General features: G+C 62.9%; 54 protein-coding genes (1 of these 54 only partly in view). 43 read left to right on the top strand and 11 right to left on the bottom strand.

What is annotated here, in order from left to right:
* The 3 genes from doeA to AC1RT2_RS22375 all read left to right on the top strand — a co-directional run.
* Window positions 1-758, top strand: the 3' portion of a protein-coding gene (doeA, locus tag AC1RT2_RS22385; RefSeq protein ID WP_493105447.1) for an ectoine hydrolase DoeA. The gene continues 424 nt to the left of window position 1, outside the view; the window shows 758 of its 1,182 coding nt (coding positions 425-1,182); its start codon lies off the left edge, out of view; the stop codon is at window positions 756-758.
* A 3-nt stretch (window positions 759-761) separates the two neighbouring features.
* Entirely contained in the window at window positions 762-1,769 is a 1,008-nt protein-coding gene (doeB, locus tag AC1RT2_RS22380; protein ID WP_493105445.1) for a N(2)-acetyl-L-2,4-diaminobutanoate deacetylase DoeB, read from the top strand.
* A 184-nt stretch (window positions 1,770-1,953) separates the two neighbouring features.
* Entirely contained in the window at window positions 1,954-2,274 is a 321-nt protein-coding gene (locus AC1RT2_RS22375; RefSeq protein WP_493105443.1) for a hypothetical protein, read from the top strand.
* A gap of 4 nt (window positions 2,275-2,278) precedes the next feature.
* Here AC1RT2_RS22375 and AC1RT2_RS22370 read toward each other — a convergent pair whose 3' ends face one another.
* On the bottom strand, window positions 2,279-3,754 hold the full coding sequence (locus AC1RT2_RS22370) for an MFS transporter (protein WP_493105441.1): 1,476 nt from the start codon (window positions 3,752-3,754) through the stop codon (window positions 2,279-2,281).
* Window positions 3,755-3,854: 100 nt separating this feature from the next.
* Between AC1RT2_RS22370 and AC1RT2_RS22365 the strand changes: the two genes are divergently transcribed.
* Entirely contained in the window at window positions 3,855-4,418 is a 564-nt protein-coding gene (locus AC1RT2_RS22365; protein ID WP_493105439.1) for a TetR/AcrR family transcriptional regulator, read from the top strand.
* Window positions 4,419-4,430: 12 nt separating this feature from the next.
* Here AC1RT2_RS22365 and AC1RT2_RS22360 read toward each other — a convergent pair whose 3' ends face one another.
* Window positions 4,431-5,348: a GntR family transcriptional regulator gene (locus AC1RT2_RS22360; protein ID WP_493105437.1), complete on the bottom strand. Its 918-nt coding sequence runs from the start codon at window positions 5,346-5,348 to the stop codon at window positions 4,431-4,433.
* 134 nt (window positions 5,349-5,482) lie between these two features.
* Here AC1RT2_RS22360 and AC1RT2_RS22355 point away from each other — a divergent pair, with 134 nt between their 5' ends.
* From AC1RT2_RS22355 to AC1RT2_RS22320, 8 genes are all read left to right on the top strand, one after another.
* Complete coding sequence (locus AC1RT2_RS22355; protein ID WP_493105436.1) at window positions 5,483-6,667, top strand: C45 family autoproteolytic acyltransferase/hydrolase; 1,185 nt, start codon at window positions 5,483-5,485, stop codon at window positions 6,665-6,667.
* A complete protein-coding gene (locus tag AC1RT2_RS22350; RefSeq protein ID WP_493105434.1) occupies window positions 6,649-7,590 on the top strand; it encodes an ABC transporter permease in 942 nt (313 codons plus the stop codon). Before AC1RT2_RS22355 ends, AC1RT2_RS22350 begins: the two co-directional genes overlap by 19 nt.
* Window positions 7,591-7,607: 17 nt before the next feature.
* A complete protein-coding gene (locus AC1RT2_RS22345) occupies window positions 7,608-8,420 on the top strand; it encodes an ABC transporter permease (protein WP_493105682.1) in 813 nt (270 codons plus the stop codon).
* A gap of 4 nt (window positions 8,421-8,424) precedes the next feature.
* Window positions 8,425-10,107, top strand: a complete 1,683-nt coding sequence (locus AC1RT2_RS22340; protein ID WP_493105433.1) for an ABC transporter ATP-binding protein — start codon at window positions 8,425-8,427, stop codon at window positions 10,105-10,107.
* A gap of 22 nt (window positions 10,108-10,129) precedes the next feature.
* Window positions 10,130-10,981 carry an alpha/beta hydrolase gene (locus AC1RT2_RS22335; RefSeq protein ID WP_493105432.1) on the top strand — a complete coding sequence of 284 codons (852 nt, stop codon included), beginning with the start codon at window positions 10,130-10,132 and terminating at the stop codon, window positions 10,979-10,981.
* Window positions 10,982-11,014: 33 nt separating this feature from the next.
* Window positions 11,015-12,559, top strand: coding sequence for an ABC transporter substrate-binding protein (locus AC1RT2_RS22330; RefSeq protein ID WP_493105431.1), 1,545 nt, complete (start codon window positions 11,015-11,017; stop codon window positions 12,557-12,559).
* A gap of 127 nt (window positions 12,560-12,686) precedes the next feature.
* Window positions 12,687-13,922, top strand: coding sequence for a cysteine desulfurase-like protein (locus tag AC1RT2_RS22325; protein ID WP_493105429.1), 1,236 nt, complete (start codon window positions 12,687-12,689; stop codon window positions 13,920-13,922).
* Window positions 13,923-13,983: 61 nt separating this feature from the next.
* Complete coding sequence (locus AC1RT2_RS22320) at window positions 13,984-14,805, top strand: helix-turn-helix transcriptional regulator (RefSeq protein WP_444798137.1); 822 nt, start codon at window positions 13,984-13,986, stop codon at window positions 14,803-14,805.
* 39 nt (window positions 14,806-14,844) lie between these two features.
* On the opposite strand, the gene AC1RT2_RS22315 is transcribed toward AC1RT2_RS22320, so the two are convergent.
* Window positions 14,845-15,957 carry an aminotransferase class I/II-fold pyridoxal phosphate-dependent enzyme gene (locus AC1RT2_RS22315; protein ID WP_493105427.1) on the bottom strand — a complete coding sequence of 371 codons (1,113 nt, stop codon included), beginning with the start codon at window positions 15,955-15,957 and terminating at the stop codon, window positions 14,845-14,847.
* Between the two features lie 185 nt (window positions 15,958-16,142).
* Here AC1RT2_RS22315 and AC1RT2_RS22310 point away from each other — a divergent pair, with 185 nt between their 5' ends.
* The 5 genes from AC1RT2_RS22310 to AC1RT2_RS22290 all read left to right on the top strand — a co-directional run bounded on the left by AC1RT2_RS22310 (window position 16,143) and on the right by AC1RT2_RS22290 (window position 19,940).
* Window positions 16,143-16,955, top strand: a complete 813-nt coding sequence (locus AC1RT2_RS22310; protein ID WP_493105425.1) for a transporter substrate-binding domain-containing protein — start codon at window positions 16,143-16,145, stop codon at window positions 16,953-16,955.
* 66 nt (window positions 16,956-17,021) lie between these two features.
* Complete coding sequence (locus AC1RT2_RS22305; protein WP_493105423.1) at window positions 17,022-17,717, top strand: ABC transporter permease; 696 nt, start codon at window positions 17,022-17,024, stop codon at window positions 17,715-17,717.
* Window positions 17,714-18,406 (top strand): ABC transporter permease, encoded by a 693-nt coding sequence (locus AC1RT2_RS22300; RefSeq protein ID WP_069063136.1) that lies wholly within the window; start codon window positions 17,714-17,716, stop codon window positions 18,404-18,406. The genes AC1RT2_RS22305 and AC1RT2_RS22300 overlap by 4 nt, the downstream gene beginning before the upstream one ends.
* Window positions 18,406-19,143, top strand: a complete 738-nt coding sequence (locus AC1RT2_RS22295; RefSeq protein ID WP_069063135.1) for an amino acid ABC transporter ATP-binding protein — start codon at window positions 18,406-18,408, stop codon at window positions 19,141-19,143. Before AC1RT2_RS22300 ends, AC1RT2_RS22295 begins: the two co-directional genes overlap by 1 nt.
* A gap of 8 nt (window positions 19,144-19,151) precedes the next feature.
* A complete protein-coding gene (locus AC1RT2_RS22290) occupies window positions 19,152-19,940 on the top strand; it encodes an inositol monophosphatase family protein (protein WP_493105420.1) in 789 nt (262 codons plus the stop codon).
* A 98-nt stretch (window positions 19,941-20,038) separates the two neighbouring features.
* Here the strand turns inward: AC1RT2_RS22290 and AC1RT2_RS22285 are convergent, their stop codons facing one another.
* Both AC1RT2_RS22285 and AC1RT2_RS22280 read right to left on the bottom strand, forming a co-directional pair.
* Window positions 20,039-20,923, bottom strand: a complete 885-nt coding sequence (locus AC1RT2_RS22285; RefSeq protein ID WP_493105418.1) for a sugar phosphate isomerase/epimerase family protein — start codon at window positions 20,921-20,923, stop codon at window positions 20,039-20,041.
* Window positions 20,924-20,953: 30 nt separating this feature from the next.
* Entirely contained in the window at window positions 20,954-21,919 is a 966-nt protein-coding gene (locus AC1RT2_RS22280) for a Gfo/Idh/MocA family protein (protein ID WP_493105416.1), read from the bottom strand.
* Window positions 21,920-22,082: 163 nt separating this feature from the next.
* Between AC1RT2_RS22280 and AC1RT2_RS22275 the strand changes: the two genes are divergently transcribed.
* A complete protein-coding gene (locus tag AC1RT2_RS22275; RefSeq protein ID WP_069063131.1) occupies window positions 22,083-22,907 on the top strand; it encodes a helix-turn-helix domain-containing protein in 825 nt (274 codons plus the stop codon).
* 31 nt (window positions 22,908-22,938) lie between these two features.
* On the opposite strand, the gene AC1RT2_RS22270 is transcribed toward AC1RT2_RS22275, so the two are convergent.
* Window positions 22,939-23,628, bottom strand: coding sequence for a hypothetical protein (locus AC1RT2_RS22270; RefSeq protein WP_069063130.1), 690 nt, complete (start codon window positions 23,626-23,628; stop codon window positions 22,939-22,941).
* A gap of 400 nt (window positions 23,629-24,028) precedes the next feature.
* Between AC1RT2_RS22270 and AC1RT2_RS22265 the strand changes: the two genes are divergently transcribed.
* The 12 genes from AC1RT2_RS22265 to AC1RT2_RS22210 all read left to right on the top strand — a co-directional run bounded on the left by AC1RT2_RS22265 (window position 24,029) and on the right by AC1RT2_RS22210 (window position 38,448).
* Window positions 24,029-25,831, top strand: a complete 1,803-nt coding sequence (locus AC1RT2_RS22265) for a thiamine pyrophosphate-binding protein (protein WP_493105413.1) — start codon at window positions 24,029-24,031, stop codon at window positions 25,829-25,831.
* 94 nt (window positions 25,832-25,925) lie between these two features.
* Complete coding sequence (hisD, locus tag AC1RT2_RS22260; protein ID WP_069063128.1) at window positions 25,926-27,239, top strand: histidinol dehydrogenase; 1,314 nt, start codon at window positions 25,926-25,928, stop codon at window positions 27,237-27,239.
* A 62-nt stretch (window positions 27,240-27,301) separates the two neighbouring features.
* Window positions 27,302-28,549 (top strand): ABC transporter substrate-binding protein, encoded by a 1,248-nt coding sequence (locus AC1RT2_RS22255; RefSeq protein WP_069063127.1) that lies wholly within the window; start codon window positions 27,302-27,304, stop codon window positions 28,547-28,549.
* 67 nt (window positions 28,550-28,616) lie between these two features.
* Window positions 28,617-29,510, top strand: a complete 894-nt coding sequence (locus AC1RT2_RS22250) for a carbohydrate ABC transporter permease (protein ID WP_069063126.1) — start codon at window positions 28,617-28,619, stop codon at window positions 29,508-29,510.
* A complete protein-coding gene (locus tag AC1RT2_RS22245) occupies window positions 29,503-30,378 on the top strand; it encodes a carbohydrate ABC transporter permease (protein WP_493105410.1) in 876 nt (291 codons plus the stop codon). Before AC1RT2_RS22250 ends, AC1RT2_RS22245 begins: the two co-directional genes overlap by 8 nt.
* Window positions 30,379-30,382: 4 nt before the next feature.
* Entirely contained in the window at window positions 30,383-31,483 is a 1,101-nt protein-coding gene (locus tag AC1RT2_RS22240; protein WP_493105408.1) for an ABC transporter ATP-binding protein, read from the top strand.
* 8 nt (window positions 31,484-31,491) lie between these two features.
* Window positions 31,492-32,994 (top strand): GMC oxidoreductase, encoded by a 1,503-nt coding sequence (locus tag AC1RT2_RS22235; RefSeq protein ID WP_493105406.1) that lies wholly within the window; start codon window positions 31,492-31,494, stop codon window positions 32,992-32,994.
* On the top strand, window positions 32,991-34,640 hold the full coding sequence (locus AC1RT2_RS22230; RefSeq protein ID WP_493105404.1) for a GMC family oxidoreductase: 1,650 nt from the start codon (window positions 32,991-32,993) through the stop codon (window positions 34,638-34,640). Before AC1RT2_RS22235 ends, AC1RT2_RS22230 begins: the two co-directional genes overlap by 4 nt.
* A 108-nt stretch (window positions 34,641-34,748) precedes the next feature.
* On the top strand, window positions 34,749-35,378 hold the full coding sequence (locus AC1RT2_RS22225) for an HAD family hydrolase (RefSeq protein WP_493105402.1): 630 nt from the start codon (window positions 34,749-34,751) through the stop codon (window positions 35,376-35,378).
* Window positions 35,375-36,157, top strand: coding sequence for a DeoR/GlpR family DNA-binding transcription regulator (locus tag AC1RT2_RS22220; RefSeq protein ID WP_493105401.1), 783 nt, complete (start codon window positions 35,375-35,377; stop codon window positions 36,155-36,157). Before AC1RT2_RS22225 ends, AC1RT2_RS22220 begins: the two co-directional genes overlap by 4 nt.
* Before the next feature lie 72 nt (window positions 36,158-36,229).
* Window positions 36,230-37,195, top strand: coding sequence for a glycoside hydrolase family 3 N-terminal domain-containing protein (locus AC1RT2_RS22215; protein WP_493105400.1), 966 nt, complete (start codon window positions 36,230-36,232; stop codon window positions 37,193-37,195).
* A gap of 41 nt (window positions 37,196-37,236) precedes the next feature.
* Window positions 37,237-38,448, top strand: coding sequence for an MFS transporter (locus tag AC1RT2_RS22210; RefSeq protein WP_493105399.1), 1,212 nt, complete (start codon window positions 37,237-37,239; stop codon window positions 38,446-38,448).
* A 25-nt stretch (window positions 38,449-38,473) separates the two neighbouring features.
* Here AC1RT2_RS22210 and AC1RT2_RS22205 read toward each other — a convergent pair whose 3' ends face one another.
* Together AC1RT2_RS22205 and AC1RT2_RS22200 are read right to left on the bottom strand one after the other, a co-directional pair.
* Window positions 38,474-39,535 (bottom strand): aldo/keto reductase, encoded by a 1,062-nt coding sequence (locus tag AC1RT2_RS22205; RefSeq protein ID WP_493105397.1) that lies wholly within the window; start codon window positions 39,533-39,535, stop codon window positions 38,474-38,476.
* 82 nt (window positions 39,536-39,617) lie between these two features.
* Window positions 39,618-40,703 carry a LacI family DNA-binding transcriptional regulator gene (locus AC1RT2_RS22200; RefSeq protein WP_493105395.1) on the bottom strand — a complete coding sequence of 362 codons (1,086 nt, stop codon included), beginning with the start codon at window positions 40,701-40,703 and terminating at the stop codon, window positions 39,618-39,620.
* 196 nt (window positions 40,704-40,899) lie between these two features.
* Here AC1RT2_RS22200 and AC1RT2_RS22195 point away from each other — a divergent pair, with 196 nt between their 5' ends.
* The 6 genes from AC1RT2_RS22195 (at window position 40,900) to AC1RT2_RS22170 (ending at window position 47,314) form a co-directional block, all read left to right on the top strand.
* A complete protein-coding gene (locus tag AC1RT2_RS22195) occupies window positions 40,900-41,922 on the top strand; it encodes an ABC transporter permease (protein ID WP_493105393.1) in 1,023 nt (340 codons plus the stop codon).
* A 30-nt stretch (window positions 41,923-41,952) separates the two neighbouring features.
* Window positions 41,953-42,963 carry a substrate-binding domain-containing protein gene (locus tag AC1RT2_RS22190; RefSeq protein ID WP_493105391.1) on the top strand — a complete coding sequence of 337 codons (1,011 nt, stop codon included), beginning with the start codon at window positions 41,953-41,955 and terminating at the stop codon, window positions 42,961-42,963.
* Between the two features lie 74 nt (window positions 42,964-43,037).
* The gene (locus AC1RT2_RS22185) at window positions 43,038-44,606 is read left to right on the top strand and encodes a sugar ABC transporter ATP-binding protein (protein WP_493105389.1); all 1,569 of its coding nucleotides are present in this window, start codon (window positions 43,038-43,040) and stop codon (window positions 44,604-44,606) included.
* Window positions 44,603-45,637, top strand: coding sequence for an ABC transporter permease (locus AC1RT2_RS22180; protein WP_493105387.1), 1,035 nt, complete (start codon window positions 44,603-44,605; stop codon window positions 45,635-45,637). The genes AC1RT2_RS22185 and AC1RT2_RS22180 overlap by 4 nt, the downstream gene beginning before the upstream one ends.
* Before the next feature lie 23 nt (window positions 45,638-45,660).
* Window positions 45,661-46,662, top strand: coding sequence for a dihydroxyacetone kinase subunit DhaK (locus AC1RT2_RS22175; protein WP_493105385.1), 1,002 nt, complete (start codon window positions 45,661-45,663; stop codon window positions 46,660-46,662).
* 4 nt (window positions 46,663-46,666) lie between these two features.
* On the top strand, window positions 46,667-47,314 hold the full coding sequence (locus tag AC1RT2_RS22170) for a dihydroxyacetone kinase family protein (protein WP_493105383.1): 648 nt from the start codon (window positions 46,667-46,669) through the stop codon (window positions 47,312-47,314).
* A 54-nt stretch (window positions 47,315-47,368) separates the two neighbouring features.
* Here the strand turns inward: AC1RT2_RS22170 and AC1RT2_RS22165 are convergent, their stop codons facing one another.
* Window positions 47,369-48,433 (bottom strand): GlxA family transcriptional regulator, encoded by a 1,065-nt coding sequence (locus AC1RT2_RS22165; protein ID WP_493105381.1) that lies wholly within the window; start codon window positions 48,431-48,433, stop codon window positions 47,369-47,371.
* Between the two features lie 170 nt (window positions 48,434-48,603).
* On the opposite strand from AC1RT2_RS22165, the gene AC1RT2_RS22160 reads away from it, so the two are divergent.
* The 6 genes from AC1RT2_RS22160 to AC1RT2_RS22135 all read left to right on the top strand — a co-directional run bounded on the left by AC1RT2_RS22160 (window position 48,604) and on the right by AC1RT2_RS22135 (window position 54,061).
* On the top strand, window positions 48,604-49,485 hold the full coding sequence (locus AC1RT2_RS22160; protein ID WP_493105379.1) for an ABC transporter substrate-binding protein: 882 nt from the start codon (window positions 48,604-48,606) through the stop codon (window positions 49,483-49,485).
* Window positions 49,486-49,554: 69 nt separating this feature from the next.
* Window positions 49,555-50,307: an amino acid ABC transporter ATP-binding protein gene (locus tag AC1RT2_RS22155; RefSeq protein ID WP_493105377.1), complete on the top strand. Its 753-nt coding sequence runs from the start codon at window positions 49,555-49,557 to the stop codon at window positions 50,305-50,307.
* Between the two features lie 10 nt (window positions 50,308-50,317).
* On the top strand, window positions 50,318-50,977 hold the full coding sequence (locus AC1RT2_RS22150; RefSeq protein ID WP_493105375.1) for an amino acid ABC transporter permease: 660 nt from the start codon (window positions 50,318-50,320) through the stop codon (window positions 50,975-50,977).
* Entirely contained in the window at window positions 50,974-51,636 is a 663-nt protein-coding gene (locus AC1RT2_RS22145; protein WP_493105373.1) for an amino acid ABC transporter permease, read from the top strand. Before AC1RT2_RS22150 ends, AC1RT2_RS22145 begins: the two co-directional genes overlap by 4 nt.
* A 21-nt stretch (window positions 51,637-51,657) precedes the next feature.
* On the top strand, window positions 51,658-52,848 hold the full coding sequence (locus AC1RT2_RS22140) for an Atu1372/SO_1960 family protein (RefSeq protein WP_493105371.1): 1,191 nt from the start codon (window positions 51,658-51,660) through the stop codon (window positions 52,846-52,848).
* Window positions 52,849-52,852: 4 nt separating this feature from the next.
* Window positions 52,853-54,061, top strand: coding sequence for an FAD-dependent oxidoreductase (locus AC1RT2_RS22135; protein WP_493105369.1), 1,209 nt, complete (start codon window positions 52,853-52,855; stop codon window positions 54,059-54,061).
* Window positions 54,062-54,126: 65 nt separating this feature from the next.
* Here AC1RT2_RS22135 and AC1RT2_RS22130 read toward each other — a convergent pair whose 3' ends face one another.
* Window positions 54,127-54,555 carry a MarR family winged helix-turn-helix transcriptional regulator gene (locus AC1RT2_RS22130; protein ID WP_210187420.1) on the bottom strand — a complete coding sequence of 143 codons (429 nt, stop codon included), beginning with the start codon at window positions 54,553-54,555 and terminating at the stop codon, window positions 54,127-54,129.
* A gap of 92 nt (window positions 54,556-54,647) precedes the next feature.
* Between AC1RT2_RS22130 and AC1RT2_RS22125 the strand changes: the two genes are divergently transcribed.
* Window positions 54,648-55,184, top strand: coding sequence for an ester cyclase (locus AC1RT2_RS22125; protein ID WP_493105367.1), 537 nt, complete (start codon window positions 54,648-54,650; stop codon window positions 55,182-55,184).
* A 64-nt stretch (window positions 55,185-55,248) separates the two neighbouring features.
* On the opposite strand, the gene AC1RT2_RS22120 is transcribed toward AC1RT2_RS22125, so the two are convergent.
* A partial coding sequence (locus tag AC1RT2_RS22120; protein ID WP_493105365.1) for an alpha/beta fold hydrolase occupies window positions 55,249-55,479 on the bottom strand: 231 nt, incomplete at its 5' end.

The following is a 55,479-nucleotide window of genomic DNA, read 5'->3' as shown; positions in this document are numbered from 1 at the left end:
TGCCGAATGCCCGCTTCGTCGATGCCACGGCGCTCGTCAACTGGCAGCGCGCGGTCAAGAGCGAGACGGAAATCCGCTACATGCGCAATGCCGCGCGTATCGTCGAAACGATGCACCAACGCATCTTCGACACGATCGAGGTCGGCATGCGCAAATGCGATCTCGTCGCGGAAATTTATGACGCCGGCACGCGCGGCGTGGACGGCATCGGCGGCGACTACCCGGCGATCGTGCCGCTGCTTCCCTCGGGCGTGGAGGCGTCCGCGCCGCATCTGACCTGGGACGACCGGCCGATGAAATCCGGCGAAGGCACCTTCTTCGAGATCGCCGGTTGCTACAACCGTTACCACGTGCCGCTTTCGCGCACGGTCTTCCTTGGCAAGCCGACGCAGGCGTTTCTCGATGCGGAAAAGGCGACGCTCGAAGGCATGGAAGCGGGGCTGGAAAAGGCGCGGCCCGGCAATACCTGCGAGGACATCGCCAATGCCTTCTTCGCCGTGCTCAAGAAGTACGGCATCGTGAAGGACAACCGCACGGGCTATGGCATCGGCGTCTCCTATCCGCCGGACTGGGGCGAGCGCACGATGAGCCTGCGCCCCGGCGACAGGAGCGAATTGAAACCCGGCATGACCTTCCACTTCATGACAGGCCTCTGGCTCGAAGACATGGGCTTCGAGACGACGGAAAGCATCCTGATCACCGAAACCGGGGTCGAATGCCTGGCCAACGTGCCGCGCAAGCTTCTCGTGAAGGACTGAGCCATGCCGGAACGCACACTCCGCCCATCACCAATCAGCCCGACGGTCGATTTTTCGGCCGACGGTGTGCAGCACGGCTTTCTGCGCCTGCCCTACAGTCGTGACGATTCCGCCTGGGGCTCGGTGATGATCCCGGTGACCGTGGTGAAAAACGGGGAGGGGCCGACGGCCCTTCTCACCGGCGGCAACCACGGCGACGAGTATGAGGGGCCGATCGCGCTCTTCGATCTCGCCCGGACGCTGAAGGCAGAGACTGTAACGGGCCGCGTGATCATCGTGCCGGCGATGAACTACCCGGCGTTTCTGTCGGGCACGCGCACCTCGCCGATCGACAAGGGCAACATGAACCGCAGCTTTCCGGGCGCGCCGGACGGCACGGTCACGCAGAAGATCGCCGACTATTTCCAACGCACGTTGCTGCCGCTTGCCGATATCTTGCTCGACTTCCATTCGGGCGGCAAGACGCTCGATTTCCTGCCGTTCTGCGCGGCCCATATTCTGCCCGATAAGGTGCAGGAGGCGAAGGCCTTCGACCTCGTCCGCGCCTTCGGCGCGCCCTGGTCGATGAAGATGCTGGAGATCGACGCCGTCGGCATGTACGACACGGCAGCCGAGGACATGGGCAAGATCTTCATCACCACCGAACTCGGCGGCGGCGGCACGGCCACCGCCAAAAGCGCAGCTATTGCCAGAAAGGGCGTCGCCAATGTGCTGAAGGCGGCGGGCATCCTCAAGGGCACGGTCGAGACGGGGCAGACCACCTGGCTCGACATGCCGGACGGCAATTGCTTCTCCTTCGCCGAAGACGGCGGGCTCATCGAATTCTTGTTCGATCTCGGCAGCGACGTGAAGTGCGGCGAGGTTGTCGCCCGCATCTATCCCATCGGCCGCACCGGTGCCCGACCGCTGGAGGTGAAGGCAAAAATGGACGGCATTCTCACCGCCCGCCATTTCCCGGGCCTGGTGAAACCCGGCGACTGTGTCAGTGTGTTGGCGACTGCCATAGGCTGAAAAAGAAGCGGGCGGCAAGGCGCCGGGATTGGTCCCGTCAAAACCTCGGGCGAGCCGCTACCGGTTGGCCAGTTCACCGCCGCCGGGACCACTTTCGTCGTGTCGGTTGCCGGGTGCTCGGATTGACCGTTTGCTTCGAGTGCGTTGCAGTCCCTGTGGGGAGCTACGCACGGGGAAGTGATGGATGGTATTGAGTGTTTTTCTCGCGGCTTCTTTCGTCGATACGGGCGTGCCAAACCTGATGATGTCAAGCGGCGACCCGATGGGCGGCGCTGCGGTCATTCTGGCCACCGGCTGCTTGAACCACTTCGATATCCGCGGTCCGATTCTAGGCAATGACGTCGCATCGTCGCCCGCGACGCCAGGGCGAAAGCTATATCGCCCCGGCGCTCGTGAACGTCACTTGCGCCTGGATCGACGAGATCGCCCCATGGCGTGCGTGAGTGGTTCTCGGCCGCTGCGGCGCACGGCGATCCTGGTGCGGCATGATCCTTCTTTTCTCTAGCCCGCTACCGTGTTGAAGTCTTCCAGCGAACGATGAGAGAGACGCTGACCAGTAGCAGAGCCGCAGCGAAGACCACCCCGACAAAGGCAGAGTCGAATGCACTGCGGGCGAGCGTGATGATCCGTTCGGCCTGTCCGGGGTCAAGCCGGTCGGCGAGCATCAGGGCTTCGTCCAGGCTGTCGCGCGCCTGCGTGGCGTGTTCGGTTCCTGCGGGCAGGATCATCGAGCGTGAATACAGGGCGGACATAAGGCTGCCCAGCAATGCGATGCCGAGCGCGCCACCGAGTTCGAAGGATACTTCCTCCACGGAAGCGGCCATGCCGGCCCGTTCCTCGGGGGCGGAGAGCATGATCACGGTGGATGCGGCCGTCATGGATGCGCCGACGCCGAAACCCATCACCGCGAGCGCAGCGAGCCAGAATGCTGTCGGTCCGTTGTGAATGGCGAGGAACACGGCGAGCGCTAGGCCTGTCAGCAGGAGTGAGGCCCAGAGCACGCGTTCGCCACCGAGACGCGGCAACGCCAGCCCGGTCAGCGGCCCGGCGAAGAAGGACGCGATGGGGATAGGCAGAATGAGAAGGCCTGCCTCAAGCGGGGAATAGCCCAGGACAAGTTGCAGCCGCTGGCTGAAAACCAGCTCCACGCCGATCAGTGCTGCCGAGGCGACAAGCGCCGTTGCCACGCCGGCCGAAAAGCGCGGATTGGCAAAGAGCGAAAAATCGATCAGCGGCGCGGCACTGCTGCGCTGGCGGCGGATGAACAGGGCCATGGCGACGAGGCCGACAAAAAGAGTAAGGCCTGCCATCTCCCAGGAGGGATCACGCCGGCCGGCTTCCTTGATGGCGTAGGTAATGCCCACGAGGCCGATCATCACCTGGATCGAGCCGAGAAGATCCCACGGGCGGCTCTTGTCGCCGGGGCGTCGGGTCAGCAGCACTCCGCTTGCGGCGAGCGCAACCAGCACCACCGGTACATTGATGAGAAAAACCGAACCCCACCAGAAGTATTCGAGCAACAGCCCGCCGACGACAGGGCCGAGTGCCGCTCCGCCCGACGCGACGGCCGCCCAGATGCCGATCGCAAGGGCGCGTTCCCGTTCATCGGTGAAGGTCAGCCGGATAAGCGACAGCGTTGCCGGCATCATCATGGCCGCGCCGATGGCCAGAACCGCACGCGCCGCGATCAACAGCGCGGGCGATGGCGCGAAGGCGGCACCGATGGAAGCCGCACCGAACACGACGAGGCCTGCCATGAACATCTGCTTGTGGCCGAGCCGGTCGCCAAGCGTGCCGAGCCCCGGCAAAAGACCTGCCACGACCAGGGGATAAGCGTTGACGATCCAAAGCTTTTGGGATGCATTCGCCGATAGAGCCTGCGTCAGGACGGGTAGGGCCGTGTACAGCACCGTCATGTCGATGACGATCAGGAACAGGGCACTGGAGACGACGGCGAGAACGAGCCAGCGTTTACCGCGAGACATAGATGTAATCCTTGGGTTTTGATCCTTCGCATGGCTTTTACGGTTGCCCTGCGCTCGGGCAGCTATATAAATACGATCGTATTGAAATGGAAGAGGCAAAATGGCGGGACGACCGCGCAGCATTGATCGAGACAAAGTTCTGGATGCCGCAGAGAGCATCGTGGTGGAAAGCGGCGCTGCCGGCCTGTCCTTCGAGTCCGTGGCGCGCGCGGCGGGCATCACCAAGGGCGGCGTGCAATATTGCTTCGGCACGAAGGAGAACCTGATCCGGGCGATGATCGAGCGCTGGGGTAACGGCTTCGAGGCCGATGTGACGGCGCATGCGGGCAGCGACCGGTCGCCGCGCGCCATCATCCGCGGGCATCTGGCGGCAAGCCGCGACAGCGACGAGGCCGAACATTCCCGCTCCGCAGCCATGATGACGGCGCTGCTGCAAAGCCCGGATCAAGTAGCTTCCACCCGGGTCTGGTACACCCAACGCCTAGAGGGGCTGGACATGGAGAACGAAGCCGACAGGAAGGCGGCGCTTGCCTTTCTCGCGGGCGAGGGAGCCTTTCTGCTCAAGGCCTTCGGTCTCATCGATCTGACGCAGGCGCAGTGGGCAGCGTTGTTTTCCGACATGCTCGCACTGGCGGGTGAGGGGAAGGACAAGGCGCCGCTCTAGGTGCGCTGACCGTCAGCCATTGTCGTCGCGCCCGCCCCCATACTCCAGAGCCTGCTTCAGGTGCTGGCGCAGCAGGGCTTCGGCCCATTCAAGATCAGCGTTCTCCACCGCGTCGAGGATGGCGAGGTGCTCACGACAGGATTGCTCGATGCGTTCGGCGGGCAGTTCGAAGAAGGCGGCGGATTCCTGCATGCGGCGCAGGTTGTTCTGGTGGCGCACCGAATCGGTCAGGAAGCGGTTGCCTGAAAAACCAGCCAGGTTTTCGTGGAAGAAGGCGTTGACGCGGAACCACTCGTCGCTGCCCGAGCGGCTGGCGGGGTCGCTGAGGATGCGTTCATGCGCGCGGCGAATCTGTCCGGCTATGTCCTTGTCCACCTTGAAATTCGGCGTGCGCAGCGCCGAACATTCGACGATGGCGCGGAATTCGTAGCTTTCGCGGTAAGCCTCCTCGCCGACCAGCGTATCGACGAAGCGCCAGCCGTGGCCAGGCAGGCGTTGCGCCAGGCCTTCGGCGGCAAAGCGCATCAGGAGTTTGCGAACGATGCCGCGCGACACGCCGTAGCGTGGCATGAGTTCGGCTTCCGAAACATCCTGCGGCAACGTGCCCTGAGCCCGCTCGCGCAGCATTTGCCGGTAGAGATCCTCGATCGGCGAATTCGGCAGGATTTCGCTCAGGTTGAGCGTCGAGACGTCGCGCGCGACGCGAAGCCCCCGTGTTTCCATCGGCTGTAGCACGCCCTTTTCCACGAGCAGGTCGAGCGCGCCGGTGATCGGTGAGCGCGATACGCCGAAGATCCGCGCGAGTTCCGGCGCGTACACACGGGTGCCGACGCTCAAACCCGCATCACGGATCCTGTCGATGATCCGGCGGGCCAGATCGAGCTGCAAGGTGCTGGGGCCGTCCGAGGGGTCGGCGTCCGAATAGTCCATGTCATCCTCATCTCTGTTCGCATTATAGCGATAACACAACGCAACGCGATCTCATAATTTTCCGAAATTAGTGCTTTTCATTTATACAAAATGCATTACGTTGCAATCAAAGACGGACAGCAAGGCACAGGCATATGGCAGAGATCACCCCCTTTCCCCTTATCGAAATCAGTGGTGCGCCGCGGGAGCGTGGTCGGATGTATGGCGAGAAGGCGCGGGAACGCATCCGCCTCTCCGCCGGCCTCTATACCGAGCAGCTCCACCGCCTCGGCTTCGATGACGCCAATATCGAGCGGCTCGTTACCCTCTTCCTGCCGCGTATCCGTGATTGGGCACCGGATCTGGTGACGGAAATGGAAGGCATTGCCGAGGGAGCAGGTATCGGCCTGTCGGCCATCGTGCTGGTCAATGCGCGCACCGAGGTGCTGCAGCTTGCCAGGCTCGAAGCGGGCGTTGCCGATGACGAGCCGGACGGCTGCACCGGCGCCGTGCTTCTGCCGGAGGTGACGCGGGACGGCACCGTCATCCATGGCCAGAACTGGGACTGGCGTGCGGAATGCGCCGACACCTCGGTTGTGCTGCGCATCCTGCGCGACGACGGGCCCGATATCCTCACCTTCACCGAGGCCGGCGGTCTTGCGCGCAGCGGCTTCAATTCCGCCGGCATCACCATCACCGCCAACTATCTGGAAAGCGACCGCGACTATCGGGAGATGGGCATTCCGCTGCCCTTCATCCGTCGCCGGGCGCTGGAGGCCCGGCATTTCGCCATGGCGCTGCGCGTTGTCGCCATCACGCCGAAATCCGGCTCGAACAACATGATGCTGAGCACCGCGGAAGGCTATGCGGTCGATCTGGAATGCGCGCCCGACGAAGCCTTCCCGATCCACCCGCAGGGCGGGATGATCGTGCATGCCAACCATTGGCAGAGCGCTGTCGCGCTTTCGAAGCTGAAGGAAACCGGCCTCGCCAACGTGCCCGACAGCCTCTACCGCGATCATCGTGTACTGAAGGTCTTGCAGGAAAGCGGCGGCAAGCTTGGTGCGGATGATCTGAAGCGCGCGTTCTTCGATGATTTCGGCGCCCCCTTCTGCGTCTGCCGCGCGCCGCTTGCCAAGGACGGCGGCAACCTGTCGGCGACGGTCGCGATGATCGTCTGCGAACCGGCGAAGGGTGTGATGGAAATCGCGCCGCTGCCGGCGATCAACCGCACGTTCACGCGTTACGAACTGGCGATGGACGAGGACGCTTTGGTTCGGGCGGCCGGCGCCACCAGTGAAACACTTGGGGGAGGGAAACGATGGTCCGCTTCATCCTGACCCGGATCGCTACGGCGATCCCGACGCTGTTTCTTGTCTCCATCGCCGTTTTCGCGCTGATGCGGATGATCCCCGGTGATCCGGCAGCGCTGATGCTGGGCGATCTCGCCCAGCCGGGCCAGCTGGAAGCTCTGCGGCGCGAAATGGGCTTCGACCAGCCGATCGTGCTGCAATATTTCTATTGGCTCGGTAACGTCCTGACCGGCGATTTCGGCCAATCGATCTCGACACGCCAGCCGGTCCTGCCTTTGATGCTGGAGCGGTTCTCGGTTTCGGCGACCATCGTTGTCGTCGCCGTCTTCTTCGCCACGGTGATTGCCGTGCCAGCTGGCATGTTCGCCGCCTGGCGGCAGAACCGCGCCGGCGACATCGCGGTCATCGCGACCTCGACGCTGCTTCTCTCCATCCCCAGCTTCTGGCTCGGGCTGATGCTGCTGCTGATCTTCGGTCTGCAACTTGGCTGGCTGCCGGTAGTGGGCTACGTGCCGTTCAGCCGCGATTTCAGTAGCGCGCTGCTCTTTATCATCCTGCCGGTGGTGACGCTGGTTCTGGTGGAGTCCGGCTCGATCACCCGCATGGCGCGGGCAAGCACTATCGAGGTGGCGCGGCTGGAATACATCACCCATGCGCGGGCGAAGGGGCTGTCGGAAGCGACCGTCATGTGGCGGCACGCGTTCAAGAACGCCTTTGCACCCACCATGACGCTGATCGGCCTCGTTCTCGGCAGCCTGCTTGCCAACATTGCCGTCATCGAGATGGTTTTCACCATTCCCGGCATCGGCCGCCTGATGGTGGATGGCATCTATGCCCGCGACTATCCCGTCGTGCAGGGCTGCATGCTGTTCACCGCCTTCCTCTATGTGCTGGTCAACCTTCTGGTCGATCTCCTCTATCCGCTTCTCGATCCAAGGGTGACGGCATGATTGCGCGGGCGCTCGGCATTCCTGCCATGCGATTCAACGGCCAGATCGGCATTGTTTTCGTCAGCCTTCTGGTTCTTATCGCGGTGTTCGGCCCCTGGCTTGCGCCCTACGATCCGCTAAAGCTCGACCTGCTCGCCCGCTTGAAGGGGCCATCGTCGGCGCACCTGCTCGGTGCCGACGAGTTCGGCCGCGACATGCTAAGCCGGCTGATGTACGGCGCGCGGACCAGCGCCTGGATCGCCTTTGCCACGGTCGTCTTCGCCATCGTCTTCGGCACGATCGTCGGTGTCCTCGCTGGCTTCCTGCGTGGCTGGACGGACCGCATCCTGATGATGGTCAACGATGCGCTGCTTGCCTTTCCCGCCCTTCTGCTGGCGCTTGGCTTCATGGCCGTGTTCGGCGCCAGCCGCAATGGCATTATCATAGCCCTTGGCATCGCCTACATGCCGGTCGCCGTGCGTGTCGTGCGCGGCACAGTGCTGTCGATCCGCGAGCGGGAATATGTCGAGGCCTCGCGGGTCATGGGCAACAGCGGCATCGTCACCATGCTGCGGCATGTGCTGCCCAATTGTCTGGCGCCGATCATGGTGCTGGCGACGACGATGTTCGGCTGGGTCGTGCTGTCGGAAAGCGCGCTTTCCTTCCTCGGCCTCGGCGTGCCGCCGCCGGCCCCCAGCTGGGGCAACATGCTCTCCACCGGTCGCCCCTACATCAACCAGGCGCCGCACATCATCATTCTGCCCGGCCTTTGCATCTCGATCACGCTGCTCGGCGTGAACCTTCTCGGCGATGCGGTGCGCGACTGGCTCGACCCGAAGATGCAGGATTGAACCGATGGCTGTTGCGAACGAAACTGCGCCCGTTCTCGCCGTCGAGAACCTCTCCGTCCGCATGGGGCCAAACGGCCATACTGTGGTCGATAATCTGAACTTTACGCTGCCGGCCGGCGAAATGTTGGCGCTGGTCGGCGAATCCGGCTCCGGCAAGACCATGGCGGCGCGCTCCGTGCTCGGCCTCCTGCCGCCGCCTTTCGAACCGACGCCGGAAAGCCGCATCCGTTTTCGTGGAACCGACCTCACCACGTTGCCGCCAGCCGGGTTGCGCGAAATCCGCGGCGCCAAGATCGGTATGGTATTCCAGGAGCCGATGGTCTCGCTCAACCCGGCCATGACCATCGGGAGGCAGATGGCCGAGGGGTTGGCGCTGCACCACAAGCTCGGCAGACACGAAATCCGCGACCGAAGCCTCGCCATGCTGGAGCGCATCGGCATCCAGGACCCGGCCCGCTGCCTCGTCGCCTATCCGCATGAGTTCTCCGGCGGCATGCGCCAGCGCATCATGCTGGCCTCGGTCATGCTGCTGAAGCCTGCGCTCCTGATTGCCGACGAGCCGACGACGGCGCTCGATACGCTGATCCAGCGCGACGTGCTCGATCTGATGGTGGAGCTGACGCAGGAGAACGAAACCGCCGTCCTGCTGATCAGCCACGATCTCGGCATGGTCTCGCACTATGTGCGCAACGTCGTTGTCATGCACAAGGGCAGGGCGGTGGAGCAGGGCGAGGCTGCCCAAGTACTGCACGCCCCGAAACACGACTATACCAGGCGCCTTGTCGATGCCCTGCCGCGCCGCAGTGCTGGCGGCAGCCGGTCATCGAGCGCTTCGGCCGAGCCGCTGATTGCACTCAAGGACATCGTCATCGATTATCCCGGCCGTCCGAAACTCTTCGGCAGGGCGGCGGGCAAACGTGCCGTGCATGGCGTCGACCTGACGATAAATCGGGGCGAGACGCTGGCGCTTGTCGGGGCTTCCGGGTCCGGCAAGACGACGCTTGGCCGGGCGATCGTCGGGCTCGTCACGCCGTCCGCGGGCGCGATGGCCTTCCGAGGCACACCTCTGGCCTTTGGACACGATGCGGCAAGCCGCGCGTTACGGCAGCAGATCCAGATCGTCTTCCAGGACCCCTATTCCTCCCTCGATCCGCGCCAACGCATCGCCGATATCGTCGGCGAGCCGTTGAAGCTCGACCCACGGCTGGATGCTCGGCAGCGGCAGGCCCGGGTGGAGGAAGTGTTTGCCGAAGTGGGGCTTGCGCCGGAATTCGCGCAGCGCTTCCCCCACCAGCTTTCCGGTGGCCAGCGCCAGCGCGTCGCGATCGCCCGGGCCATCGTCAGCCGCCCGGCCTTCCTGGTCGCCGATGAGCCGGTGTCCGCGCTCGACATGACGGTGCAGAAGCAGATCCTGAAACTCTTTCGCGACCTGCAGGCGCGCTACGGTTTCGCCTGCCTGTTCGTCTCGCACGATCTCGGCGCCGTGGAGCAGGTGGCCGATCGCGTGGCGGTGATGGAAAACGGCCGCATCGTCGAGATCGGCACGCGCGACGAGATTTTTGACCGCCCGCGACACGCCTATACACGCCGCCTTCTCGACGCGGCGATGCTGCTCGACCGGACGTTCGCAGGCGCTTCGTCCGGCGTGGTTAAGCACCCCATCCTGCCGAGCGCGGCAGCTTTGTGAATGATCGGAGAGGAGACTATTCATGCGTAATGTCAGCGGTCACGGCCAGAAACTTTCCTACTATGATTTCGGCCATACGACCGTCTATGCCTCGCGGCTCGACCAGCGCTTTGCCTATTGCGCCTATGTTCCCGATGACTACGAGGAAGACGGCGACAGGACCTATCCGCTGGCCGTGATCGTTCACGGCACGGAGCGCGGCATGCAGGCCTACCGCGATGCCTTCGCCGACTTCGCCGAGGCCAATGGCGTCATCATCCTGTGCCCGCTGTTCCCGACGAACATCTGCTTTCCCGGTGATCTTTCGTCCTACAAGATGCTGCGGGCCGGGGACCTTCATTATGATGCGATCATGCTCGATATGATCGCCGAGATGCAGGAGAAATACCGCATCGAAGGCGACCGGGTGATGATGTACGGCTTCTCCGGCGGCGGGCATTTCACCCATCGGTTCCTCTATCTCCACCCCGAACGCCTGCTCGCGGCCTCGATTGGCGCGCCGGGCGTCGTGACGCTGCTCGATTTCGACCACGACTTTTGGGTCGGCGTGCGCGATTTCGAAAAAGTCTTCGGCAAGCCGGTCGATGTGGAGGCGATCCGCAAGGTCGCCGTGCAGATGGTGATCGGCGGCGATGACCTCGAAACCTGGGAAATCACCATCACCCCGGACGACGCCTGGTACATGCCGGGCGCCGACCGCGCCGGTGCCAACCGCAACGACCGCATGCGCTCCCTGAAGCAGAGCTTCGAGCAGCACGGCATCCGGGTGCGTCACGACATCGTGCCGGGCATCACCCATGACGATCATGAGCTTATCGGCAAGGTGAAGGACTTTTTTGCAGAAACGCTGGGCGCAATCCGCGAGCGCTCCTGACGATAACAAAGCGGGGAACAATCGGAGATCACCATGAAGCGCACATTCCTGATTTCGACGGCGCTGGCAGCGGGCCTGCTGTTTGGCGCCGCGGCCGAGGCCGCAACGCTCAACATCCGCATCAATGCCGATATTCGCGGCACGGAGGGCATCGACCGCGATGCCAACACCGATACCGTGCTGCACCACATTTTCGAAACGCTGGTGGGCTTTCGCGCCGACCTGAGTATCGGCCCGGCACTTGCCGAAGCCTGGACTGTTTCGGATGACGGCAAGACCTACACCTTCACGATCCGCGAAGGTGCGACCTTCCACAACGGTGATCCAGTCACCTCGGCGGATGTCAAATGGAACTGGGACCGCCGTGTCGCCACCGGTGTCGAATGGTTCTGCAATGCCTTCTTCGACGGGTCGCAGGGCCTGAAGGTGGAAGCCGTGGAAACGCCCGATCCACGCACCGTGGTCTTCCGCATCAACGAGCCGAGCGCGCTGTTTCTTGCCCAGCTTGCCAACATCCAGTGCAACGGCTGGGTCGCCAGCCCGAAGAATGCCGGCCCAGACGGCAAGTGGATCGCCGATACCGCAATCGGCAGCGGCTCCTTCAAGCTGAAGGAATGGGTGAAGGGCCAATACATCACACTGGAGAAATATGACGGCTACAAGCCCTCGAAGGAAAAGGCGAGCGGATATGCCGGCGACCGCACGGCGCTGGTCGATGAAGCCAAGTTCATGATCATCCCGGATACATCTGCCGCCGAAACTGCGCTCTTTGCCGGTGAGGTCGATGTGCTGCCGAACTTCGAATCCCAGCGCATCGAGGACGCCAAGTCGCGCGGTCTCCAGGTTCTGACGACGGCCGGGCTTTCGCTGACGCCGATGCTGATCCAGACGACCGACCCCTTGATGTCGAACGGCAAGCTGCGCCAGGCGATCGCCCACGCGATCGATTTCAAGCAGATCGCCGCCGCGCGCACGGCGGGTCTCTCGGAGTTCAATCCCTCCGGCGTGCCGCAGGCGAGCGCCTATTTCGACGAGGACTTTTTGAAGTGGCCTGCATATGATCCGGAAGCCGCCAAGGCGCTGCTCGCCGAGGCCGGCTACAAGGGCGAGGTGATTAAGATCCAGTCCAACACGCGCTACCAGGGCATGTATGAGAACAGCATCCTGGTGCAGGCCATGCTGGCGGCCGCCGGTATCAATGCGGAACTGGAAGTGCTGGATTGGGCGGCCCAACTCGACAACTATCTGGCCGGGAAATTCCAGATGCAGTCCTTCGGCTATTCCGCCCGCCTCGATCCCTCGCAGTTTTACGGCGTCATCATGGGCGACAAGGATGTCGAGCCGACGGCGCAATGGGACAATCCCGAAGCTTGGGAACTCTACATCAAGTCGACCAAGACCACGGATTTCGAGGCTCGCAAGGCCGTGTTCAAGGAAATCCACGCCCTGATGGCAAAGGACCTGCCGATCTTCGGTCTCTACTATGAACCGGTTGTTGCGGCCGTCGGCGCCAAGATCGAAGGCTTCGACGTCTGGGCTGCCGACAAGGAACGGGCCTGGGGCGTGAAGAAGAACTGAGCCTAGCGCACCGTTTGGGGGCGGGATGGTCCGGCAGGCCGTTTCGCCCTCATCTTCTAGGAGGATAGCGACGCTTTGCAGAAGGCTGCACAAAGATGCAACAACAGCATTCTGCAAAGAGGCCCCTATGACCGCCTATCCCATCGAGTTGATCCGCGCCTCCTTCCCCGCATTGGAGAATTCCAGCACCGCCTTTCTCGACAACCCGGCCGGAACGCTCGTTCCCAAGGTGGTCATCGATGCCGTAGCCGAGGCCATGGCGACGGCATCGTCCAATCTCGGCGGACGGTTTGCCGCCTCGCAGCGGGCGGATGCGGTCTGGCGCGCGGCGCATGAGGCGGCGGCGGAATTCGTCAATGCCAACTCCTGGCAGGAAATCGTCATCGGCCCGAACATGACGACGCTGGCCTTCCAGATGGGACGGGTCATCGGCCAGACCTTTGCGCCGGGTGACGAAATTATCGTCACGCGCATGGACCATGAAGGCAATGTCTCGCCCTGGCTCTCGATGGCCGAAGCTTATGGTCTTGTGGTGAAGTGGCTGCCGTTCAACAAGGAAACTTGGCGCATCGAGCCAGAAGACCTCGCCGCCCTCCTGACGCCGCGGACAAAATTCCTCGCCCTCAACTATGCCTCGAACATGACCGGCAGCATCAACGACGTTGCCGCACTGACGGCCGTGGCGCGGGCAGCGGGTGCGCTTGTCTGGATCGACGCGGTGCAGCTTGCGCCGCATCGCCTGCCGGACGTGCAGGCGATCGGCTGCGATTTCCTCGTCTGCTCCTCCTATAAATTCTTCGGCCCGCATCTCGGCGTGCTCTGGGGACGCGAGGCGCTGTTGCGCTCGCTGCCGCCGCACCGCGTGCGCTGCCAGAGCGACGACATCCCGGACCGCTTCTGCACCGGCACGCCGCAGACCGAGCTTCTCGCCGGGCTCACCGCGACGATCGACTATCTCGCCTGGGCGGGCGAGATGACGGGGAGTTCAGGCACGCGGCGCGAGCGGATGGCGGGCGCCTATCAGGCCTTCGACGCCTATGAGGCGGGCCTGACCCGGCGGCTGATCGGCGGACTGACGGCGCTGCCGGGCGTCCGGCTGGCTGGCATCGCTAATCCCAACCTCTTCGCCCATCGCGTGCCGACGATCTCGTTTACACATGACCGCATCTCGACCCATCGCTTCGCCGATGCGCTGGCGGCCGAGGACATCAATGTCTGGTCCGGCCACAATTACGCGCTGGAGCCAGCCCGCCATCTCGGCCTGTCCGAGGAGGAAGGTGTTGTCCGTATCGGTATCGCTCACTACAATACCGCCGAGGAGATCGAGCGCACGCTTGCGGCGATCGACAAGCTTGTCGCCTAGAGCTGGCTGTCGTAAGGGGTATAAGTAGCCGTTTTCCTTCGGGAAACTCACGGATGGACCCATGACCGAAACAGTCGCCGCCAGTTGGGTCGAGCCCTTTGCGCATGCGCTCGACCGCTACGACCAGCCTGACGGCGCTGCGGCGCTTCTGGCGGCCATCGGTTCCGTTGCGCGCTTCCAGCTGGCCTTGTCGGTGGTTCATCGCAAGAATGGCGGCCCGAGCTACGTCTTCGACACATTCTCCGGCCAGCGGGCGAAGCGCGCAGTGCAGCTCTTCATCGCCGGTACCTATCTGCTCAATCCGTTTTACAACGCCTATCTCGCCGGCCTGCCGGCGGGCATCTACCTGATGCGGGATCTCGCGCCCGACGACTATCTCGGGTCCGACCTCTATCGCGGCCTCGACATCCGTCGCCACGAGGATGAGGAGTTGGGCTACCGTACTCACGGCTGGCCGGAAGGCATGGAGGAGTTACTCATCGCCATGGACTTGCCGGGCGGTGAAATGGCGGAGATCAGTCTGTCGCGCATCCGCAGCGAAGGCGGCTTCGACGCGGCGTCCATCGCCCGGCTGCGCGAGGCGCATCCGCTGATTGCTGCGGTCTTCCGTCGCCTCTGGGGGCACCTTTCGCGCGGAGAAACCCCTCCACAGGCTCGCCCGATCGACCATCTTTTCAACGATTTCGGCCGTGATCTTTTAAGCCCGCGAGAGCGCGAGGTGGCCCTCCTGATCCTCAAGGGCCATTCCAGCGAGTCGATCAGCTATCACCTGGGCATTTCGATCGCGACGGTGAAGACGCATCGCCAAAAACTCTATGCCAAGCTCAATCTGTCCACGCAGCAGGAACTGTTCTCCACATTCCTGCGCAGCCTCAATCTTTGAGGCGAGGAGGGCGAACCGGGTTCGCCCTCCTCTTCTCGTTCAGCCCTTGAGGTTTTCGCGGATGGCGGCAGAGATGGCGGCGAGGCCCTTGCGCAGTTCGTCCTCGGTCGGCCAGGCATAGCCGATGCGGAAATGCCGGTCGTTCTGCTCGAACCAGCTGCCGCGGCCGACATAGGCCTGGTGGCGGCTGTAGAGGCTGTCATGGAAGCCGGCGAGATCGATATTCGCTGACGGCACGATGCGCGGGAAACAGACGCAGCCGCCCGACGGTTCGATCCATTCGACGAGCGGTTCGGAGGCGATCCAGTCCTTGACGATGGCGAAGGCGCTGGCGATGCGGGCATTGTTGAAGGCGAGCCATTCCGTGCGCTGGCTGAGCGCGACATAGGCGATGTATTCGTCGACCATGCTGCCGGAAATGCCGATCTGTTCGCGGGCGGCAAGGAAGGTTTCCATCAGGGCGGCGTCACGCGTGATCAGCCAGCCGATTCGGATGCCGGGGATACCATAGGTCTTGGAGAGCGAGGAAACGCTGATCACCCGATCGGACAGGCTCGCGGCGACCGGCAGCATCGGGCCGGAGGTCATTTCGCGGTAGGTCTCGTCGAAGAGCAGTCGGGTGCCCTTGCGCTCGATGAGGGCTACCAGCGCCTTCAGCTCGCTCTCGGAGATCATCACGCCCGTAGGGTTGTGCGGATAGGTGACCGAGACGTATTTCGTCTCCGGCCGGATCGCCGCCTCGATCGCCGCGAGGTCGAGCCGGTAGCGGGTCTCGAAGGTGAGATCGACGATGCTCATGTCGGCGCCGATGGTGCGTGGCGTTTCGAGGTTCGTGGCATAGTTTGGCCGGACCACGACGATGTGGTCGCCTGCGTCGAGCATCGAGGTCGCGATGATGAAGAGCGCGCCCGCAGCGCCCGCTGTGACGAGCACGTCGTCGGCCGCGAGGCCTTCGCCAGTGCTGGCGATCTGCGCGCGCAGGTCCGGCGCGCCGCGGTGGTCGCCGTAGCACAGCAGGATGTCGTCCAGCTTGAGGTTGAGCTCACCCAGGCGCCGGTCGGCGACCGAACTTTCCGACAGGTTGTAATGGATCGTGTCGTAGCCAAGCTGTTCGGGCGATTCCAGCTCGATGGGCATGCGGACATATTTCATGGGGCTCTCCTCTGGCCTGTATAGGACAGGGCTAGATCAACCGCCCGTCACATTCTATCCACCCCGAGGGTGATGGCTGCCATCATCCCTTGGGTGGATTTCCTCCCCATGTTTGCCGGCGCATCGTTCCCCCTCGCCGGTGTGAGGACCGTCGCAAGGACTGACCAAACAAAAAGGGGAATGCCATGAAAATCGTAATCGGCCTGTTATCTGCCGCAATCGTCGGACTTGCTGTTGCCATGCCCGCCCGTGCCGAGACCCTGCGCGTCGGCATGGAATGCACCTATGCGCCGTTCAACTACCGGACGCCCGAGGGCGAGATGGCCGGCTACGACGTCGACGTCGCCAAGGGTATTGCCGAGCGTATCGGCGTTGATCTCGATTATGTCTGCCAGGAATGGGACGGCATGATTCCGGCGCTGCTTGCCAGCAAATTCGACCTCATCGTGGCCTCCATGTCGATCACCGAAGATCGCCAGAAGAAGATCGACTTCTCTATCCCCTACCGCGTGTCGGTCGGCCGTATCCTCGGCTCGAAGGACGCGGCTCTGAAGCTTTTCGACGATGCCGGCAAACCGATCCCGGATGCCTTCAACGGTCTGCGCTTCGGTGTGGAGCGGGCCTCGACCTACGCGAAATGGGTGGAATCGAAACTGCCGGGCGCGGAAGTCGTGCTCTATGACGGTGCCCAGCCGATGCTGCTCGATCTCCAGAACGGACGTGTCGATATCGCCATCACCAATCCGATGAAGGCCTATCTGGACTTCCTCAGCAAGGAAAACGGCGCGGGCTTCCAGTTCGTCTCCCCGCCGATCGACGAGGTCGAATATTTCGGCCCGGGCGTTGGCGTCGGCCTGCGTAAGGGCAATGACGCGTTGCTTGCCAAGATCGACACGGCGCTCGCGGAGATGATCAAGGACGGCTCGCTCGAAAAATACAGCCTGAAATACTTCCCCTTCTCCATCCAGCCGGCAAACTGGAAGGGCGTCGGCCAGTAAACATGACCTCCGAGCGCCGCGCGAGCCGCGGTGCCCGATCTACATGCAGATTATGGAGGTATCGCTATGTCGCCACTTGACGGCTGGTGGGATGATTTCTTTTTCGGCCTGGTGACGGTGTTGCAGGTCTTTTCGGTGTCCCTGGTGATCGCGGTCGTCTGCGGCCTGCTCGGCGCTTCGGCAAAGCTTTCCAAAAGCCGCATCCTGCGCGGCATCGCCCAAGCCTACACCATCGTGTTTCGCGGCGCGCCGGAGCTGCTTTTGCTTTTGCTCTTCTATTTCGGCATGGCAATCGCGCTCACCCAGGTGGTTCAGCTTTTCGATCCTTCGGTGAAGTTCATCGATCTTCCGCCGTTCTGGGCAGGGTCCATCGCCATCGGGCTGATCGTCGGCGCCTATATGACGGAGACGTTCCGCGGTGCCTTTCTCGGCGTAGACCGCGGCCAGATCGAGGCGGCGCGGGCGCTGAGCCTAAAGCGCCACCAGATTTTCCGCTATGTGCGCCTGCCGCAGATGTGGCGGCTTGCCCTGCCGAACTTCGGCAACCACATGCTCTCCATCATGAAGGATACGGCCCTCGTCTCCATCATCGGCCTCGAGGAAATCCTCTTCGTCGCCAAGATGGCGAACTCCCTCATACACCGCCCCTTCCTGCTCTACATGACCGTGGCCCTGATCTATCTCGCGATAACGACGGTAATCACCTTCGCCGTCGGATGGCTGGAGGTGCGCGCCAACCGCCATCTGAGAGGTGCCCGATGAGCTTCGACCTGTCGCTGATCGCCTCCAGCCTGCCGAAGATCCTGCAGGGGCTCGGACTGACGCTCAACCTTCTTGTCGTCTCCACCCTGTTCGGGCTGGTGCTCGCCGTCGGCATCCTCTTGATGCGGTTGTCCCGCCGCGCCTGGCTGGTCTGGCCGGCGAGGGCCTATATCTACTTCTTCCGCGGCACGCCGCTGCTCGTGCAGCTCTTCGTCATCTATCACGGCCTGCCGCAGTTCGGCTTCATCCGGCAGAGCGTATTCTGGCCGATCCTGCGCGATCCTTACTGGTGCTCGGTGATCGCGCTCTCGCTCAACACGGCCGCCTATGTCTCGGAAATCTTGCGTGGCGGGGTGCTCGGCGTCGACAAGGGGTTCATCGAGGCGGGCAAGGCGCTCGGCCTTACCAAGTTCCAGAGGACGACCCGCATCACCGCCCCGCTCGCCGTCCGGTTGGCGCTTCCCGCCTATAGCAACGAGATCGTCTCGATGCTGAAGTCGACCGCGCTCGCCTCCACTGTCACGCTGATGGAAATGACGGGCGTCGCCCGCACCATCGTCGCAGACACCTTCGCCCCTTACGAGATCTTCATCGCCGCGACGATCATCTACCTGGTGCTGGTCTGGATCATCCAGACGGCCTTCACGCTGATCGAAACCTACGCGAACCGCCATGTGAGAAAGACCTGATGGCCGATATCATTGTCCTCGAGAAGATGAACAAGTTCTACGGCACCTACCAGGCGCTGAAGGACGTCAATCTGACGATTGCCAAGGGGGAGAAGGTCGTGGTCTGCGGGCCTTCGGGTTCGGGCAAATCGACCATGATCCGCTGCATCAACCGGCTCGAAGAGCATGACAGCGGCCGCATCCTCGTCGGCGGCGAGGAGCTGACCAACGACGAGAAGAAGATCGATCTCGTGCGCCGCGAGGTCGGCATGGTGTTCCAGAGCTTCAATCTCTTTCCCCACATGACCGTGCTCGAGAACCTGACGCTCGCGCCGCGGCTGGTGCGCAAGATGGCGAATGCGGAAGCTGAGCAAATCGCCATGAAGTACCTCAACCGCGTGCACATTCCCGACCAGGCGCACAAATATCCCTCCCAGCTTTCCGGCGGCCAGCAGCAGCGCGTCGCCATTGCTCGGGCGCTTTGCATGAACCCGGAAGTCATGCTCTTCGACGAGCCGACGTCCGCCCTCGATCCGGAAATGATTTCCGAGGTGCTCGACGTCATGACCGACCTTGCCCGCGAGGGCATGACGATGGTCTGCGTAACGCATGAAATGGGGTTTGCCCGTTCGGTCGCCGACCGCATCGTCTTCATGGATAGGGGCGAGATCGTCGAGGTCTCTACCCCGCCCGAATTCTTCGCCTCCCCGAAATCCGAGCGGGCCCGCACCTTCCTCGGCCAGATCCTTGCCCATTGAGAGCTGACATGACCGACAGTACCGAAACCTTCCTCGCCTTCTCCGAAAAGCTCGCCGACAGCTCGCGCGCCCTTCTTCTGGCCGCCGCTGCGGAAGTGCCGCGGGTCGACCTGAAACAGGATGCGAGTTTTGTCACCGCCACCGACCGTGCCGTCGAGACGCGGCTGCGCGAACAGATTCGCGCCGCCTTTCCCGATCACGGCATCATGGGCGAGGAGTATGGCAGCGAGCAGCTCGATGCCGAATTCGTCTGGGTGCTAGATCCGATTGACGGAACCGCCGCCTGGGTCGCCGGCATCCCCGTCTATGGCACGCTGATTTCTCTGGCGCGTGGTGGCAAGCCGCTGCTGGGCGTGATCGACCTTCCCGCCACCGCCGAGCGCCTGACCGGTATTTCCGGCCGCGGCGCGTGGCACAACGGAAAACCGATCCGCTGCCGCAAGGGCACGGCGCTTTCCGATGCCTACATGACCTCCTCGAACCCCCGCTTCGTGCCTGAGGCGGACCGAGCGCCCTTTGCCCGCCTCGACGACGCGGTGCAGTTCACCCAGTACGGCGGCAGCTGCTACAGCTATGCCTGCCTTGCCCGCGGCCGCACCGACCTTGCCGTCGATGCCGGTTTCGACGCCTACGACCTCTTCGCCCCGACCGCGATTATCGAAGGTGCCGGCGGTATCGTGACTGACTGGCAGGGCCAGCCGCTCGACCTAGCCTGGCAGGGTCGTGTAATCGCGGCCGGCGACCAGGCGCTGCACGCCGCTGCACTCGAACTCCTCGGTTCCCGAACATCTGGCTGAGGACTTCGGAAGGTTCTACTGTTCTCTGTCTCCACCGAGGCTCTGTTGGGTCTCGGTCTGGGGCTCGCTATTAACCGCATCATACGCAGCGGTGCCCGTCATGCCGGGATCAGGCGCTCCATGAGGGTCTTGAGGTCCCTGGCGACGGCGAAGCTGTTGTCCTGATGTTGCCGGTTGCAGAACAGTTCGCAGCTCCACCAGCCGTCATATCCGGTCGATTTTACGGCATCCACCCAGCTCTGCAGGTCGAGAACGCCCTGTCCGGTGGGAACGTCGCGCAGCACCGGTTCGTTCGGGATGCCGCCGGCATAGGGCAGGGAATCACACAGATGCACGCCGTAGATCAGGTCCTTATCGAGGCGTGCGATCCGCTCCGGCGTGTCTCCGGATGTGTAGGCGTGCCAGAAGTCGATGACGATCCGCACATTGTCGCGCTTGCACCGGTCATGGATGCGCAATTGCGCGTCCATGGTGTTGAGCGGTGTCCAGGACAGCGCCTCAAGGTAAACGAGCAATCCATGTGACGCAGCGATATCCGCGACCGCCTGAAGATTGGCCGCCGTCAACTCGCTCTGGTCGTCCGTCGGCAGGTCGACAAGGCCTCGGTAAAGCTCGGGATAGCGTGTCGAAGCACCGGCCTCGAAGACCCGGATGTCCAGCGGACCCGTAATGGCTTCTATGCCTTTCGCGCCAGCCGCCGAGGCGAGTGCACAGAGGTCTTCGGCCTCGCGCAGCATCTGTTGACGGGCATCCCCCTGCCGTTCGAGGTCGATCAGGAAGCCGATGCCGGGCAGGAAAAGGTGACCAAGACGCGCCTTCAAATCCTGCGCCGCGAAGCCGGCATCGAGAAATGCCTTGATCTTGTTGCCGGAGGTTTCGAGGCCGTCGAAGCCAAGGCTTGTTGCGATCTCGATATCGATCGCCAGCGTGTTCGGCTTGGAAGCCATCGAATGTAAGATGAGCTGGTTCTGGGTGCGGGGCATGGCTTTGGATCTCTCGTGTTCGGGGGTGCGTCACTCGCCGCCGGCGGCGAGAGGACGTTTTTTTTGTGCCGCCCGGACCGCCTCTGCGGTGCGCAGAGCGATGACGTTGTCGTCGCCGAGCGACATCCATGTCGCGGGGTTCTGCGGCAGGGCGAGGAAGGCCTCTATCGTCGGGACGTGCTGGTCGCGGTCGCGCACCGGGATGAGTTCGTTGCGGCCGTTCAGCCGGCGCACCAGTGTGCCGGAGCCTTTCCCGCTGAGTGTCCCGTGCGCGATGAGCGTTCCGCGATCGCCGGCGAGCATGACGGTGCTCTCGAATTCCGCGGTGGTGAAACTTTCATAACATTGGAAGATCGCACCACCGGACATCCCGATCGCATAGGACGACTGGCCGGCCTCGGTGCCCGGTGGCGTGGCCGAGAGGGCTGCGACCGTCGCCGGCTCCTGGCCGGTCAGGAACCGCGCCAGGTCGATGCTGTCGACGGACAATTCGAGAAGCGCATCGCTTCGATCGGCACTCTCGTCGAGGTGGCGGTTCGGCGGGGGCTGGTAGGGCGCGCCGCGGGCGATGACAAGCGACTGCAATGTGCCGATCTCGCCGTCCTGCAGCAACCGGCGCATGGTCTGATGGGGCGCCAGCGTGCGAAAGGGCTGGTTGAGCGCGAGAATGATGCCCGCCGTCTTGCACCCGTCGACGAGGCTGGTGGCCAGGCGGCTCGTGCCGGCAATCGGGCCGTCGCAAAGAACGTGTTTACGTTCCGCCGCGGCCGCCAGGATGTAGTGCTTGCGACGGTCGCGAACCGCGCTGACATAGGCAAATCCGACGCGCGGATCCTGCAAGGACCGCCGGGCGTCGACCGCGATGCCGGGGATTTGCATGTCCTGCGAAAAGTCCGTCGCATAGTGCCTGTTCCGGCTGACGACCCACAGGGGCTGATGTCCGGCCGAACGGATCGCCGCGACCATGTGCTCGGTTGCGATAGTGCCGGTACCCATGACCGACCACCCAAGTTCTCGCCTGGAATGCACGTCGCGTCCTCCTCTTTGTCACCTCGAGATTGAACTGCCGCCGCGCGCTCTACAACTTCGCAGGCGATTGAAGTCATTAGCGATATGAAGTAAGTTGAGCGTCACAATGCGTCACATATCGGGGATTGGAATGGATCAGCTGGGACGAGACGGCGCTGCGCTGGCGGCAAACCTGAAAACGCTTTGCGAGCAGCACGGCTCGGTCGCGGCCGTCTGTCGCAAGATCAACGTCAACAGGCAGCAGTTCAACAAGTACCTGTCCGGCGCCCATATCCCGTCGGCCACCAATCTGCGGATCATCGCGAACTATTTCGGCCTCAGCGTGCCGATGCTGTTTACGGACCCGGACGAGTTCCGCACGCTGGTGGAAGGCAATTTCTTCCATGCCATGGCGACCGCGCGCCAGTTGCCGGAGTTTTCGCGTTTCGTCTCGGAGATGATCGTCGAGAACAATGCCGACCACAATGATATCGTGGGGATTTACGACCGCTACCAGTTCTCCTCGATCTACAAAGGGTTTGTGTTGCGGTCCGCGCTCTGCATCTATCGCAACAAGGAGTTTCTGCAGCACTATTACGTCGAGCGGTTCCCGAGCTTCGACGACCCGAAGAAGACGGAGTATGTCTTCAAATATTACGGGTTCTGCTTCCCCTTGGCCGATCGCCTCTTCACAGCGGATTTCGAGGGCATCCAGTCGAACGAACTGACGTTCGGCGTCTATGCGCAGGTCAAGCGGAACTCCAAGAAGTTCATGTTCGGCATTTCCAGCGGCATTGCCGCGACGGTCTTTCGCCAACCCTATTCCACGAAGGTCGCGCTGCACTACCGAGGTCCAGGCTTGCTGCGCCGCGAGCATCTCAAGGACCTGACGGTCTTGGACCGCAATGACCCCGCGATCCCGCGCGAGGCGTTGCAATATCTCGGTGACGGATCGGATATGATCCAGATGAGCTGAGCCGAAGCGCCGGCATCGGCCGGCGCTTTCATCAGGGGTGAAGCTCGACGGCGAGCCAGACGCTGTCCGTGTCCGCATAGTAGCGGTGCCACGGATAGGTCCACTGGTTTTCACCTGTCACCCGGCAGAAGGGATCGTGCGAATAGCCGATCGGCATCACGACATCCTCATAAAGGGTCGCCGCGTCACGCTGCTTGAACTTCTGCATGCGGCCCAGCCCGTGGATCTGCGTGTGCGTTTCCAGGAAGGGGTGCTCGTTGTGAATGAAGCAGTCGGTATCGCCGGGTGACCACCAAAGATTGAGCTTCATCGTGAAGGTTTGCGGTGCCTCGGCGCTAGCGCGCTCATTGGTGAAAACCCGCGGATCGATGGTGACCGTTCCGATTTCGTCCTGCGGCGATATGTAGAGCGGGGTGTCGCGCGGGAAGCTGCGGATCCTGTTACCCAGCCAGTCCCAGCCGCGGAACATGCAGCCGCCGAGATTGGTCGGCTTGATGACCTTGATGATCACAACACGCTCCGCCGACCGGATGCGGCCACCCTTCAGCCAGGTGGACTTCCACGCCGGAACGATCGCGGGATGCTCATTGCCCGTTATCATCGGGGACGGGCTGATATTGACCACGACGGCATCGGCCACATCGTAGTCGGAAACGTTCTCAACCAGCTGAGCGGAAATGAAGTCGTCCGCGAAGGCGAGGTCTCTGGTAAGGTTCTGCACGGTGGTGCCCCTGAATTCTGCAAGTGTCCCGGTAGAGCAAGCCACAGGGTGCGTCCGGGAGAAAGTGCGCGGCGCATTTTATTTATTCGCATCTTGGCGCGATGGCTGCTTCATAGTGCGAATGGACATGTGTTTCACTCGGGATTTCGGCCGCAAGCGTCGGCGGATAATCGTTCCTGTTTCACTTTCTGAAATCGGCCGAGCGAGCCAGGGCACGGCCTAGCCTTCAGCGGGTTCTGAAGCGGAAGCACGCGTGTTCTGCGTCAGGTCGCGTCAGCGTTTCGATTGATGCGAACTTGCGGCTTGCCCCGTCCCATCGAACAATAAGCCCATCGCTGGAAGAGCTCCAATCGTTTGGTCTCCGGCACAGAACGATAACGAGATTAAAGAGGGTCGATCCATGAAACTGACAGGTGGCCAAGTCGTCGCGAAGGCGCTCAAGGAATATGGCGTCGAGTATGTTGCCGGCGTGCCGGGTCACGGCATCTGGTCGTTGTTCGACGCGTTCCTGCAGGAGGGATCAGAGATCCCGTTCATCCAGGTGATGCATGAACAGAGCGCCGTCCACATGGCCGACGGCTACTACCGCGCCTCAGGCAAGCCGATGGCATGCTCGACCTCTGTCGGTCCGGGTGCCGCCAACACGATCATCGGTCTGGCGACCGCCTATTGCGACTCCACCTCGCTGTTTTATGTCTCCGGTTCGCCGCAGACCTATATGCATGGCCACGGCACCATGCAGGAGCTGGAGCGCCAGCAGGATAACGCCTTCCCGCGCATCACCGAGCAGGTGACCAAGCGCGCCTGGCAAGCAAATTCGGTGCAGGTCCTCCCAAGCATTATGCATCGTGCCTTCAGCGAAATGCTGACGGGCCGTCCCGGCCCGGTTCATGTCGAAGTGCCGATGAACGTGCAGGTCGAGGCCGCTGACGTCACCATTCATCCGCTCCAGAAGCGGCTGCCGGTCGGTATCGCCTATCCGGACCCGAAGGCCATCGAGGCCGCGGTGAAGGTGCTGATGAGCGCCGAGCGTCCGGTCATCGTCGCGGGTGGCGGCGCGATTACCGCGAATGCGTCCGCTGAACTGACGCGTCTCGCCGAAAAGCTCGGCGCCGCCGTCTCGATCACCTGGAACGGCAAGGGCGCCATTTCAGAGGATCACGCGCTGTTCATCGGCGCCGTCGGCCAGACGGGCACAACCTGTGGCAACACGATCACCGCATCCGCCGACGTCGTCGTTTCCGTCGGCTGCCGCTTCACCGACTGGTCGGCGTCGTCCTATGCCAAGGGCGTCTCCTTCTCGATCCCGTCGGCCAAGCTCATCCATATCGATCTCGACCCGCGCGAGATCGGCAAGAACTACGAGACGGAAGTCGGCATCGTCGCCGATGCGAAGGTGACGCTGGAGGCGATCCTGTCGCTGATTTCCGACGCGGACTCGCAGAAGATGCTGTCGCGCCGGGAAACATTCGTTGCCGATGTGCAGAAGGCGAAGGCCGATTGGCGCGCGCTGGTCGAACCGCGCGAAAACAGCCAGGAAACGCCGTTCACCTCGCAGCGTCCGCTGATGGCGCTGCGCAAGGTTCTCGATCGCAACGGCATCGTTGTCGTCGGTTCCGGCAACACGCAAGGGGCGGTCAAGCAGAGCTTCCCGATCTACGAGCCACGCACCCACCTTACCTCCGGCTCCTATTCGCCGATGGGCTGGGCGGTGCCGGCTGCACTCGGCGCCAAGCTCGCCTGCCCGGATCGCCAGGTCTTCGCCATCGTCGGCGACGGTGACTTCATGATGTCGCTGCCGGAAATGGGCACGGCCGTCATGAACGGCATCAACGTGGTGTTCCTGGTGCTCAACAACCAGGGCTACATGTCGATCCGTGGTGGGCAGCGCAAGTTCATGGGGCGCCACATCGCCTCCGAGTTCAATCATCACGCCGGCAACGGTGCGCCCTACTCGGCCGATATTACAGCCTCTGCCCGTGCCTTCGGCCTCCAGGCGTGGAAGGTCGAGAAGAACGAGGACCTTGAAAGCAGCCTGAAGGCGGCGCTGGAATGCGGCGGCCCGGCCCTCGTGGAAGTGATCGTCTCGCGCGATGCCGCCGGCCCGTTCGCCACCGGCTGGTGGGACTTCCCGTCGCCGGCCTACTACGAAAAGGAGCAGGCCGCATACGAAGACATGCGCGCCCGCGAACAGCACCTCTAAACATCCCGAGCAGGGGAGGCGCGAGCTTCCCTTGCCCTCCCAAGACCCTTGATAGCGCGGCGCCGACGGCGGCCGTGAACGAAGAGACTTTGTCATGATCCGGCACATCAAAACAGCCAAGGCTTCCATCGAACAGGGCGGTGCCGACAGCGCAGTCACCAAGGCGGTCGAGGGCCTTCTTGCACAGGTCCGGGACGGTGGCGACAAGGCGGTTCGCGCGCTTTCAGTGCAGTTCGACAAGTTTGACCGCGACTCCTACCGGCTGACGAAGCAGGAGATCGAGGCCTGTATCAACGCGCTGACGGTCCGGGAGCGAGAAGACCTTGATTTCGCGCAGGACCAGATCCGCCGGTTTGCCGAAGCGCAGAAGGCCGCTCTGAAGGATATCGAGATCGAGACGCTGCCGGGTGTCGTGCTCGGTCACAAGAACGTGCCCATCCAGAATGTCGGCTGCTACGTGCCGGGCGGAAAATACCCGCTGCTGGCATCCGCCCATATGACAGTGCTGACGGCGCGCGTTGCCGGCTGCGAGCGGGTGATCACCTGCGCGCCGCCCTTCCAGGGTAAGATTGCCGACAAGATCGTGGCTGCGCAGGCGCTTGCAGGCGCTGATGAAATTTACTGCCTTGGTGGCGTCCAGGCGATCGCCGCAATGGCCTACGGGACTGAAACGATCGCTCCGGTCGATATGCTGGCCGGCCCCGGCAACGCCTATGTCGCGGAAGCCAAGCGGCTTCTCTTCGGCCGCGTCGGCATCGACCTCTTCGCCGGCCCGACAGAAACTCTGATCATCGCCGACGACAGTGTCGACGGCGAACTGGTGGCGACCGATCTGCTCGGCCAGGCCGAACACGGTATCAACTCGCCGGCGGTTCTCATCACCAATTCGGAGAAGCTGGCGCGCGATACGCTTTCCGAGATCGAGCGCCTGCTTGACATCCTCCCCACAGCGGCCGTCGCCGGCAAGGCCTGGGAAGATTTCGGCGAGATCATCCTCTGCGACACGATCGAGGAGATGCTGGCGGAAGGCGACCGCGTGGCCTCGGAACATGTCCAGGTCATGACCCGTGACCCGGACTACTTCCTCGACAACATGAAGAACTACGGGGCGCTGTTCCTGGGTGCCCGCACGAACGTCGCCTTCGGCGACAAGGTAATCGGTACCAATCATACGCTGCCGACCAACAAGGCCGCCCGCTACACCGGTGGCCTCTGGGTCGGGAAATTCCTGAAGACCTGCACCTATCAGAAGATCCTGACCGACGAGGCGTCCGCAATGATCGGCGCCTACGGCTCGCGGCTCTGCCTGATGGAAGGTTTTGCGGGACATGCCGAGCAGGCCAACATCCGCGTGCGCCGCTACGGCGGCCGGAACGTCGGCTACGCGATGCCCGCTGACCCTGTTTAACAACCGCGCACAAAAGCCCGCCAAGGGCTGCGCTCAAAAACCCAACCAGAGAGGACCAACTCATGTCGAAATTTATAGCTGCCGTTCTTGCGGCGACCATGCTCGTGCCCGTTGCGGCCCGTGCCGAAGGCGAGATCGAAGTTCTGCACCACTGGGTCTCGCAAAGCGAGGTCGACGCCCTCAACGTCATTCGCAAGGAACTCGAGGCCAAGGGCTTCACATGGAAGGATTCCGCCGTCGGCGGCATGAGCGGTGCGAACGCGCAGCAGGCACTGCGCTCGCGCCTTACGGCGGGCAACCCGCCGGGCGCCATGCAGTTTCTCGGTTGGGAAGGCGTGCAATGGGCGGAGCAGGGCGTTGTTCGCGACCTGAACGACCTCGCCAAGGCCGGCGGCTGGCGTGAAGCGCTCGCGCCTCAGCTCCTGCCGTTCGTGACGTCGGGCGACGCCTTCATCGCGGCCCCGATCAACATGCACCGCCAGAACTGGGTCTGGGCCAACAAGAAGATCTTCGACGATGCCGGCATCGCCGTTCCCAAGTCGTGGGCGGAACTGATCACGGCCGGCCAGAAACTTCAGGAGAAGGGCATCGTTCCCATCGCGATGGGCGATGAACCGTGGCAGATCGGGATCATCTTCGATGCCCTCCTGTCGGACGTCAACGGCCCGGAATTCTACCAGAAGACGGCGATCGACCTCGATCCGGAAGCGCTCGGCAGCCCGGAGATGGTCAAGGTGTTCGACACGCTGCGCGAAGTGCGCGGCCTCGTCGACAACAACTTCGTCGGCCGCGACTGGGCGGTTGCGACCGGCATGGTCATCAACGGCGAAGCCGCCATGCAGTTCATGGGCGACTGGGCGAAGGGCGAGTTCCTCGCAAAGGGGCTGAAGCCCAACCAGGATTTCTACTGCTTTGCGACGCCCGGCGAGGTTACGTCCTTCCAGTACCTGATCGACAGCTTCGGCACGTTCATCGTCAAGGATGAGAACGTGCAGAACGCGCAGACAGCGCTTGTCGAAACCATCATGGATCCGAAGGTCCAGAAGGGCTTCAACCTGATCAAGGGCTCGATCCCGGCCCGTAGCGACGTCTCGGTCGACGATTTCGACGATTGCGCAAAGCTCGGCTACCAGGAGCGTGCCACCGCAATCGAAAAGGGCAGCATGCAGGGCGCCATGACGCACGGTTTTGCCGCCAAGCCGGAATTCGCTTCCGTCTTCAGCGACGTCGCCGCGCAGTTCTTCGTCGGCACCATGAGCTCGGAAGATGCCGTCAAGATGCTGGTCTCCGGCATCGACAACGCTCGATAAGCCATACAGCCAATCGGAGGAGCCGCACCGCGTGGCTCCTCCCCATTACCGCCATCGGAGCTGACCCATGAGCGCCTCTACGCGCATGTCATCGCGATTGGCAGCCTGGCTTCCGCGCCTCGTCGTCGCTCCCAGCCTGCTCGTCGTCATCGTCACCGTCTACCTGTTCATTCTCTGGACGGGACTGATTTCCGTCACCTCGTCGAAATTCGTGCCGACCTACGATTTCGTCGGCCTTGAGCAATATATCCGCCTGTGGGCCACGCCCCGCTGGCACACGGCTGTCGCCAACCTGTTCATCTTTTCCGTGCTCTTCCTCGCGCTGTCGACGGGCCTGGGCCTGCTGATGGCGATCCTTCTCGACCAGAATATTCGTGCCGAAGGCGCTCTACGAGCGATCTACCTCTACCCGATGGCGCTGTCGTTCATCGTCACGGGAACCGCTTGGAAGTGGATCATGAATCCCGGCCTCGGCATCCAGCGGGTGGTAAACGACCTCGGCTGGATGGACTTCCGTTTCGATTGGATCACCAATCCGGACATGGCGATCTACACGGTCGTGGTGGCCGGTGTCTGGCAATCCTCGGGCTTTGCCATGGCGATCTTCCTCGCCGGCCTTCGCGGCATCGACAACTCCGTCATCAAGGCGGCACAGATCGAGGGCGCCACGCTGCCGCGGATCTATCGCCAGATCATCATCCCGATGCTGCGCCCGGCCATGCTGAGCGTGATCGTCCTGCTCAGCTACATCGCCATCAAAAGCTTCGACCTGGTCCTGGCGCTGACAAACGGCGGCCCCGGCACCGCAACCGAACTGCCATCGACCTTCATGTTCTCCGCCACCTTCCGGCGGAACCAGATGGGCGTCGGCGCGGCAAGTGCCGTGATGATGCTCATGACCGTCGCGGCGATCATCATTCCCTACCTCTATTCCGAGCTTCGGGAGAAAAACGATGGCTGAAGCACTCTCCCAATCCGGCAAGATGCGGCTTGGCCGTATCGCCATCTATGCCTGCCTGGTCATCGTCGCATTGCTTTACCTGATGCCGCTCTGGGTGATGGTCACGACATCGCTGAAACCACTCGACGAGATCTATGGCGGCTCGTTCATCGGCCTGCCCAAGGTGGTGACGCTCGATGCGTGGCGGGCAGCGTGGTCGCAGGCCTGCATCGGCACCGAATGCACAGGGCTGAAACCCTATTTCCTCAATTCGTTGCTGATGGTGATCCCGGCCGTGGCCCTTTCGACGGGCATCGGCGCCATTAACGGTTACATCCTGACGAAATGGAAATTTCCAGGCGCCAACTTCGTTTTCGGACTCATGCTGTTCGGCTGCTTCCTGCCGTACCAAGCGATCCTCATCCCCATGGCACGCACGCTCGGGCTGCTGGGTCTCGCCGGGTCCATTCCCGGGCTTGTCGCCGTCCACGTCTCCTATGGTATCTGCTTCACGACGCTGTTCTTCCGCAACTATTTCGTCTCGCTGCCGGATGAACTGACGAAGGCGGCGATGGTCGATGGTGCCGGCTTCTTCCGCATCTTCTGGAGTGTCATCCTGCCGACCTCGATCCCGATCATCGTCGTGTCCTGCATCTGGCAGTTCACGCAGATCTGGAACGACTTCCTGTTCGGCGTGTCCTTCACCTCCGGCTCCAGCAGCCCCATCACCGTCGCGCTCAACAACATCGTCAACGTGACCACCGGTCGCAAGCAATACAACGTCGACATGGCCGCCGCCATGATCGCCGCCATCCCAACCTTGGTCGTCTACATCGTCGCAGGTCGATATTTCGTCCGCGGCTTGACGGCCGGCGCCGTGAAAGGCTGAGGCTATGTCCACTCTAGAAATCGATCGCGTCCGCAAGGCTTACGGCCATCTCGAGGTTCTGAAGGAGGTTTCGATCTCCATCGGCACCGGCGACTTCCTCGTGCTGCTCGGCCCTTCCGGCTGTGGCAAGTCCACGCTTCTCAACATGATCGCCGGCCTGGAAACCATCTCGGGCGGCGAGATCCGGATTGCAGGGAAGGCCGTCAACGACCTCTCGCCGAAGGACCGGGACATCGCCATGGTGTTCCAGTCCTACGCGCTGTACCCGACGATGACCGTGCGCCAGAACATCGAATTCGGCATGAAGATCCGCAAGGTCGCCCAGGCCGATCGCGCCAAGGCCGTGAAAACCGCGTCGGACCTGTTGCAGATCACGCATCTGCTCGATCGCAAGCCGTCGCAACTGTCCGGCGGCCAGCGCCAGCGCGTTGCCATGGGCCGCGCGATCGTCCGCGAGCCAAAACTGTTCCTGTTCGACGAACCGCTGTCGAACCTCGATGCCAAGCTGCGCGTGGACATGCGCACGGAGATCAAGCGCCTCCATGCCCGCCTCGGCACGACGATCGTCTATGTCACGCATGACCAGATCGAGGCCATGACGCTCGCCACGCGCGTGGCGGTCATGAAGGACGGCGTCGTGCAGCAGATCGACGAGCCCCAGGCCGTCTATGACCGGCCCGCCAACGTCTACGTCGCGCGCTTTGTCGGGTCTCCCGCCATGAACATCGTGCCGGCCGTTCTGGAGGCACAGGGCTCGACGGTCACCGCCGTTGTAGACATCGCCAACCGACAGCCAGCCCGCATCGCGGGCATCGTCCTCTCGCCGGAGGCCGTGCGACGCTACGCCGGCAAGAAAGTGCTTGTCGGAATACGACCCGAGAATTTCTCGATCGCGAGTGGCGATATCCCTCCGTCGCTGACCATCGACTTCGACGTTGTCGAGCCGACGGGGCCTGACACGCTCGCCGTCTTCCAGCTTGGCGGCGTGGAGGTGACGGCCCGCCTTCCGCCCAAGCAGGCGCATGCAGGCCAGGAAGCCGCCTTGTCCGTCGATACGTCGAAGACCGTGCTGTTCGACATCGATACCGAAACGCGCATCGACTGAAAGACATCATGACCCAGACCGCAGACATCGTCATCATCGGCTCCGGCATCGGCGGGGCGTCCCTGGCGCACAGCCTGGCGCCCTCCGGCTTGCGGATCGTCATCCTCGAGCGCGGCGATTACCTGAAGGACAGTCCGGAGGCGCGTGACGATCGTGCGATCTTCCAGAAGGGTTTTTATCGGTCTTCGGAGGAGTGGCTGGGCACGGACGGAGAGGGGTTTCTCCCCGGCAATTACTACTATGTCGGCGGCAATTCGAAGTTCTTCGGCGCCGTCATGTATCGCTACCGGCGCGAGGACTTTGCATCACGGCCGCATATGGATGGAGCATCCCCGGGCTGGCCGATGTCCTATGAGGACTTGTCACCCTGGTATGATGCAGCCGAGAGCATTTTTCGGGTGCGCGGTTCGGTTTCCCGCGATCCGACGGAGCCGGCGCATGCCAAGCCCTACGTCTATCCATCGGTGCCTGACGAACCGTCGATCGCCGCCGTTCGTCGCCGGCTGGAAAAGGCCGGAATCCACCCGGCTGCCCTGCCGCTATCGATCGATATCGACGCGTGGCTGAAGCGGGCGCCGACGGGCTGGGATGCGTTTCCGAACACCGGCACCGGCAAGATCGATGCGGAGGTCGGTCCGCTTGCCAGCGCGCTCACCCATCCGAATGTCAGCCTCGTGACCGGCGCCTCCGTGACCCGCCTCGAAACGGACGAGACGGGCCGCCGGGTCGTGTCCGCCGTCTATGTGAAAGATGGGGTGGAGCAGCATATCTCGGCAGATCGCTTCGCGGTGGCGGCCGGCGCTGTGCAGAGTGCAGCGCTGCTCCTGCGCTCCGCCAGCAAGGCGCATCCGACCGGCCTCGCCAACGGCTCGGATCAAGTCGGCCGCAACTTCATGAACCACAACACGACTGCGATGCTGACGATCGATCCCTTCGCCGCCAACACTTCGGTCTACCAGAAGACCATCGCCTTCAACGATTTTTACAATGCGGACAACGAATACGGTGCCCCCCTCGGCAACGTCCAGCTTCTCGGCCACATCACGGGCAACATCCTCAAGGCCAATCTTCCCTTTCCGGCACCGACTTGGGTTGCCAGGCTCATTGCCCGCTATGCCTATGGCTGGTTCCTGACGAGCGAAGACCTTCCCAATCCCGAAAGCCGGGTGATGGTGCGCGACAACCGCATCGTCATGCACTGGATCCGCTCGAACATGCGTGCGCATGAGGCGCTGATCGCCAAGACGCGCGCCGTCATGCGAAAGGCCGGTTTTCCGATCGTGCTGACGCACACCTTCGGCCGCAAGACGACGTCGCACCAATGCGGCACGGCCCGCATGGGCAGCGACCCGAAAACCTCGGTCGTCGATCTCGATTGCCGCAGCCACGATGTCGAGAACCTCTACATCACGGATGCGTCCGTGCTGCCGACTTCGGCTGCCGTGAACCCGGCTCTGACCATTGCTGCCCTCGCGATCAAGGCCGGCAGCGCCATTTCAAGGGGGCAATGATGGGACTTCGAGACATGGGATCGGCGCGCTATGGCATTTCTCCCCGGCATCCGGATGAGATAACCACATTCGACTATATCGTGGTCGGCGGCGGCTCGACGGGCTGCGTCGTTGCTGCCCGGCTTTCGGAAGATCCCGCCGTCAACGTGCTCCTGCTGGAGGAGGGACCGCGCGACCGCAGCCCCTACATCCACATTCCCGGCGCCTACTACAAGACCGCGCAGGGCGATCTGTTGAAGCGCATTCCCTGGGAGCCGATGCCCGAGCAGGAGCGCTCGGAAACTCCGACGATGGTGCAGGCGCGGGTTCTCGGCGGGGGCAGCTCGGTCAACGCGATGATCTACATTCGCGGCGTGCCGTCCGACTACGAGCAATGGGTCGATATGGGCGCCGAAGGCTGGGGCTATGCTGATGTCCTGCCCTTCTTCAAGCGCGCCGAGGATAATAACCGCTTCTGCAACGAGGCTCATGGCGTCGGCGGCCCGCTCGGCGTTTCCGACATCGACTACATCCATCCCTTGACCCGCGCGTGGCTGCAAGCCTGCCAGCAGGCCGGGCTGCCCTATAATCCCGATTTCAATTCAGGCGACCCGGAAGGCTGCGGCCTCTACCAGATAACGGCCCGCAACGGTCGCCGCAGCTCCGCCGCGGTGGCCTACCTCAATCCGGCCCGAAAGCGGCGTAACCTGCGTGTGGAAACCGGAGCCATGGTCACGCGCGTACTCGTTGAGAATGGACGCGCCGTCGGTGTCGAGTGCGTGAAGGGCAAGCGCACCGTTGTGTACCGGGCCGACCAGGAGGTCGTCCTTTCCACGGGCGCGATTGCCACGCCGAAGCTCCTGATGCTGTCGGGCATCGGGCCTGCGGACCAGATCCGTCGGCAGGGCATCGACGTCAATGCCGATTTGCCGGGCGTTGGCCAGAACCTGCAGGATCACATCGAGATTTCGCTGGTCTACCAGCTCAATGGCCCGCACAGCTACGACAAGTACAAGAAGCCGCATTGGAAGGCGCTTGCCGGCCTGAACTATGCGCTGTTCCGCAACGGTCCCGCGTCCTCCAACCTCATCGAAGGCGGTGCCTTCTGGTGGGGCAACAGGGGCGAGGCGAGCCCGGATATCCAGTATTTCATGGTTGTCGGCGCCGGCATCGAGGAAGGTGTCGATGCGGTTCCCGGCGGCAATGGCTGCACGGTCAATCTCGGGCAGATCCGGCCGCGCTCCAGGGGAGAGGTCACACTCCTGAGCGCCGACCCGGCGGCACATCCGCGTGTGGCGCCCCGCTACTTCTCCGACCCTTACGATCTCGACGCGATGACCGAAGGGGCGATGGCCGCCATCGACATCATGGCGCAGCCGGCGATCGCGCAATTCGTGACGGCACGGCACGCTCCATCGCCGTCCCTCAAGACGCGCGAGGATATCAGGGCCTTCTGTGTCAAGGACGCGCATGCCGCCCTTCATCCTGCCGGCACATGCCGGATGGGTGGCGATGACATGGCGGTTGTCGATCCGAAACTGCGCGTGCACGGTATCGAGCGGCTTCGCGTTGCCGATGCGTCGGTCATGCCGACGCTGATTTCCGGCAACCCGAATTCCGTCTGCATCATGATCGGCGAGCGGGCCGCGGAGTTCATTCGTTCCTAGCGTGGTGAGGTTGCCGCACAAATTCATGCGCGCGTGATGCTTTTTATTGCGCATATATGCCTGTTCGTGCATGATGAGAATCAATTCACGCACAAAAAGGCAAGTTGAATGAAACCGAATGTTGTGGTCTTCGATATCGGCGGCGTCCTGATCGACTGGAATCCCGCTTATCTCTATCGCAAGCTGCTGCCGGACGAGGCGGCCGTGTCGGCCTTCCTGAGCGAGGTCTGCACGTCGGCGTGGAACGAGCAGTTCGATGCGGGCGTGCCGTTTGCCGAAGGCATCGCAGAGCTTGCGGAGCGCCACCCCGAGCGGGCGGCCCTCATCGAAGCCTACTGGCTGCGCTGGCATGAAATGCTGGGAGGCGAGGTGTCCGGGACGGCCGACATTCTCTGGCGTCTGAAAGACGCGGGCGTTCCGGTGCACGCCATTTCAAACTGGTCGGCCGAGACCTTCCCGAGGGCAAAGGAGATCTATCCATTCCTGGGCGCGTTCGACGTTCTCGTCGTTTCCGGCACGGAGAAGCTTGTGAAGCCGGGTGTCGCGATCTTTGAACGTTTTCTGGAGCGAGCGGGTGTGCGCGCCGAAGAGTGCATCTTCATCGACGACAATGCCGCAAACATTGCCGCTGCCGCAGCGCTCGGCTTCCACACCGAGCATTTCCGCACGGCCGAGGCGCTAGAAGTGCGGCTGACCGCGCTTGGACTTCTCGCGCAGGCGGAGAAGGCGAGGGCATGAGTGCGGACAAGGCGGAACTGGCGGGGCTTTCTCCAGAGGAGCGGCAGGCTGTCATCCTCGACAAGGTCAATGCGGCAGGGCGGGTCCTTGCTACCGGGCTCGCGCAGGAATTCGGCGTGTCGGAAGATTCGATCCGTCGCGATCTGCGCGACCTCTCGGATGCCGGCCTGGTGCAGCGGTTTCATGGCGGCGCGGCTCGGCTGGTCACGCCTGCGCTCGACTTCCATCGCCGTGAGACGCTGCATGCGGGAGAGAAAGAGCGTATCGGCCGTGCTGCGGCGGCGATGATCCCGGACGGCGCGACGCTGCTTGTGGATTCCAGCACGACGGTCGTGCAGTTCGTGCGCAGCCTGTCGCCGGCGATGTCGTTGCGCATCATCACGACCGCGGTCGACGTTGCCGCTGCCGCGCTCGACCATCCGCTTGCCGAGGTGATCATGCTGGGCGGCCGCCTCGGCCGGCTGACGCGCAGTGCGACCGGTGCCGGCGCAATCGATGCGATCCGGGCCTTGCGGGTCGACTATTGTGTTCTTGGCACCTGCGGCGTCGACCATGATCTGACGCTCCGCGCCGACGATTTCGAGGATGCCCACCTGAAGGCCGCGATGATCCGGGCTGCAAACAAGACCCTGCTTATGGCGACGGCCGACAAGCTTGGTCAGGCCGCAACCTACGAAGTGGCCCCGATCACCGCCGTATCGGCGCTTTTTACGAGCAGCACGGACGCTGCCATCCTCAAATCCATTCGCGAAACCGGTGTCGATGTCGAAACCGTCTGACAACGCCCGCCCTCTCATCGCACGGAGACAATGATGACTTTTTCACCGGATCAGGACGCCAGGGCGATCCTTTTGCCCGCCTTCGACACGTTCGACTTCATGGATGTCATGGAACCCTTTCTCGAAAAGGGCGGTTGTTCCGTTCTGATCGGGGAAAACCGGGCAGAATATGTCGCGCGGGCGATGTCGGCGGAAAGGCTTGCCGGCGAGACGGCGGATGTCTTTCGCGGTCACATCGCGCGTCTGAAAGCCGTCCGCCCTCAGTTGATCGTTGCCGTGGATCAGGAACTGGGCGGCATCCAGAGGCTTCAGGGGTTGGTTCCGCCACTTCCCTCGCTTGATGAGGCCCATGCTCTTTCCGATGAGGCCCTAGCAGAGCGATGTCGGGTGACGGCTGTGGCTGCGCGCGAACTCGGCGTGTCGATGTTCCTCGCCCCGATCGCCGACGTGATTGACGGCCAGAACGCCTGGCTGCGCGGCCGGACAATGGGGACCTATCCGGAAGCCGTTGCAAGGCTGGTATCGGCCTTCGTGAAAGGTGTCCAGAGCGCCGGGGTCACCGCGGTGACCAAGCACTTTCCCGGTTTCAACGATCTGGAACATGACCCGGCGCTGGTGGATGTTTCCCTGCACACGCCGCTGGATCGACTTCTGCACAATGCGCTGCCATTCAAGGCCGCGATTGCTGCCGGAACGAGGGCGGTCATGACAGGACCGGCGCCCGTTGCCGCAATCGATCAAGAGAATGCCGCCAGCACGTCGCCTGCGGTCATGACGATGCTGCGGGATGCTTTCGGGTTCAAGGGCCTGATTGTCAGCGACGACCTCGACGCTCCGGCCACCATGCGCGGTCGCTCGCTCCTTGAAACCGCCATCGCTGCGGTGAATGCGGGTGCGGACCTGCTGCTCGTGGGAGGAGGGCTGCACCTTGAGGCCCTGTGCGACGGCATTGCCGCGGCGGCTCGATCCGGGCGGATATCGCCGGACCGCCTGGCGGAGGCTGCAACGCGCGTGAGGCGCAATGCTGTCGATCTCTAAGAGAGCGATGGCAAAGATCAGGCACAGGAAACCTTCTTGAAATGGCGTCCACCCCTATCACGATAAGCGGGCTTTGCAGATCGAGCCGGCTACATTGCAATCTGTTCTTCCTTGCCGCCGGCATCGGCATAGGCGCTTGGGCGTCCAGCCTTCCGCTTCTCGCTGCCGACGTCGGGCTGAACAAGGGGCAGCTTGGAACGGTGCTTCTCTGCTTTGCCTTCGGCGCCATCGTCCTGATGATCAATGTCGGCCGCTATATCGACCGGATGATCAGCAACCAGGTGCTGAGCCTCTGCGGCAGCGTGGTTTTCGGTGCGGCCTTTCTGGTCATTCCGTTTATCGAAAATCCGATTGTTCTCGGCGGCTGCGTGTTTGTCGCCGGCGCGGCATTCGGGACGCTCGATGTGGCGATGAACACCGAAGCATCGCAAATCGAGCTGGAGACCGGCCGGCACCTGATGTCGTCCTTTCATGCGGTCTTCAGCATCGGCAATCTTGCCGGCGCATTCCTCGTGGGCCAACTGATCGGCCACGGCGGCGGCCTGCAGGCGTGCCTTGGGGTGGCCGGCCTCCTCGTCGTGGCCCTTGCGCTATCAAGCCGGATGATCGCGACGAAAGCGGCTCATCGATCATCGAGCCTGCACCCCGAAGGCACGCCAGCCACCAGTACGTCGCTCGGCGCCGCACAACGCACCCTCATCTTCGTGCTCGGAAGTATCGCGTTTCTGGCTTTGCTTGCGGAAGGCGGCATGATGGACTGGACGGCGATCTACATGATCGACATTCTCGGTGCATCCGAAAGCCATGGCGCCTATGCGTTTGCCATCTTTGCCGGTGCCATGGCGTGTGGGCGTCTTGTCGGGGATGCCGTGACGCGGCGTGTCGGGCACGTGCCGCTGATCAGGATCGGTGGTGTCCTCTGCGCGATGTCGGTCGCCATTCTCCTATTCGCAGACAGCGCGGTATTGTCCCTGGCGGCTCTTGCGCTTTGCGGCCTCGGCGTTGCGAACATGGTTCCGGCGGTGTTTGCAAGTGCTGGCCAAGTCGGCGGAGCCGCCGCCGGAAGGGCGATTTCCATCGTGACCACAATGGGTTACAGCGGGCTGTTGCTCGGCCCGGCTCTGCTCGGCTTCCTCGCGCAGGCAACCAGCCTTGTCGTCAGCTTCGTTCTGATCATGCTGGCATTCCTGCTCATTGCGGCCGTCACCTTCCAGCTGAGCCATCGCCTGAAACAGCGCCAAGTGGGCCTTTGAGACGACGCCCGGCCGGTTCGGATATTTAAACCAGGCCGAGATCCGAATAGCTGTCGTGCAAGGCCCAGTCGGCCGGGCTGAAACGGTCCTTGGCAAAATTATGCTGGTGCCAGTAGGGGTAGAGGTAGGCGGGGCGGCTAACCCTGTTGAGGGTATCCAGCTCCTCGTCGGTAAGCTTCAGGTCGACGGCGGCGATATTGTCGCGAAACTGGGCTTCGCTGAGGCCGCCGACGACGAGACTTGCCACGGCGGGGCGCGATAGCGTCCAGGCCAGCGATACCTGCGCGACGGAGACGCCGCGGGCCTTTGCAATGACGTCCAGAGCATCGACGATCGTCCAGAGACGCTCTTCGTCACGGATCGGCGGCTCGCTCCAGCCGGCAGCCTGGCGCGAACCGGCCGGTGACCTGTCGCGGCCGAAGGCGCCGGACAGGAAGCCGGCCGCCAGCGGGCTCCAGACCATCGCGCCGAGGCCCTGGTCGACAGAGAGTGGCAGGAGTTCGTATTCGGCCTCACGGGCTTCCAGGGTATAGTGGATCTGCTGGGTCACGAAGCGCGGCAGGTTTTTCGCCTCAGCGACCCCGAGCGCCTTCATGATGTGCCAGCCGGAATAGTTCGAGCAGCCGATGTAGCGAATCTTTCCCTGCTGCCGCAGCGTGTCGAGGGCAGACAATGTCTCCTCGACCGGCGTCACGCCATCCCATTCGTGCATGAAGTAGATGTCGATGTGATCCCGGCGCAGGCGCTTCAGGCTGCGCTCGCATTCGCGGATCAGGTGATACCGCGACAGGCCCTCGTCGTTCGGGCCGTCGCCGATGCGCATGCGCGCCTTCGAGGAGACGAGCACCTGGTTGCGCTTATCGCCGAGCGCCTCGCCGAGAATTTCCTCCGACCGGCCGAGCGAATACATGTTGGCGGTGTCGAAGAGATTGATACCACCATCGATGCAGCAATCGACGAGGCGGCGGGCCTCCTCGACGCCCTGATTTGCGACGCGCGCGAAGGCGCCGACGCCGCCGAAGGAGAAGGTGCCCATCGCGATGGCCGAAACCTTGAGCCCCGAACGGCCGAGTGTCCTGTATTCCATGTGCAAGCTCCTGCGGGAAAGGATGGTCGAATTGGGCGATCGTCAGGCGGAGCGCGGGTAGTGCCCGGCATGCCGGCAGAGGCTACTCCGCCGGCTGCTTGACAGTGTTCGGCAGCCGGTTCCGGGTCGGTTTCCACAGGCCGCGTTCATGGCTTGCCCGCAGGACGAGATCAGCACCGACGAGAATCTTGACCGGTGGCTGCGGCTCTGCGGCAGCGATCAGGTCGTTGAGGACCGTGACGGCGAGATTGCCGATCTTGCGCTTCGATACATCGATCGTCGTCAGGCCGGGCTCCATCGTGGCACTCTGCGGCAGGTTGTCGAAGCCGATGATCGAGACGTCGTCGGGTATGGCAACACCGTGCTCGCGAAGCGCGCGGATAAAGCCGTAGGCGATGATGTCGTTTGTGCAGAAATAGCATTCCGCAAGGTCGAGGCCCGTCGACAGCAGGGCGCGCGTATCGAGATAGGCGCCGTCATAGGTGGATTCCACCGAAAGAATGTCGGCTTCGTTCACCGACAGGCCAAGCCGCGCCATGTTCTTGAAGAAGGCTTCACGGCGCAGGCGGAAGTTCGTCGTATCGACATGGGACGCGACGAAGCCGATACGCTGGAAACCCTGCTGCTGGAAGCGGGACACGACCTTGTAGACGGCGTCCTCGTTGTTCATATCGACGAAGTTGGCATCGAGGACATCGTAGAACGTGTCGATGAAGACGGTCGGCAGGCCGAGGCCCTGGATCAGCCGGATATCGGCTTCCGTCAACTCCGTGCCGAGCGCGATGACGCCGGAAATCGGCGCACCCGCAAGCGATTCCGCAACCGAGCTGATCGGTTGCCCCTCGAAGCTCACGACTTCGAGCGTGTAGTTGCGCCGCGTCGCCTCCGCGGACATGCCGTCGATGTAGTCGGAGATGAAGACGCTGTGGTCGCGATTGACGGTATGGCCGTGCTTGGCGATCTTCAGGAAACGCAGCGTTTCGCCAGGCTCCGCGCTGCTTCTTGCTGCGCGTGGTACATAGTTCAGGCTTGCCACCGCCTCCAGCACGCGCGCCCGCGTCACGCCGGAAATTTCCCCCTTGCCGTTCAGCACGAGCGATACGGTTGCCGGCGATACGCCGGCGGCCTCCGCGATGTCCCTGATGGTCAGTTTTCCCGGTTTCTTCATGCGGAAGTGAAGGCCTTTTTATGCTGCGGCTGCGAACAAGTTTACTAAACGATTTAGGTCGTCTTTGCGAGACCTAGGGCAATTTCAGGGCGTTCGCAACCGATTTGCTGTGCAAACAGGGCTTGTCATCGCAAAAATCCTTTGCTAGCGTTTTAGTGAAGTCAAGGTTTGTTTAGTAAACAAACGGGAGGGGAATATGCGAAAAACCGGCGGACAGCTGGCGATGCTGGCTGTCATAAACGGCCTTCTGCTCGTTGCGGGAGCGATGATCTCCGGCGGCTCCTTCCTGTCGATTTTCAATCTTCAGTCCATGGCAAGCCAGGTGCCGGAAATCGGTCTTCTGGCCATCGGTGTCATGCTGGCAATGTGTGCCGGCAATGGCGGCATCGATCTGTCCGGCATCGCGCTTGCCAATCTTTCCGGCGTGCTTTCCGCCGTCATCGTGTCGTCCTTCGTGTCGGTGAACGACAGCGGAACGGCCTTCAGCCTCGCCTTCATCGCAGGTGCCATCCTCACCGGCCTTGCGGGCGGGGTGATCAATGGCCTTCTCATCTCGCGGCTGAACATCACGCCGATCCTCTGCACGCTCGGCACGCAAATGGCCTTCATGGGGCTTGCCGTTGTGGTATCGGGCGGCAAGGCCGTGATGGTCGGCAGCCCGGCGCTGCTCTCCAGCATCGGCAACGACATGCTGTTCCAGATTCCGATCAGTTTCCTGCTCTTCGTGGTCGTTGCTGGCGTGATCGCCGCGTTGCTGAAGTTCACGCCCTACGGTCTGTGGCTGATGTTGATGGGCACCAATCCCAAGGCCGCAGTCTATGCGGGCTTCCCGAAGAACGGTGTGCTCGTCGCGACCTATGCGATCTCCGGCATGCTGTCGGGTCTTGTCGGCGTCATCATCGCGGCGCGCAACGTCAACGTGAAGTATGATTACGGCAGCACCTACCTGCTCATCGCGATCCTCATCGCCGTGATGGCCGGCGTAAAGCCGGAAGGTGGCTACGGCCGCGTCATCTGCGTCGTGCTCAGCGCGATTGCCCTGCAGCTCATGTCGAGCCTGCTCAATTTCGGCGGCCTCTCCAATTTCGTGCGCGATTTCGCCTGGGGCCTGCTGCTGCTCACCTTCCTGGCCGTCGGCCGGTACGACATCGCGGGCTTCCTGTCGCCGGGTCGCCGCTCTCCAAACCCTTCGGTGCCTGTCCCTCAAACGCCGAAGTGAAATAGCGAGGGAAAATTAGTGGAGGAAAACATGACGTCATTTTCGAAGAAGATGCTCGCGGGAACCACGGTTGCTGCCGTGGCACTCGTTGGTTCCATCGGCACGCTGGTTGCGCAGGAAAAGCCGGTCATCGCCACCGTCGTCAAGATCAGCGGCATTCCGTGGTTCGACCGCATGAACACCGGCGTCGTCGCCTATCAGGAAGCCAACCCGGATGTCGTCGCCAGCCAGAGCGGCCCGGCGACTGCGGACTCCGCCCAGCAGCTCCAGATCGTCAACGACCTCGTTGCCAAGGGCGTCAACGCGCTGGCCGTCGTGCCGATGGATCCGGCCGTTCTCGAAGGCACCTTCCAGCGCGCCATGGAGCGCGGCATCGTCGTCGTCACGCATGAAGCTGACAACCAGACGAACACGCATGCCGACGTCGAGGCCTTCGACAACGCCGATTACGGCGCGGCGCTGAACGAGCGCCTGGCCGAGTGCATGAACAAGGAAGGCAAGTGGACGACCTTTGTCGGTTCGCTCGGCAGCCGCACACACATGCAGTGGGTCGGTGCCGGCGAGGAGAATGCCAAGAAGTATGCCGGCATGGAACTCGTCGATCCGAACAACGAATCCTTCGACGACGCCAACGGCACCTATGAAAAGGCAAAGGAAGTGCTGCGCAAGCATCCCGACCTGAAGGGCTTCCAGACCTCGGCCGGCAACGACGTGCTCGGCGTCGGCCGCGCGATCGACGAAGCGGGCCTCAGCGGCAAGGTTTGCCTCGTCGGCACCGGTCTTCCGAACCCGTCCGCCGATCTTCTAGAATCCGGCGCTATCACGGCGATCGGCTTCTGGGACCCGCAGAAGGCCGGCATGGCGATGAACGCCGTCGCCAAGCTGCTGCTGGAGAAGAAGGAAGTGACCGACGGCATGGACCTCGGCGTCGAGGGCTACAACAAGGTCTCGGTCAAGCAGGGTCCCGGCAAGGGCCTGCTCATCCTCGGCAACGGCATGGTTCTCGCCGACAAGGCGACCTACAAGGAACACATGTTCTAATCCGGCATCCGTCAACCGGTCGGGGGCTTTGTCCTCCGGCCGGAACCGTCCGGCGCGGCAGCGTGCCGGTCAGCATGAGGACAATTTCCGTGGCGGCACAGACAAATCCCGCGCAGCATCCGGCGGCGCTCCTTGAACTCAGGAACATCCAGAAATGGTTCGGCGGCGTCCATGCCCTGCGCGGCATCGACCTGACGCTCCAGCCGGGTGAGGCCTATCATCTGCTTGGCGAGAACGGCTGCGGCAAGAGCACCGTCATCAAGATCATGTCGGGCGCGCATGCGCCGACATCCGGAGAAATCGTCCTTGGCGGCGAAACCTTCGCGTCGCTGACGCCGATCCAGTCGCTGGCCGCCGGCATAGAGACCGTCTACCAGGATCTGTCGCTGCTGCCCAATCTGACCGTCGCCGAAAACGTCGCGCTGAATGAACAGCTGGTCGGCGCCAATGGCCGGCTGGCGCGCCTTTTCGATCGCAAGAGGCTGAAGGAGACGGCGGAAAAGGCCCTTGCCGCCGTCGGGCTTCCGACCGACCGCGCCTTTCTCAACACGATCGTGTCCGACCTGCCGCTTGCCTCCCGTCAGCTCGTCGCCATCGCGCGGGCAATTGCGACCCGCGCCAAGCTCGTCATCATGGACGAGCCGACCACGTCGCTAACGCGCCGCGAGGTCGACAATCTCATCCACGTCGTCGAGCGGTTGCGCTTCGAAAACGTCGCCGTGCTGTTCGTCACGCACAAGCTGGACGAATGTTACCGCATCGGCGGGCATGCCGTGGTCTTCCGCGACGGCCAGTGCGTCGCCCAGGGGCCGATCGAGACCTACAGCAAGAAACAGCTTGCCGAGCTGATGACCGGCCGGTCGATCGATGCGCAGCGTTATCGCACCGGAAAGCCGTCTGATGTCGACCGCCTCAAGGTGGATCGTCTCGTCGCCGATGGCGTGCGGGAGATCAGCTTTTCCGTGAAGAAGGGCGAGATCCTCGGCATTACAGGCCTTGCCGATTCCGGCCGAAACGAGCTTGCCATGGCCTTGACCGGCGTCGTCCCGGCAACCGGCGGCGTGCTGACGCTTGACGGCAAGACCGTCTCCGTGCGCTCGCCTGCCGAAGCGATTCAGCAGGGCATCGGCTATGTGCCGGAGGACCGGCTCGCCGAGGGCCTCTTCCTCGACAAGTCGATCTTCGAAAACGAGATCGCGCTCATCGTCGCGCGCCTCAGCAATTCGTTCGGCGTCGTCGACCGAGAGGAGGGGCGCAGGATTGCTGCCCGCCTTTCCGAAGAGATGCGGTTGAACACCAGGGATATCGACCTTCCCGTCGGCGCGCTGTCCGGCGGCAACCAACAGCGCGTGCTGATCGGTCGCTGGCTGAGCATCGCACCAAAACTGCTCGTGCTGCACGGTCCGACCGTGGGTGTCGACGTCGGATCCAAGGATACCATCTACCGCGTCATCCAGACGCTTGCCGAAGCAGGCATGGGCCTCGTCATCGTCAGCGACGACCTGCCCGAACTCCTTCAGAACGCAGACCGCATCCTCGTCATGAATAGCGGCCGGGTGGTCGCCGAAATGGATGCGGAGCAGGCGACCGAAGACCAGCTTTACAAGGCGATGCTGACCACCATGAAGGAGACTGTGCAATGAGCGCTTCACGGACCGAAGACCTTCACGGGGCCGCGGCGCAGTCTCGTTCCTTCAGCCTTGGCGAACTCGTGCGCCGGCGCCCGGAAACCATCACCTTCACGCTTCTGGTCGCCATCTGCGTGATCGTCACGATCGTGAACCCGGCTTTCCTGCAGCCGTCGACCCTCATCGACATCGGCCGCGCGAGCGTGGTCATGGGGCTTTTCGCGCTCGGCGTCTTCATCATCCTGGCCGCGGGCGGCATCGACGTATCCTTCACGGCGATCGCGGCCTTCACCATGTATTCCATGACCGTGCTGGTGCAAACCTACCTGCCCAACCTGCCGATCGCCGTCGTCATCCTCATGGCGATGTTCGGGGGCGCGGCGCTCGGCATCATCAACGGCCTGCTCGTCCATCACCTGAAGGTGCCGTCGCTGATCGTCACGATCGGCACGCAGTATCTCTTCCGCGGCTTCCTGCTTTCCTTCATCGGCACGGTCTGGATCATGTCGCTGCCGCCGCAGATGGGCGCCTTCGGCCGTATGCCGCTGTTCCAGATCGAAGCTACCAATGGCGCACTTATCACGCTGCCGTTCTACTTCTTCGTCCTGCCCATTGCGGCGGGTGTGACCTGGTGGATCCTCAATCGCACCCTCATGGGGCGCGCCATCTTCGCCGTCGGCGGCAATGCCGATATCGCAAGCCGCCTCGGCTACAGCCTGCGCACCGTGCATGTCTTCCTGTTCGGCTATGCGGGCGCGCTCGCGGGCCTGGCCGGCATCATCCATGTCTGCGCCAATCGCCAGGCCAATCCCTTCGATCTGGTCGGCACGGAAATCAACGTGATTGCCGCCGTCGTGCTCGGGGGGGCGCGCATCACCGGCGGCACGGGCACGGTTCTCGGCACGGTTCTCGGCGTGCTCCTAATCGTCGTCATCAACAGCGTGCTCGTCATGGTCGGTATTCCCAGTACGTGGCAACGGCTTGTCGTCGGCAGCTTCATCCTGTTGGCCGCCGCCTTCTTCGTCACAGGCCAGCGCAAGAAATAACCATCCATTCCCGGAGAAAACCCATGAAGAAGTTCCTGAACGATCCCGTCAGTTTCGTCGACGAAATGCTGGAAGGCATCTACAAGGCGCATCCGGCCGTAACCTACACGGCCGGCGACCTGCGCTGCCTCGTCACGGCGAAGACCAAGCCCGGCAAAGTCGGCATCGCCACCGGTGGCGGTTCCGGCCATCTGCCGACGTTCCTCGGCTTTGTCGGCGATGGCATGCTTGACGGTGCTGCGGTCGGCGGCGTCTTCCAGTCGCCCAGCGCCGAACAGATGTACCAGGTGACCAAGCATATCGATCAGGGCGCCGGCGTCCTGTACATCTACGGCAACTACACCGGCGACATCATCAATTTCGACATGGCGGCGGAACTGGCCGATCTCGACGGCATCGCGGTCAAGCAGGTCGTCGGCAATGACGACGTTGCCTCCTCGGTGGTCGGCGAAGAACACAAGCGCCGCGGCGTCGCCGGCATCTTCTTCATCTACAAGGCTGCCGGCGCGGCTGCTGCCGAAGGCCTTTCGCTCGACGAGGTCACGCGCCTTGCCGACAAGGCGCGGCTGCGCACCCGCACCATGGGCGTTGCCCTTTCGAGCTGTGTCGTTCCGGAAATCGGCCATGCCACCTTCTCGATCGGCGAAGACGAGATGGAAATCGGCATGGGCATCCATGGCGAGCCCGGTATCAGCCGCAAGAAGCTGGCGCCTGCAGATGCCGTCGTCGACGAGATGATGGACCGCATCTTTGCGGAAACGGAGTACAAGCAGGGCGACACCGTAGCCGTGCTGATGAACGGTCTCGGCGGTACGCCGCTGGAAGAGCTCTACATCCTCTTCCGCCGCGTCTCGCAGCTTCTCGAAGCGCGTGGTGTCACGGCCAAGCATGTCTGGATCGGCGAGTTTGCCACGTCGATGGAAATGGCGGGCGCCTCGATTTCGATCTTGCATCTCGACGAGGAACTCGATCGCCTCGTCGCCGCCCCGGCCAACACGCCATTCTTCCAGCACGTAGTCGGGTGACGGCATGACCATGCAGACATTGAACGCAGCCGGCCTGATCGATCTCTTCAAGAGCTGGAAGGAACTTTTTGCCGAACAGCGCGAGTTCCTCATCGCGCTCGACGGCAAGGTGGGCGACAGCGACCTCGGCATTACCATGAGCAAGGCCTTCGCCGCCGCCGCAGAGGCACTCGACGCGGAAGGCGCGGAGGCCGGCATTTCCAAGCTCCTGCGCACCGCAGGCGCGACGATGGCGCGTACGGCACCCTCCACCATGGGCACGTTGACGGCGACCGGTTTCCTGCGCGCCAGCAAGGCCGTCGAGGGCAAGGACGCACTTGGGACGGCGGAGATCGGTGCTTTCTGGCGCGCCTTCCGCGATGGCGTGGCCGAGCGCGGCAAGGCCAAGGTCGGCGACAAGACGCTGCTCGATGTGCTCGACCCCATTGCGGTGACGCTGGAGGCACAGGCGGCAAGCGGCGCGACCCTCTCCGATGCGCTGGCGGCAACGGCGCAGGCCGCCGAGCAGGCGCTGGAAGCCACGAAGTCCCTGGTTGCGCAACACGGCAAGGCGGCTGCATTCCAGCAAAAGACGGTTGGCCTGCAGGATGCCGGCGCAACGGTCGGCTACTTCCTCATCCGTCGCATGGCGGAATTCCAGGCCGGCCGATAAATCGCCAAAAGTGGACGGGGCTTCAAGTCAGAGCGAAGCCCTGTCCGGACGGTTTCATCGGCGACGGTGTCGGAACTCACTCGGTGAGCTTTGGTACTTTTTGCGGAATGCCGTTGCGAGATGCGCTGAATCGGAAAAGCCCGTTTCATGGGCGATCGCGGTGACGGGCAGCACGCTGTTGTCGAGCAGGAAGCGCACGTAGCGCAGCCTTGTCTCCAGAATGAAATGTTTCGGCGTCATGCCGATATGCGCCTGGAACAGGCGTATGAACTGGCGCGGCGACAGGCCGATCGTACCGGCGATGCGCTCGGGCGATACGTCCCGGCCCTTGCGGCTCTCGATCAGCACGATGGCTCTTTGCACGCGGGCATCCCCGACATGTCGGAACGCGGAGGCGCGTTCGTGGTCGAAGGCGCTCATCGTCTTCTGGTCGGTCAGCGAGAGCTGGTAGACGGCCTTCGCCGCGCGGTCCGGACCGCAGTGCTTGCGGATGAGCTCGGTCATCAGGGAAAGCACCGATACGCCCCCCGGCACGGTGATGCGGCCGTCTTCGGCGAGAAAATCGTCCCGGGTTGAAAAAGGCTGGCGTGGAAACGCCACCCGGAAATCCTCCGCATGGAAGGGGTGGATGGCGGCCCTGCGCCCCATAAGCAATCCCTCCTGGGCAAGGACGAAGGAGCCGGTGCAGGCGCCGATGATGGGAACACCGGCGGAAGCGGCGACGCGGAGGTAGTCGCGGTGCGAGGCCGGGGCCGCCTGGAGATGTGGAAGCAGACCGCCGATCACGACGATATAGTCGAAGTCGGTAGGGTTGATGTAGGGCGCGTCGGCGTGGATGCGGATGCCGCAACTCGCTACAGTCGCGTCGCCTGGTTTGCCCATGATCGACCAGCGGCAATGGAGCGGGCGGGAATTGTCCGCGAAATCCGCCGCATGGCGGAGCGGTTCGACGACGCCGGTCAGCGACATCATCGGAAAGGTCGGCCACAGAAGAATGCCGACGGAAATGTCCGGTTTGCGGTCGCGCGCCGCCAGCAGCCTCTCCGTCCAGAGGCTATCCAGCCAGTTGATGTAGTCGGCCTCGGTCTCCGTGCGTGCAAAATCGTCCTGTACAGCCATTTGCGCCCCTTTCGTGGCTACTATGAATGGCCCGTGTCATTTTTCAAAGAAAAAGTCCGTTTTTTAAAATCCAGCAAGTCCCATCAGTGGCAACATCCTTTGCGTTGAATGCAACACCGGTCCGCGAACGTGGCCGGTCAGGGGAACCAATAACTTCAAGGATCGAACAGATGACACTTTCTCTTTCGAGAAGGCTGGTGGTGTGCGCGCTGCTGGCAGGCGGGAGCTTTTCGCTATTTTCCTCCACGACGCAGGCCTTTGAGCTCGCCGAACAGGGTAAACTGACGGTCGCCTTCACCGGCGACATGCCCGGCTCCGGCTGGCAGGACGGCAAGCTGATCGGCTATGACGGCGAGATCATGCAGAAGGTGGCCGAAAAGCTCGGCCTCCAGATCCAGCCTGCGCTGATGGAATGGTCCGGTACCATCGCATCGGTCGAGGCGGGTCGCGTCGACGTGATGCTGGGCACGATGGGCTGGACGGAAAAGCGCACGCAGATCATGAGCCTTTCCGAACCGATCCATTACTTCAAGAACGGCATCATGCAGTCCTCCGGGACGAACTGGGACAAGCTGTCGGATCTCGAAGGCAAGAAGGTCGGCACGATCACCGGCTTTTCCTTCGTGCCGGAGCTGAAGAAGATTTCGGGCCTGGAGCTCTCGCTTTACGACACATCCGATGCCGCCGTGCGCGACCTGATCGCCGGTCGTGTCGATGCCGTCATCGGTGATCCGCCGGTCGTATCCTATGCGATCAAGCAGAACCCGGACTGGAACATGCATTTCCTCGCCTTCACCGATACGAGCTCCGACTTCCCCCTGCTGACGGGCCTCGGGCAGGTGGTCTACGGCTTCAACAAGAAGAACGACGACCTGCGCCAGAAGGTGGACGGCATCATCGCCGAGATGTGGAAGACCTGTGAGATGAAGGCGATCGGCGAGCGCTACGGCCTCTCCGCCGATGTCTGGTACACGCCGGCCGGCGAGAATTTCCGGGCTGGCGTCGACCGCGCGGCGGATTACAAGCTGCCATCCTGCGCTGCCGGCGGCTGATGTGCGATCCGGGCGGTTGCCACAGCGTGGCCGCCGCCCGACGCTCTCTCAATCATAAAGGGGAATGCCATGAACCCGCTGCTGAGCGTGACGGGCCTGACGAAGAGCTATGGTCCGGTCGAGGTGCTGAAGGGCATCGACTTCGACGTGGCTGCGGGCGAAAAGATCGCCCTGATCGGCCCCTCCGGGTCGGGCAAGTCGACCTGCCTGCGCTGTCTAAATTTTTTGGAAAAACCAAGTGCCGGCGAAATCCATCTCGATGGCGAGCGGATCGGCGTTCGCCTCGATCGGCCGATGAACGACCGGCAGCTTGCGCCGCAGCGGGCCGAAATGGGCATGGTCTTCCAGCTCTTCAATCTCTGGCCGCATCTCTCCGTCACGGAGAACGTCGCGATCGCCGCGCGCAAGGTGCGGGGACTGTCGGCACGGGAGGCGCGGGAGCTGGCGCTCGACATGCTCGCGAAGGTGCACATGACCCATCGTGCCGATGCGTCTCCGCTGGAGCTTTCCGGCGGCCAGCAGCAACGCGTCGCCATCGCCCGCGCACTTGCCCAGAAACCTAAGCTGATGCTGTTCGACGAGCCGACTTCGGCGCTCGACCCAGAACTGGTGCATGAAGTGCTGAAGGTGATGGAGGAACTCGCCGCCGAAGGCCGCACCATGCTGATCGTCACGCATGAGATCGCCTTTGCCCGCGACATCGCCGACCGGGTGCTGTTCCTGGATGGAGGCAGGATCGTCGAACAGGGACCGGCGTGTGAGTTGATCCTCTCTCCACGTGAGCCGAGAACCCAGGCTTTCCTCCGCCAGATCCGGCATTGAGGGGCATGCCATGACCGAACCATCGACCTTCATCCTGATCTTGGAAGGGCTTCTCACCGGGGCTGGCGTCACCGTCGTCGTCACGCTGGTGTCCTTGTTTCTGAGCGTATCCCTCGGCTTTGGCCTCGCCCTCGTGCGGCAGTTCGGAAAGCGCCGCGCGCTGCACGCCCTGATCGATGTCTACTGCGAGATCATGCGCAACATCCCAGCGCTGACCCATCTGTTCATCCTCTATTTCGGGCTGGCCAGCATCGGGTTTCGGCTTTCATCCATTACCGCCGGGATCCTCGGCCTGGGGCTGATCGGCGGGGCTGTCACCTGCGATCTGCTCCGGGCGGGCTTTGCGGCCCTGCCGAAAGGCCAGGCCGAGGCAGCACTCGCCGTCGGCTTCACGCCCACCCAGACGATCCTCGATATCCTCACCCCGCAAGCCATGCGCCTCGCGCTGCCGTCGCTTGGAAACTATGCTGTGCAGCTTCTGAAGGACACATCGATCGTTTCCGCCATCGCGGCGCCAGAGATCATGTTCTACGCTCGCTCGCTGGTGACTTCGTCTTTCCAGACCACGCTGATCTACACCATGGTCGCCGTGCTTTACCTCGCGCTCGCCCTGCCTTTGATGCAGGCGATCCGTGTTCTCGAAACCCGGTACGGAAGGCTGAAGGCATGACCAGATTCATCCAGCCCTATATCGACCATGCCGGCGAATGGCTGCCGCTTCTTCTGGAATCGATGGGCAAGACGGCGTTGCTTTCGGTCTCGGCGTTTGCTCTCTCGCTGGTGTTCGGGCTTCTGTTGGCGCTCTGCCGCACCACACGGTGGCGGGCGCTCGAGCGGGGCGTGGTGTTCTACGTCACGGCCGTGCGCGGTGTGCCGCTTCTGGCCATTCTCTTCCTGCTCTATTTCGGACTGCCGGGGATCGGCATCACGTTCGACGCTTTCACCGCGGCCATCCTTGGATTGGCGCTCGCCTTCGCCGCGCAGGTGGCGGAACTGTTCCGCGCCGGCCTGATGGCGATCCCCGCCGGCCAGCGTGAAGCGGCGCTTGCCGTCGGTTTCACGCCCTACCAGAGCTTTACGCTGATCGTATTGCCGCAAGTGGTGCGCATCAGCATCGCCCCGCTCATCGTCACCTTCGTTTCGCTGTTGAAGGATTCCTCCCTCGCATCGCTGATCACGGTGGACGAACTGGTGCTGACGGGCCGCGCCATGGCGACGGAATATTTCCTGCCGTTGCAGATCTATGTCGCGGTGGGCGTCTGCTACTTCCTGATCGCCTGGCCCTTTTCGCTTCTTTCCAAGCGCCTCGCGCCGTCCGCGGCCCGCTAACTTCCATTGAAAGACAAGACAATGACGATTCCTTCCCATGAAGGCCGCCCGACCCGGCGCGCCGTCATCCTCATGACGCCGGATATAGACGATCCGGCCGGCATTCCGACCGAGAGGACCTATGCGGTGAGGGCCAACTATGCAGAGGCGATCAGCGAGGCGGGTGGTGTGCCGCTGATCCTTCCCTATGAAACACATGCGCTCGCGGCAGCACTTGATCTCGCCGATGGCGTGCTGATCACGGGCACGACACCCGGTGCCGAAGGGGTGGCCGAAAGGCGGTCGTTCGAATTGAAGCTCGTCGAACACGCGGTCAATACCGGAAAGCCTCTCCTCGGCATCTGCCACGGCATGCAGCTCATCGGCGAATGGCTGGGCGGCACGTTTGCACGGAGCCTGCCGGCTGAAACCGTCGACCACATGCCGAGCGCGGTGGCGGATCGCATTGCCCACGAAATATCGGTGGAGCCGGGGAGCGTGCTTGCCGACGTGCTCGGCGGTGGCTCGGCCAAGGTGAACAGCCTGCATCAGCATGCCCTGACCGGTGTCGGCCGGTTCCGCGTCACTGCCCGTGCCCGGGACGGGGTCATCGAGGCCTTCGAAGGGGAAACGCCGGGCTTTTGTCTCGGCATTCAATGGCATCCCGAATATCGCCTGACGGATTTCGATCGCGCGATCTTCCGCACGTTCGTGGCGCGGACCGCCGCGCGCGAGGTGAAGGATACGCTTGAGAAAACAACCTGCCGGGTGCGGGCGCGTCTTGCCGTACTCGGCCTTGCCCTGCCCGAGGCGGCCGTGCCGCCCGGTGCTTTTGTCGGCGCGGTCAGGGTCGGCGATACCGTGACGGTATCCGGCCAGGTGGCCTTGAAGGACAAGACCGTTCTCCGAACGGGCCATCTGGGAAACGGTGTATCGCTCGAAGACGGGCGAGAATGCGCCCGCTGGGCGCTTCTCAATGCGCTGGCGCAACTGGAGCGGATCGCCGGGAGGCTCGACCGGGTGAAGGGATTTGTGCGGCTTGCCGGCTATGTGGCCGCAACGCCCGACTTTACGCAGCACGGGGCGGTGGTCGATGGCGCATCGGAATTGCTGCGGGAGATTTTCCCGACCTGCTGGCCGCATGCCCGCCTCGCGGTGGGTGTTGGTTCGCTGCCGCGCGGCGTGCCGGTAGAGATCGAGCTGACAGCGCTTCTTGGCGATGCGGAGGGCTGACGCGATGCACATCGCCGTTATCGGGGCCGGCGTGGTCGGCGTTTCTTCGGCCTATCTGCTAGCGCGGGCCGGCCATCGCGTCACTTTGATTGATGCGGAGGCGGCGCCGGGCAGGGGGGCAAGTGCGGCCAATGCCGGCCAGTTGTCCTGGGCCTATGGCGATGCCATGGCCTCACCTGCCTTGTTGCGGCATCTGCCGGCCATCCTGACGCAGCGTGATCCGGCGTTTCGGGTCCGTTTGCGGCTCGATGCGGATTTCTTGCTCTGGGGTCTAAGGTTTCTCAGCCATGCGCCGTCGCGGCGCTGGTGGAAGAACACCAGCGACATACTTCGGCTTGCCGATGAATCCCGGCGGGAAATGGCGATGCTTCTGACGGAGGCGGGCCTGGCTTTCGACTACCGTGTCGCCGGCAAGCTGCATCTCTATCCGGATGCACCGAGCTTTGCCGCGGCCTGCCCGACCGTTGAACGCAAGCGGCAGATGGGCCTTGACCAGCGCATCCTGTCCAGGGCCGAGGCTGAGGCCGTGGAGCCGGCCCTCAAAACCTATCAGGGCGAGATCGCAGGCGCCGTCTATGCCCCGGACGATGCGCTCGGCGATGCAGCGGCATTCTGCCGGCAATTGACGGACTTTGCGGCCCACAGATATGCCGTCTCGATGGCTTTCGGAAGAAGGGTTGTCGGGTTCGAGCAGCATGCCGGGCGCCTTTCGGCTGTCCGGTTTGCGGATTGCGAGCCGCTGCGGGTTGATGTCGCGGTCGTTACGGCCGGCCCGCTGATCCGCACCCTTACTGCGGCCCTGCCGGAAGCGCGGGCGGTCCAGCCCGTCGCCGGCTATTCCCTGACCGTGCCCTGGCAGCAGGGCGCGCCCCGCGTCAGCCTGACGGATGTGAAGCGCAAGCTCGCCTTCGCGGCGATCGGCGATCGGTTCCGCGTCGCGGGCCTTGCTGATATCGTGACGCCCGGCTCGGGCTTTGCGCAGGATCGCTTCGCAATTCTGCGGGAGACGGCGCGTGCCGTGATGCCCGGTTGTTTCGACCAGGCGGAATGGGCGCAGCACTGGTCTGGCGAGCGTCCGATGACACCATCCTCCCACCCGCTCATCGCCCCCTCACGAAAAATCCGCGGCGTCTACGTCAACGCGGGACATGGCATGCTCGGCTGGACGCTCGCGCTCGGGTCCGCACGGCGTCTTGCCGACATGCTGGCCTGAGGGCTCTGGCATCTTCGGCGGGGCCAAGGCGGAACAGGGGGATCCGCATGACCACCGGCTTTCCGTCAGGTCTGCGTCGACGATTGCGCGACGAGCTTTTCCAGACGCCCGATGACGAGGTCGAGAGTTCCGGTGAACTCTTCCAGCTTTGTGGGGCTTATGCCCTGGAAAAGCGCCTTTGCGAGTTCGCCTGTCTCCCGCTTCAATCGGTCGGTGATTTCTACGCCGGCTGAGGTGAGATCGAGCAGGATCGCGCGCCGGTCGTTCGGATGATCTCTCCGTTTTACGAAACCGGTCTTTTCCAGGCCGTCGATGAGCGTGGTGACGTTGCGGGGTGTGACCTTCAGCGCATCGGCAAGTTCGCGCTGGGTAATGGTGTCCCGGTGCGAGATTGCCCAGAGCGCGGAGGCCCGTGCCCGGGTCAGGCCGCGCTCTTCCAGGCCGCGCTTCATGTCGTCCGACAGGATCACCGTCACCAGGAAGAGACGCGCCAAGGCGATCTCATTTGGCGCAGATGATGTATCATTGTCATTATGTATATTATTCATTATATCGCGATGTGCACTTCTCGATTTAGGAGCTTCGCATGACGATACCGCTTTCCACCCCTCAATCCAACATCGCGCTGATGCGGACGGCCTTTGCGGCGCTCGGCCGCAAGGACGCGGATGCGGTCGTCGATCTGATGCCGCCGGACTTTCTCATCAACATTGCCGGCGTGCCCTATCAGAAAAAGGGAACCGCAACCTGGCGCAAGCACGCCGCACTGCTCTTTTCCGCTTTTCCTGACCTCCAGGTGAGGATCGAGGATATCTTCGCCGCCGAGGACAAGGTTGCCGTCCGGCTGCGCATTACCGGCACCCATGACGGTGAGTTCCTCGGCATCCAGCCGACCGGCAAGAAGGTCGACTACGAGAGCACCGAGATCTACCGCATCGCCGACGGAAAGATTGCCGAGGAATGGATCTGCTCCGACATGCTGACCCTGATGGCCCAGATCGGCGGCCAGGGCCTGTCGATGGGCAAACTCGCTTCGATGTGGCTTGCCGGCTATCGCACGTGGTTCGCGCTCGGCCTTGGCGTCGTTCTCGGCGCCCTCGGCATGGCGCTCGCGTCATTCTGAACGAAAAGCCCCCGGATGTTTCCACCTCCGGGGGCTTTGCCTGTCGTCATCGACCTGTGTCGAATTACTTCACGCCGTTCGCCGCATCCTCGATGATCTTGGCGACGGCCTGGGGTTGGGAGACATAGACGGCGTGGCTGCCGGCCTGGTCGACGGTGGTGGCACCGGCACGCTTTGCCATGCCGCGCTGGGCGTCGACCGGGATCATGTGGTCTTCGGTGGCGACGAGATACCAGCTCGGCTTTTCCTTCCAGGCGGGAACCGTCACTTCACCGGCGAGCGCCTCGACACCCCA

This window comes from Shinella sp. GW821-FHT11G07 (assembly GCF_058808115.1).
Note: the sequence above shows the minus strand (reverse complement) of the source record. Positions and strands in the feature narration are given on the sequence as shown.

What these genes read in the sequence shown, in the direction of transcription:
- doeB (WP_493105445.1), top strand. Translation starts at nt 762, where the DNA reads ATGCCGGAACGCACACTCCGCCCATCACCAATCAGCCCGACGGTCGAT.
- AC1RT2_RS22375 (WP_493105443.1), top strand. Translation starts at nt 1,954, where the DNA reads ATGGTATTGAGTGTTTTTCTCGCGGCTTCTTTCGTCGATACGGGCGTG.
- AC1RT2_RS22370 (WP_493105441.1), bottom strand. Translation starts at nt 3,754, where the DNA reads ATGTCTCGCGGTAAACGCTGGCTCGTTCTCGCCGTCGTCTCCAGTGCC.
- AC1RT2_RS22365 (WP_493105439.1), top strand. Translation starts at nt 3,855, where the DNA reads ATGGCGGGACGACCGCGCAGCATTGATCGAGACAAAGTTCTGGATGCC.
- AC1RT2_RS22360 (WP_493105437.1), bottom strand. Translation starts at nt 5,348, where the DNA reads ATGGACTATTCGGACGCCGACCCCTCGGACGGCCCCAGCACCTTGCAG.
- AC1RT2_RS22355 (WP_493105436.1), top strand. Translation starts at nt 5,483, where the DNA reads ATGGCAGAGATCACCCCCTTTCCCCTTATCGAAATCAGTGGTGCGCCG.
- AC1RT2_RS22350 (WP_493105434.1), top strand. Translation starts at nt 6,649, where the DNA reads ATGGTCCGCTTCATCCTGACCCGGATCGCTACGGCGATCCCGACGCTG.
- AC1RT2_RS22340 (WP_493105433.1), top strand. Translation starts at nt 8,425, where the DNA reads ATGGCTGTTGCGAACGAAACTGCGCCCGTTCTCGCCGTCGAGAACCTC.
- AC1RT2_RS22335 (WP_493105432.1), top strand. Translation starts at nt 10,130, where the DNA reads ATGCGTAATGTCAGCGGTCACGGCCAGAAACTTTCCTACTATGATTTC.
- AC1RT2_RS22330 (WP_493105431.1), top strand. Translation starts at nt 11,015, where the DNA reads ATGAAGCGCACATTCCTGATTTCGACGGCGCTGGCAGCGGGCCTGCTG.
- AC1RT2_RS22325 (WP_493105429.1), top strand. Translation starts at nt 12,687, where the DNA reads ATGACCGCCTATCCCATCGAGTTGATCCGCGCCTCCTTCCCCGCATTG.
- AC1RT2_RS22320 (WP_444798137.1), top strand. Translation starts at nt 13,984, where the DNA reads ATGACCGAAACAGTCGCCGCCAGTTGGGTCGAGCCCTTTGCGCATGCG.
- AC1RT2_RS22315 (WP_493105427.1), bottom strand. Translation starts at nt 15,957, where the DNA reads ATGAAATATGTCCGCATGCCCATCGAGCTGGAATCGCCCGAACAGCTT.
- AC1RT2_RS22310 (WP_493105425.1), top strand. Translation starts at nt 16,143, where the DNA reads ATGAAAATCGTAATCGGCCTGTTATCTGCCGCAATCGTCGGACTTGCT.
- AC1RT2_RS22305 (WP_493105423.1), top strand. Translation starts at nt 17,022, where the DNA reads ATGTCGCCACTTGACGGCTGGTGGGATGATTTCTTTTTCGGCCTGGTG.
- AC1RT2_RS22300 (WP_069063136.1), top strand. Translation starts at nt 17,714, where the DNA reads ATGAGCTTCGACCTGTCGCTGATCGCCTCCAGCCTGCCGAAGATCCTG.
- AC1RT2_RS22295 (WP_069063135.1), top strand. Translation starts at nt 18,406, where the DNA reads ATGGCCGATATCATTGTCCTCGAGAAGATGAACAAGTTCTACGGCACC.
- AC1RT2_RS22290 (WP_493105420.1), top strand. Translation starts at nt 19,152, where the DNA reads ATGACCGACAGTACCGAAACCTTCCTCGCCTTCTCCGAAAAGCTCGCC.
- AC1RT2_RS22285 (WP_493105418.1), bottom strand. Translation starts at nt 20,923, where the DNA reads ATGCCCCGCACCCAGAACCAGCTCATCTTACATTCGATGGCTTCCAAG.
- AC1RT2_RS22280 (WP_493105416.1), bottom strand. Translation starts at nt 21,919, where the DNA reads ATGGGTACCGGCACTATCGCAACCGAGCACATGGTCGCGGCGATCCGT.
- AC1RT2_RS22275 (WP_069063131.1), top strand. Translation starts at nt 22,083, where the DNA reads ATGGATCAGCTGGGACGAGACGGCGCTGCGCTGGCGGCAAACCTGAAA.
- AC1RT2_RS22265 (WP_493105413.1), top strand. Translation starts at nt 24,029, where the DNA reads ATGAAACTGACAGGTGGCCAAGTCGTCGCGAAGGCGCTCAAGGAATAT.
- hisD (WP_069063128.1), top strand. Translation starts at nt 25,926, where the DNA reads ATGATCCGGCACATCAAAACAGCCAAGGCTTCCATCGAACAGGGCGGT.
- AC1RT2_RS22255 (WP_069063127.1), top strand. Translation starts at nt 27,302, where the DNA reads ATGTCGAAATTTATAGCTGCCGTTCTTGCGGCGACCATGCTCGTGCCC.
- AC1RT2_RS22250 (WP_069063126.1), top strand. Translation starts at nt 28,617, where the DNA reads ATGAGCGCCTCTACGCGCATGTCATCGCGATTGGCAGCCTGGCTTCCG.
- AC1RT2_RS22245 (WP_493105410.1), top strand. Translation starts at nt 29,503, where the DNA reads ATGGCTGAAGCACTCTCCCAATCCGGCAAGATGCGGCTTGGCCGTATC.
- AC1RT2_RS22240 (WP_493105408.1), top strand. Translation starts at nt 30,383, where the DNA reads ATGTCCACTCTAGAAATCGATCGCGTCCGCAAGGCTTACGGCCATCTC.
- AC1RT2_RS22235 (WP_493105406.1), top strand. Translation starts at nt 31,492, where the DNA reads ATGACCCAGACCGCAGACATCGTCATCATCGGCTCCGGCATCGGCGGG.
- AC1RT2_RS22230 (WP_493105404.1), top strand. Translation starts at nt 32,991, where the DNA reads ATGATGGGACTTCGAGACATGGGATCGGCGCGCTATGGCATTTCTCCC.
- AC1RT2_RS22225 (WP_493105402.1), top strand. Translation starts at nt 34,749, where the DNA reads ATGAAACCGAATGTTGTGGTCTTCGATATCGGCGGCGTCCTGATCGAC.
- AC1RT2_RS22220 (WP_493105401.1), top strand. Translation starts at nt 35,375, where the DNA reads ATGAGTGCGGACAAGGCGGAACTGGCGGGGCTTTCTCCAGAGGAGCGG.
- AC1RT2_RS22210 (WP_493105399.1), top strand. Translation starts at nt 37,237, where the DNA reads ATGGCGTCCACCCCTATCACGATAAGCGGGCTTTGCAGATCGAGCCGG.
- AC1RT2_RS22205 (WP_493105397.1), bottom strand. Translation starts at nt 39,535, where the DNA reads ATGGAATACAGGACACTCGGCCGTTCGGGGCTCAAGGTTTCGGCCATC.
- AC1RT2_RS22200 (WP_493105395.1), bottom strand. Translation starts at nt 40,703, where the DNA reads ATGAAGAAACCGGGAAAACTGACCATCAGGGACATCGCGGAGGCCGCC.
- AC1RT2_RS22195 (WP_493105393.1), top strand. Translation starts at nt 40,900, where the DNA reads ATGCGAAAAACCGGCGGACAGCTGGCGATGCTGGCTGTCATAAACGGC.
- AC1RT2_RS22190 (WP_493105391.1), top strand. Translation starts at nt 41,953, where the DNA reads ATGACGTCATTTTCGAAGAAGATGCTCGCGGGAACCACGGTTGCTGCC.
- AC1RT2_RS22185 (WP_493105389.1), top strand. Translation starts at nt 43,038, where the DNA reads ATGAGGACAATTTCCGTGGCGGCACAGACAAATCCCGCGCAGCATCCG.
- AC1RT2_RS22180 (WP_493105387.1), top strand. Translation starts at nt 44,603, where the DNA reads ATGAGCGCTTCACGGACCGAAGACCTTCACGGGGCCGCGGCGCAGTCT.
- AC1RT2_RS22175 (WP_493105385.1), top strand. Translation starts at nt 45,661, where the DNA reads ATGAAGAAGTTCCTGAACGATCCCGTCAGTTTCGTCGACGAAATGCTG.
- AC1RT2_RS22170 (WP_493105383.1), top strand. Translation starts at nt 46,667, where the DNA reads ATGACCATGCAGACATTGAACGCAGCCGGCCTGATCGATCTCTTCAAG.
- AC1RT2_RS22165 (WP_493105381.1), bottom strand. Translation starts at nt 48,433, where the DNA reads ATGGCTGTACAGGACGATTTTGCACGCACGGAGACCGAGGCCGACTAC.
- AC1RT2_RS22160 (WP_493105379.1), top strand. Translation starts at nt 48,604, where the DNA reads ATGACACTTTCTCTTTCGAGAAGGCTGGTGGTGTGCGCGCTGCTGGCA.
- AC1RT2_RS22155 (WP_493105377.1), top strand. Translation starts at nt 49,555, where the DNA reads ATGAACCCGCTGCTGAGCGTGACGGGCCTGACGAAGAGCTATGGTCCG.
- AC1RT2_RS22150 (WP_493105375.1), top strand. Translation starts at nt 50,318, where the DNA reads ATGACCGAACCATCGACCTTCATCCTGATCTTGGAAGGGCTTCTCACC.
- AC1RT2_RS22145 (WP_493105373.1), top strand. Translation starts at nt 50,974, where the DNA reads ATGACCAGATTCATCCAGCCCTATATCGACCATGCCGGCGAATGGCTG.
- AC1RT2_RS22140 (WP_493105371.1), top strand. Translation starts at nt 51,658, where the DNA reads ATGACGATTCCTTCCCATGAAGGCCGCCCGACCCGGCGCGCCGTCATC.
- AC1RT2_RS22135 (WP_493105369.1), top strand. Translation starts at nt 52,853, where the DNA reads ATGCACATCGCCGTTATCGGGGCCGGCGTGGTCGGCGTTTCTTCGGCC.
- AC1RT2_RS22125 (WP_493105367.1), top strand. Translation starts at nt 54,648, where the DNA reads ATGACGATACCGCTTTCCACCCCTCAATCCAACATCGCGCTGATGCGG.